Here is a 42,252-nt window from a genome sequence, read left to right as displayed (position 1 = left end):
GGGCGCGGGCGGGCGCGGGCGGGCGCGGGCGGGCGCGGGCGGCGGCGGGCGGGCTCGGGCGGGGGCGGGCGACGACCGCGGTGAGGTCCGGGCACCCAGGCACCGGGCACCCAGGCACCGCGCACCGGAGCACACTGGACGCACCGGCACCTCGGCTCGTCGGCGCCTCGGTGTCCGGGGGCTGCGCGGGGTGGGCTCAGTGACCGTTGAACGCGTCTCGCATCCGGGAGAAGAAGCCGCCCTGCTTGGACAGCTCCGCTACGTCCTCGCCCCGCGTCTTGGCGAAGTCGCGCAACATCCGTTCCTGGTCGGCCGTCAGCTTGGTGGGCGTCTTCACGTCCAGGTGCACGAACAGGTCGCCACGGCCCTGGCCGCGCAGATGGGGGACGCCCTTACCGCGTATGCGAAGGGTGGAGGCCGGCTGCGTACCCGCCTTGACCTCGATGTTCTCCTCGCCGTCAAGCGTCTTGATGGTGAGCCTGGTGCCCAGCGCCGCCGCTGTCATCGGAAGAGTGACCCGGCAGTGCAGGTCGTCGTCCTTGCGGGAGTACACGTCGTGCGGACGCTCGTGGATCTCCACGTAGAGGTCGCCAGCCGTGCCGCCGCCGGGGCCCACCTCGCCCTGCTGCGCCAGGCGGATGCGCATGCCGTCCTCGACACCGGCGGGGATCTTCACGGTGAGCGAGCGGCGGCTGCGGATGCGCCCGTCTCCGGCGCAGGTGGGGCACGGCTGCGGGATGACCGTGCCGTGGCCCTGGCAGACCTGGCAGGGCCGGGACGAGACCACCTGGCCGAGGAAGGTCCGCTGCACCGACTGCACCTCGCCACGCCCGCCGCAGGTCTCGCAGGTGGCCAGGTGCGTGCCGGGCGCGGTGCCGGCTCCGGAGCACTGGGTGCACAACACCGCGGTGTCCACGGTGATCGGCGCCTCGACCCCGAACGCGGTCTCCACCAGGTCGAGTTCGAGGCGCAGGATCGCATCGTTGCCGGGGCGCGTGCGCGGGCGGGGGCCGCGCGCGCCGCCACCGGCGGCGGTGCCGAAGAACGCGTCCATGATGTCCTGGAAGCCGACGAACGGACCGCCGCCCGGTCCGCTGGGGCCGGGTCCACCCCCACCGGGGGCCAGCGGGTCGCCACCGAGGTCGACCATCTGACGCTTCTGGTCGTCGGAGAGGACCTCGTACGCGGCGTTGATGTCCTTGAACTTCTCCTGCGCGTCCGGGTCCGGGTTCACGTCCGGGTGATACTGCCGGGCCAGCTTGCGATAGGCGCGCTTGATCTCGTCGTCGGAGGCTTCCCGGCTCACACCGAGAATTCCGTAGTAGTCCTTGGCCACGGGGTTTGGAGTCCTCATCGTCAGCGCGGTCCGTCAGTTCTGTGCCAGCAACTCGCCAACGTAGCGTGCCACTGCACGCACCGTAGCGATGGTGCCGGGGTAATCCATGCGTGTGGGGCCGAGCACTCCGAGCCCGCCGACAATCGTGGCTCCCGGACCATATCCGGTGCTCACCACGGACGCCGACCGCAGGTTGTCGATCTCGTTCTCGTCGCCGATCCGGACGCGGGTGGTGCTGGGCTCCACCTCGCCGATCAGCTTGAGGAGGATCACCTCCTCCTCCAGCGCTTCCAGCACGGGACGTAGAGTGCCCTGAAAGTCCAGCAGACCGCCGCGAGTCAGGTTCGCGGTGCCCGCCAGGGCGAGGCGTGCGTCACTGCGCTCGACGAGGGTCTCCAGCAATGTCGACGCCAGGCATGTCATGGTCGCACGGCGATCCGCCGGGCTTTCGTCGACCAGGGTCTGCACCAACGGCGGGGCGTCGGCGAGCCGCTGCCCGGCCAGTTTCTCATTGACCTTGCGCCGCATGTCCATGATGTCATCCGACGGCGTCGGGACGGGCAGCTCGCAGAGCCGCTGCTCGACCCGGCCGGTGTCGGCGATCATGACGAGCATGATGCGGGTAGTGGAGATCGGGACGAGTTCGATGTGGCGCACCGCCGAGCGGGTGAGGCTCGGATATTGCACCACCGCGACCTGCCGGGTGAGCTGTGCCAGCAGCCGCACCGTGCGGTGCACCACGTCGTCCAGGTCCAGCGCGCCGGCGAGGAAACGCTCGATGGCCCGCCGCTCCGCCGGGCTCAACGGCTTGACCCGGGACAACCGGTCGACGAAGAGTCGGTATCCGGCGTCGGTAGGCACCCGCCCGGCACTGGTGTGCGGCTGACGGATGTAGCCCTCCTCCTCCAGGACGGCCATGTCGTTGCGGACCGTGGCCGAGGAGACCCCGAGGCGGTGCCGCTCGACAAGCGCCTTGCTGCCCACCGGCTCCTGGGTGGCGACGTAATCCTCGACGATGGCACGCAGCACCTCGAGCTTGCGGTCATCGAGGCTCATGCGACCACTCCCCCGTCCCGGTGCGCTCGTGGCCCGAAGGTCCGCCTCCGGGCATCCCGTCCTCAGACCCCGCTTCGTGCCGGGCCCGACATGCATAGTCTGCGATGAGTGAACCTCTGGCACTCGTCACAACAGAGTGCCAGTCTACGACGCACGGGTCGGCAGCGCGATGATCGAGCGCCGGTTCGGCCCGGGATGTCCCTTCTCCGCCGTCTCCGGCACGCCGACTCGGCCTTCCCAGGCATGTTGCCCTCGCGCAGCTTGGACTGCGCCCCTACGGTGTTGGCCATGACTGAACCACCTCGGCCGCCCGGTGAAGGCAACCCTTCCGACCCCACCGCGCCGCTGAACCCATATTCGGCGAACGACCCGACGTCGGGCTCGGCACCGCCCCCCTCCTACGGCACTCCGCCCCCTCCGGGAACGCCTCCTCCGGGAGCCCCGTCGTCGGGCGCGCCATCGTCGGGCGCCGGCGGTTACGCCCCGCCCCCGTCCGGCCCGCCCGCCGGCGGGCCGCCCCCGTCCGGCCCGGGAGGATATGGCCCGCCGCCTGGTTACGGACCGCCGCCCGGCTACGGCGCGCCCGGCTACGGCGCGCCCGGTTACGGCGCGCCCGGCTACGGCGCGGCGCCCGCCGGGTACGCCAACAACGATGAGAAGACCTGGGCGCTTATCGCGCACTTCGGTGGCATCATCGTCGGCTTCATCGCGCCGCTGGTCGCCATGCTGGCCAAGGGCAACGAGTCGCCGACCGTGCGGGCGCACTCCGTCGAGGCGCTCAACTTCCAGATCACCTGGGGGATCGCCACCGTGATCGCCAGCATCCTGGCGGTCTGCTCGTTCGGCATCCTGTTCTTCCTGCCGATGGTGACCTGGCTCGTGGTCATCGTCTTCTCGGTCCTCGCCGGCATGAAGGCCAACGAGGGGACGCTGTACCACTACCCGATGACCTGGCGGGTCGTGAAGTAACACCAGCCTGCAACGGGTGAGTTCCCGCCGCGCGGCCGGCCGGCCACCGGGCGCCGCGCGGCGGGATCCACCACGGCGGCGGCGGTCAGGGCAGCAGGTCGCGGATCACCGCGTCGGCCAGCAGCCGGCCGCGCAGGGTCAGCCGCACCCACCCGGCGGCGAAGGCGTCCCGGTCGAGCAAGCCCGCCTCCAGCGCCTGCCGCGCTCCCCGGGCCTCGACCCGGTCCGCGCCGATGCCCTCGGCCAACCTCACCCGCAGCATCACCTCCTCCATGTGCTGCTGCTCGGGTGTCAGCACCTCCCGGCCGTGCCCCGGGGACATCCCGTCGGCCAGGCGTTTCGCGTAGGTCGCCGGATGCTTGACGTTCCACCAGCGCACCCCGCCGACGTGGCTGTGCGCCCCCGGCCCGATACCCCACCAGTCCCCGCCGGTCCAATAGAGCATGTTGTGCCGGCACCGCGCGTCGGCAGCGCGAGCCCAATTGGAGACCTCGTACCAGCCGAACCCCGCGGCGCTCAGCGCGGCCTCGGCGGCCAGGTAGCGGTCCGCCGCCACGTCGTCCTCCGGGTACGGCAGTTCGCCCCGCCGCATCCGCGCCGCCAGCCGCGTGCCGTCCTCGACGATCAGCGCGTACGCGCTGACGTGGTCGACACCCGCGGCGATCACCGCGTCCAGTGAAGCGGCGAAGTCGTCCGGGGACTCCCCCGGCGTACCGTAAATGAGGTCCAGGCTGACGTGCTCGAACCCCGCCTCCCGCGCTTGCGCGACGGCCTGGGTGGCGCGGCCCGCGGTGTGCCGGCGGTCCAGCACGGCGAGCACGTTCGGCGCGACTGACTGCATTCCCAGGGACAACCGGGTGTATCCGGCGGTCCGCAGCGCACGCAGCGACGCAGGCGTGACCGATTCCGGGTTGGCCTCCGTGGTGATCTCGGCGCCCGCGGCCAGTCCCCACGCCGCGTCGATGCCGTCCAGGATGCGGCCCAGATCCCCCGGGTCGAGCAGCGTCGGCGTGCCGCCGCCGACGAACACGGTGTCCACCCGCGCGGGCCGGACCACCTTCGCCGCCATCGCCAGCTCGGCGAGCACCGCGTCCGGGTACGTCTCGCGGCGCACCCCGCCACCCAGCTCGGCCGCCGTGTACGTGTTGAAGTCGCAGTAGCCGCACCGCGAAGCACAGAACGGCACATGGACGTAGACCCCGAAACCGGACTTGCCGACACCGGCCGCCGCATCGTCCGGCAGGGAGCCGTCGTGCGGCACGGGGTCACCGTCAGGAAGCGCGCCGGGCATCGGTCAAGTGTGCACGCCTCGCCGCCGGATGCTCGGCGCCGCGGTGCCGCGTGTCGCAGCCGCGGCGGATCATCGTCGTTGACACAGCACCTAGGGTGCGGTCATGGAGCTGGTCCGTACCGCCACCGCCGCCGGCATCGCCACGCTGACGTTGGACAGCCCGAGCAACCGCAACGCGCTCTCCACCGCGCTGATCGAGCAGTTGCTCGGTGGGCTCGCCGACGCGACGGCCGACCCGGCCGTGCGCGCGGTGGTGCTCTCGCACGCCGGGCCGGTGTTCTGCTCGGGCGCCGACCTCAAGGAGACCCGCGCCACCGTCGGGCAGGATCCGGACGGCCCGACCCCGGCCCCGGCCAGGCTTCCCGTCGAGATGACGGCGGACCTGCTGGCCGCCGTTTGGGAGAGCCCGAAGCCGGTCGTCGCCCGTGTCGCCGGACCGGCGCGGGCCGGCGGCCTCGGGCTGATCGCGGCCGCGGACATCGCCGTCTGCGACCGCGCGGCCACGTTCGCGTTCACCGAGGTGCGGCTCGGGGTGATCCCGGCGGTGATCAGCGCCACGGTCCTCCCGCGACTGGCGCCGCGCGCGGCGGCCGAGCTGTATCTCACCGGGGACACCTTCGACGGCGCCCGCGCCGCCGAGATCGGCCTGGTCACCAAAGCGGTGGACGCCGCCGGGCTGGACGACGCGGTACGCGCGTACTGCACCGCGCTGGTCCGCGGCGGGCCGTTGGCCCTGGCCGGCACCAAGCGGTTGCTCCGCCGGGCCGCACCCGGGCCGATCCGGACCGAACTGTCCGAGCTCGCGGCGCAGTCGGCGGGTTATTTCCGGTCGGCCGAGGCGCGCGAGGGAATGGCGGCAGCCCGGGAGAAGCGTCCGGCCGACTGGATTCCGCCGTCACCGGACGAGTGACCGGGGTTGCGGAAGGTCATTGTCTACGCTTGTGCTCGCCGAACCTGAGGGGGTGGGTGTGCGCGGAAAGCCGGTTGCCGTGGTGGCGTTGCTCGCCATCGCCGGCGCTTTCCTGGTCGTGGCGGTGACGAAGCCGTTCTCCGGGTCGCTGGAGTTGCCCCGGATCGGGCCCGCGTGCGTCGTGCGGGCCGACGGCAAGGTGACGCTGGACTCGGTCCAGATGGCCAACGCCGCGACCATCACCGCGGTCGGGCTGCGACGCAAGCTGCCCGAACGGGCAGTGGTGATCGCCCTGGCGACCGCGTTGCAGGAGTCCAAGCTGGAGAACCTCGGGCACGGCGACCGCGACTCGGTGGGCCTGTTTCAGCAGCGGCCGAGCCAGGGCTGGGGCACTCCGGACCAGATCCGCGACCCCCGGTACGCGGCGAACAAGTTCTACTCGTCGCTGAAGAAGGTCAAGGGCTGGCAGGACATGCGAGTCACCGAGGCGGCGCAGCGGGTGCAACGCTCGGCGTACCCGAACGCGTACGAGAAGTGGTCGGACGAGTCCGAGGTGCTGGCTCGCGCCCTGACCGGCCGGGTGACCCGCGCGGTCGAGTGCACGATCCGCGGCGAACCGGCGCTGCGCGGGGCCGCGGCTGCAGCGGAGCTGGCCGAGACGTTGCGGCTGGACTGGGGCAAGGGCCTGGACAGCACCGCGCAACGGCTCGGCCTGACCGTGTCGGTCTCGGATGCGCACGCCGGTTGGCGGTACGCGCACTGGCTGGTCTCGCATGCGAGCTCGACCGGCCTCGAACGGGTACGTTTCGCCGGATTGCAGTGGCAGGCGACCGACGGGAAGTGGCAGCCAGTAACCGACCAGGGATCTGTCAGTGACCGGCGGGTGGTGGCCGAAGTCTTCAGCTAACCGCTTGACCCTCGGACACGAGGGCCACTCGCGAGCCGCCGACCGTCGCCGACATCAATAACACAGTGTGACGACGATCGATCCAACCTGCTTATAGCGCTACGTATATACCGACGTGGACAGACAGCGACGCCACTGGTACTAGTAAGTGCGTGCTGAGGGCCATCGAGTGGATCGTGCTGGGCATTGCCAGCACCTCCGCGATCACCATAGGCGTATGCCGACACCGCCCCATACGCATCGGGCCCTGGCTGCTGCTGGCCGGCTCGGTGGCGAGCCTGGCGGTCGGCGACATCTTCTATGCGCTGGATGCCATGCCGGTCGCCGAGGCGTCTTACTACGCCATGTTCATCTTCGTCGCGGCCGCGCTGCTGCAGCTCACCCGCAGCGGCGCGGTGCTGGTCGACCGGGCCAGACTCATCGACATCCTTGCCTTCGCGTGCTCGGCGCTGCTGGTCATCTGGGTCTTCGTCATCGGCGGCAGCGGGCAGTTGGGCAAGATATCCGCGGCCGACGTGATCGGGGACCTGCTCATCGTCGCGGTGGCCGGCCGGCTGTGGTTCGCCTCCGCACACACCTGGTCCGCCGCCCTGCTGGCCATCGGAGCCATCGGCATGCTGATCGGGGATGTCGCCTATCCGCTGGCGCCCGGCTGGGCGACCGAATCCGGCTATGTCGTGCTCTACCTGGCCTGGGGTGCCGCAGCCCTGCATCCGTCGATGGCCGTGCTCACCCTGCCCGACCGGCCGCAGTCCAGTCCCTGGCGGGCACGCTGGGCCGCACTTCTGGGCGTCTCTGTGATCACCCCGCCGGTGGTGCTGTTCGTCGAGGCGGTGACCGGGGCGGTGCACGATGGCGTGGTGATCGCGGTGGCCGCCGCCCTCACCCTGACGCTCACCATCACCCGGCTGGCCGACTCCGTCACTCAGAACAGCCAGGCCCTGGCCCGCGAACGCGGCCTGCGCGAGGCGAGCGCCGCACTCGTCGCGGCGTCCGATCGAGATGCCGTCGACGAGGCCATCCGCGCGGCCATATGCCAGCTCATGCCGCCCCACTCGGTCCGGCGAATCATCTTCGCCACCGACGACCGGGAACTGCCGCTGGGAATGGCGGCGGACGAGGCGGAGTCGAGCCCGCAAAGCTGGTGGCTGGACAAACAGATGCCCGGGACCGTCGACGCACCGGGCGAGGGAACGCTGGTGTGCCCGTTGCGGCTGGAACCGTTCGCGGTGGCCCGGCCGGGCGGCGGAGCGCTGGTATTGATCGGTCGGCGTGACGTGCTGGCGGCCACGCGCGACGCCCTTGAGGTGCTGGCCGGTCAGGCGGCGCTGGCGCTGGACCGCATCTGCCTGGTGGAAGCGGTGGGCCGGCGCGACAGCGACAACTATCTGCGTACGGTGATCCGCAATACCGCGGACATGGTGCTGGTGATCGACCCGGACCAGCGAATCCGCTATGTCAGCCCGGGAATGCGCAAGCTGCTGGGCCTGACGACGGTGCCGCCGCTGGCGACCCTGCGCGACTTCGTGCACGCCGACGATCGGGCATCGGTCCGCCAGGCACTGCTGGACGAGGGCGATGGGGTGTTGTTCTGCTCGTTACAGCGACAGGACGGGAGCCAGGCGATGGTCGAGGCGACGTATCGTGACCTGCGACAGGACCGGCTGGTGCAGGGTTTCGTGGTGACGATGCGCCGGATCACGGGCCGCGAGCCGGTGGAGCGCACGCCACACATCGAGCACGTCGACGAGCTCCCGGCATGGGTCAACCGCCGCAGCGCCCAGCACAAGTTCCGTTACTAGCCCCGGCCCCCAGCCCGCCCGGCGCCGTTGCCCTTCCCGCCGGAAGCGGGAAACGAGCGGGTGGGGCGGGTCGGTACGGACACGACGAAGCGCCGGGCTCCATTGCCCGGCGCTTTGTGCTCATGACAACCCAGGGACCTCAGCGGACCGTTACCGGCCCGGCGTGTGGTGACCTCAGCGGGTCATCCGGCGGCGTCCGCCGACGCCCGCCACCAGGGCCACACCGATGGCCGCCAGCACAACCTGGAAGAGCAACTCGGTCCAGTCGACGCCGGACGTGTCGGCGACGCCGACGGCACGGGCGATCACGGTGCCGAGCAGCGCCGCCACGACGCCGATCACCATGGTCAGCCAGATCGGGATGTTCTGCTTGCCGGGCACGACCAGTCGACCAAGCGCGCCAATGATCAGACCGATGATCAGCGCCGTGATGATGCCGGTGACAGTCATGGGATCCTCCTCGGGGGGTGGAGCATTTCGTTGCGTCCGTCGAACCGCAGAGTTCCCGACCGATCAGAAAACCAAACCGGCTTATTTTTTGCCGGTTCCCTTGGCGTCACCCGAGTCGGTGGTGGACAGGGCGGCGATGAACGCCTCTTGGGGCACCTCGACGCGGCCCACCATCTTCATCCGCTTCTTGCCCTCCTTCTGCTTCTCCAGCAGCTTGCGCTTACGGCTGATGTCGCCGCCGTAGCACTTGGCCAGCACGTCCTTGCGGATCGCGCGGATCGTCTCGCGGGCGATGATCCGGCTGCCGATCGCCGCCTGGATGGGCACCTCGAACTGCTGGCGCGGGATGAGCTTCTGCAGCTTCGCGGCGATGGCCGTGCCGTACTGGTAGGCCTTGTCCTTGTGCACGATGGCGCTGAACGCGTCGACCGGCTCGCCGTGCAGCAGGATGTCCACTTTGACCAGGTCGGACACCTGCTCGCCGGAGGGCTCGTAGTCCAGCGACGCGTACCCCTTGGTCCGGCTCTTCAACTGATCGAAGAAGTCGAAGATGATCTCGGCGAGCGGCAGGGTGTAACGCAGCTCCACGCGTTCGGTGGAGAGGTATTCCATGCCGAGCAACTGCCCACGGCGGCTCTGGCAGAGCTCCATCACCGCGCCGACGTAGTCGTTGGGCACCAGCACCGTCGCGCGCACCACCGGCTCCCGGATCTCGGCGATCTTGCCGACGGGAAACTCGCTGGGGTTCGTGACGACATACTCTTCCATCTCCTCGGTGATCACCTGGTAGACCACGTTCGGCGAGGTGGAGATCAGGTCCAGGTTGAACTCGCGCTCCAGACGCTCCCGAATGATCTCCAGGTGCAGCAGGCCGAGGAACCCGCAGCGGAACCCGAACCCGAGCGCGGCCGACGACTCGGGCTCATAGGTCAGCGCCGCGTCGTTGAGCTTGAGCCGGTCCAGCGCGTCCCGCAGCGCCGGGTAGTCCGAGCCGTCGATCGGATACAGACCGGAGTAGACCATCGGCCGGGGGTCCTTGTAACCGCCGAGCGGCTCGACCGCCGGACGGTTGTTGCCGGTGACCGTGTCGCCGACGCGGGACTGGCGGACGTCCTTCACGCCGGTGATCAGGTAGCCCACCTCGCCGACGCCCAACGCGCCGGCCTTCTCCATCTCCGGGGAGACCACGCCGATCTCCAGCAGGTCGTGCGAGGCGCTGGTGGACATCATCTTGATCCGGTCGCGGGCCTCGATGCGCCCGTCGATCACCCGCACATAGGTCACCACGCCGCGGTAGACGTCATAGACCGAGTCGAAGATCATCGCCCGCGCCGGGGCGTCCGCGTCGCCGACCGGCGGCTGGAACTGCCGCACGATCTCGTCCAGCAGGTGCTCCACCCCGTCGCCGGTCTTGCCGGAGACACGCAGCACGTCCCTGGGCTCGCAGCCGATCAGGGTGGCCAGTTCCTCCGCGTACTTCTCGGGCTGCGCGGCGGGCAGGTCGATCTTGTTCAAGACCGGGATGATGTGCAGATCGTTCTCCATCGCGAGGTACAGGTTCGCGAGGGTCTGCGCCTCGATCCCCTGCGCGGCGTCGACCAGCAGAATCGCACCCTCGCACGCCGCCAGGCTCCGGGACACCTCGTAGGTGAAGTCCACGTGGCCCGGGGTGTCGATCATGTTGAGCACCGCGGACTCGCCGACCCGGTCGCCGTCGCGGATCACCCACGGCATGCGCACTGCCTGGCTCTTGATGGTGATGCCGCGCTCGCGCTCGATGTCCATCCGGTCGAGGTATTGCGCCCGCATCTGCCGCGCATCGACCACGCCGGTGATCTGCAGCATGCGGTCGGCCAGGGTCGATTTTCCGTGGTCGATGTGCGCGATGATGCAGAAGTTGCGGATGCGACGCGGATCCGTCGCTCCGATGATGTTCACGCCGGGGTCGAGCGGTCCAGGCACGTTCGTCCGTTCTTCTTGATCGGTGCGGCTTCCTCTGAACACGCCGTACGCCGTGGTGAGCGACCGGAAAGCAGGTGGCTCGCCGGTCGCCGACCCGTCGTCGGCGGCATCTATCGTCCCACGACTCGAATCAGGCCAGCCGCGGAGGCGCGCGCGCGGCACACCCGGCCAGTGAGCCGGCCGGGTGTCAGTCCGGCGGCGCCAGGAACAACTCGGCCAGGCGCGGCAACCGGCGGCGCATCTCATCCTCGTCGTCGAAGTCCCACAGCATCGCCGGATCGGGCCGCGACCGCGCGACGTCGCTCGTCGGCAGCTCGGACCCGGCCGCCTGCCGGTAGGCCTCGGCCGCGATGGTGAGCACCTCCTCGGCCTCGAACACCGCACCGGTGCTGGCCGCGGCGCGCACCGCGGGCAGGTCGGCCAGCGAGTCCGGGTTGCGCACCGCGCCCGCCACCACCTCGCGGCCGCTCGCCACCAGCCAGCCGCGGAAGCTGTCGAAGCCGTCCTCGGCGCACCCACCGTTGATCAGATAGGCCGCGGCCCACAGATCGTCGGTGCCGGACGCGGCCATCACCTTGTCCAGGTGCCGCCCCCAGGCCGCGATCTCCGCCGGATCGCGGCCGGCGAGCTGGGCGACCGCGCGGTCGGCCACGTCGGCAGGCGAGCCCGGCCGGTCGGCAGTCGCCGAGGCGATCACTGCCCAGAAGTCGTCGGTTCTCATGGGGCAAGCCTGCCAGCCGGATACGACAGAACGCCGGGCAAGATGGCCTCATGCCGCGTGTCCTGCTGCCCGACGTGGCCTATGGCGCCACCGCCGTACGGCCGGGGTGGCACGACCTGCCACCAGCCGTCCGGGACCGGATCGCCGACGCCTTGCACGGCCCGATCACCGCGGCGCGCGTGGCCACCGGCGGCTTCACCCGTACGTTCGCGGCGGTGCTGGAGACCGCCGACGGCGACCGGGCCTTCGTCAAGGCCGCGCCGGACGACGATCCCGCCGCCCGGTGGTACGCGCGTGAGGCGGCGATCACCGCGGCGCTGCCGCCCGAGGTGAGCGCCGCCCGGCCACGCTGGACGTTCTCCGCCGGTGGCCACGTCGTCCTCGGGCTGGACGCGATCGACGGACGGGTTCCGGCGCTGCCGTGGTCGGCGGCGGACCTGGCCGCGGCGTTGCACGCGTGGCGGGTGGCATCGCAGGCGCTGAGCCCGCCGCCGGCGGCGCTGGCCGGGGACGAGCTGCCGACGCTGGCCGAGATCCTGCGCGCAGACCTGTCCTGGTGGACCGAGATCCTCGCCGGCCGGGCCCCGATGCCGTCCGGTCCGGGCTGGCTGGCCCGGCGGGTGCCCGAGCTCGCCGCCCTGGAGCAGGGGCTGCCGGCACTCAGCCGCGGCCCCGGCATGCTGCACGGCGACCTGCGGATCGACAACGTCCTGGTGGACACCGACGGCCGCGCGTGGCTGTGCGATTGGACCTGGCCCTGCCGGGGTGCGGCCTGGTTCGACACCGTCACCCTGCTGATCACCGCGTACGCCAGCGGCCTGGACGCGGACGCCCTGCTGGAACCGTGGCAGGCCCCGGCCGGCGGGGTGGACGGGGCGCTGGCCGCCCTCGCCGGCTACTGGATGGTCCGCGCCGGCGGCCCGGCCACCAGCGCCTCGCCGCACAGCCGGCAACATCATCGGTTCAGCGGACGAGCCGCCCTGAGCTGGCTGGCCGCACGCCGGGGCTGGCCGGTCGACGATTTGGGAGCGGTGGAACAGGCCTGATACATTGGTTCGTCGCGTGTGGTGACGCGCTGACGTGCGTTCGTGCCGTTGTGCATCGTTCGCGTGCTGCTGGTCATCACCGACACGTCAAGATCATCCGTACTAGTCAGGACAAGGCTGTCGCGTGGCGAACATCAAGTCCCAGATCAAGCGCAACCGGCAGAACGAGAAGCGCCGGCTGCGCAACAAGTCGGTCAAGTCGTCGCTGAAGACCGTGATTCGCAAGCTGAACGAGGCGAGCGAGACCGGCAACACCGAGACGGCGACCGCCCTGCTTCGCGACGCCTCGCGCCAGCTCGACAAGGCCGTGAGCAAGGGTGTCATCCACAAGAACCAGGCGGCGAACCGCAAGTCGGCCATCGCCAAGCGGGTCGCGTCGATCTCCGGCTGACCCCGGCCACGTCGGTACGCCTCGCCGGTCGCCATGCGGTGACGACGGTGGGCCGACCGGCGGGTGAGTGACTGAGCAAGCACCGCCTCGACCTTCCGGTCCGAGGCGGTGCTTGTTGTTTTCCTCTCGCCCTGCCTACTCGGCGGCGCGGCGCGCGGCTGCACGACGGGCCTGATCCTGCAGGTCCAGGGTGTCCGCCCAGTGAGCCGGAGACGGCGGACCGTTGAGCGCACCGGCGTCTGTCGGGGGTTGCAAGGGCCGGGGCGCGGCCCAGTCGCCGGCGAAGCGGTTCTCGCCGCCGATGCGGTCGGCCGCCCCGTCGGGTGCCGCGGACCAGTCCGGATTCGCGTTCCAGTCCCGGTCTGCCCAACCCCCGCGCGCGCCATCCCCGCGTGCCCAATCCCGGTGCGCCCGGTCCTCGTGCCCCCAATCCCGGTGCGCCCAATCCCGGTGCGCTGGATCCCCGTGCGCCCGATCCTCAAGCGCTGGATCCCCGTGCGCTGGATCCCCGTGCGTCCAGTCGCCGTTCGCCGGCCAGCCGCTGTCGGCAGCACGCCCACCGTCCGCGGCCCGATCACGGCCCGCGGCCCCATCAGGACCCGCGGCCCCATCAGGACCCGCAGCCCAATCACGCTCAGTCACCCAGTCCCGACGTGGAGTCCAGTCCACCGGCGAGGTCCAGTCGAGCGGAGCTGTCACTTCTGTCGTTGCGTCCGTTTCGGTCATCGGGGCTGATTCGGTCGTCGGGCCTGCCTCCGGCCAGCCGGTCCGGCCAACCGGGATGGTCCCCGCCCACGGCGACCCTCCGCCGACCGGCGCGAATTCCAGGCGAGCCGTCACCGCATCCGCAGCACCGGTCACCGCACCCGCAGCCACCGCATCCGCAGCCACCACCGCATCCGGGACATCCGTCACCGCATCCGGGGCCTCGACGGGTGCGGGCGAGCGCTGCTCGACCGGCAGGGTGCGTGTCGGCGCCCCGGAGCCCGAGTCCTGCCGCGGTCGCACACCGGCCCGGTCCCGGACTGCCCGGTCCCGGACGTCCGGGGCACCGCCGAGCAGGCCCGCCACCACATCGTTGAGCTTGACCATGGCGGCCACCGCCAGCGGGATGACCAGCACGCCCCACCAACTGACCAGTTCGGCAAGCGCCAGCAGGATCCCCAGCGCGGCGGAGCCCTCCAGGAAGACGAAACACAGCAACCCGCTGGGCGTCACGTGCCGCAGGCGCAACATTCGCGCGTACAGCAACTGCTGCCGGTTCTCCTCCCGGGACCGCTCGGCACGTCGCGACCGGCTCATCGGCCACCTCCAACGCGCCGCGCCGCGGCCACCGCGAACACCGCCTGTTCCAGAGCGAACCCCCGGTCCTCCGCGCCACCCTTCACGGCGGCGTTGCAGTCGGCCGCTGCACGCATGGCGTCGACCAGGCCCTCCGGTGTCCAGCCGCGGCTGCGTTCCTGCGCCCGCTGGATCTTCCAGGCCGGCATGCCCAGCGAACTCGCCAGTTGGTAGGGATTCCCCCGGCCCGCCGAGGCCACCCGGGCCACCGTGCGCACGCCGTCCGCTATCGCGTCCGCGATGGGCACCGGGTCCACACCGACATGCAACGCCCAGCGCAGCGCCTCGATCGCGCCCGGAACGTCGCCGATCATGGCCGCGTCGGCCACCGTGAAGCCGCTGACCTCGGCGCGCCCCCTGTAGTAGCGCGCCACCACCGCCTCGGTGATCTTGCCGTCGGTGTCGGCCAGCAACTGCGAGCAGGCCGCCGCGATCTCCCGCAGGTCGTTGCCGATGGAGGCGAGCAGCGCCGCGGCAGCCGCATCGTCGCAACGGCCACCGCCGCGGCGGAACTCGTCGCGGATGAACGCGACGCGCTCCCGGTCTCCCTTCAGCCTCGGCACTGCCACGACCGTGGCACCCGCCGATTTCAGGCCGTCCGCGAGGGCCTTCCCCTTGGCCGCGCCGGGATGCCCGACGATCAGATTCACGTCCGGGTCCGGGTTCTTCGCGTACGCCACGAGGGCCCCCGTCAGATCCTTACGTGCGTCCTGGCCGTTGCGGATCACGAGCACGCGACGCCCGCCGAACAGGGACGGGCTGAGCATCTCGGCGACCTCGCCCGCGGTCAGCGCGGCCGCGTCGTACTCCCGCACGTCCGCGCCCGGATCTTCGCCGCATGCGGCGTCGACGGCCGCGGTGATGGCACGGGAGGCGAGCAGTTCTTCGTCTCCCTGGACGAGCAGAAGTGGGGCGGGTTGCGCAGAGTTCACGCCGATATCGTCGCACGTTCGCCCCGGCGTCCGGCGCATCGCGCGCGGCGACGGCGATGTCCGTCCACGATGGCATCGGCGGGCCGTGATGCGCCCGCGCCCCGGGTCCGCCCGCGATCAGGCCGGACGTCCGCCGATCATCATCGCTGCGATTCACCTCACAAGACATCAAATAGTCCAAAGTATGACTGTCTCCGTGATTCGGAGGCATCCCCGGCTTAGCGCACCGAAACATCGGCGACAAAGCGCAGCTCTTCGACGGCTCTTCGCAGAAGGCGCTGGACGCCAAGGGAACCGAGTACTCCAACGATGCGGCGGCCGAAATCGACGCCAACGGCGACAGCTCGACCTTCTTGGAAGAGATCAACCCCGGCAATCAGGTGAAGGGCCGGCTCATCTTCGACGTCCCGAAGTCCACCAAGCTGACCGCCATCGAACTGCACGACTCGGTGTTCTCCGGTGGCGTCACGGTCGCCCTGTCGTAGCGGTCGCACGGCGGGCACACTCATCTGGCCGGTGGGTCGCCGCGTGCGGCGGCGGCCACGCCATCGCCGACCGCCACCGCGGCCACGTCGCCGTCCCGATCGGTCCGCAACACGCGGGCACCCCCGCGTGTCAGCCGCGCGAGTACGGCGGCGTTGGGATGTCCGTAGTCGTTGTCCAAGCCCACCGGCACCAGCGCCACCGCCGGGCGTACCGCGTCGAGGAAACGCGGATCCTGATCGGCCGATCCATGGTGGGCCACCTTCAGGACGTCGGCGCGTAGGGCAGGCGGCCCGGGCGCGCTCAACAACTGCCGTTGCTCGTCGGTCTCCGCGTCGCCGGGCAACAGCACGGTCCGTTCGCCGACCTGGGCCCGGATCACCAGAGAGTTGTTGTTCGGGTCCGACTCGGTGCCGCGCAGCGGTCGCACCGGCCCCACCACGGTCAGGCGTAGCCCGCCGACCGCGTAGGACCACCCGGGGCGGACCACGACGACGGGGGCGTGCCCCCGCCCCGCCTCGGCTTGCACGGCGGCATGTCCGGCCGGCGGCTCGGGCCAGTCGGGCGCCACGACGGCGTCCACCCGGCGGCCACGGAACACCCCGGCGACGCCGCCCACGTGGTCGGCGTGGAAGTGGCTGACCACGAACACGATCACCCGGTCGATGCGCAGCCGGCGCAGGCAGCGGTCGACCGGGTCGGGTTCCGGACCGGCGTCCACGACCACTGCACGACCGTCTCCAGCCGGCAGCACCACCGCGTCCCCCTGACCAACCGCGCACGTCACCACGATCCAGCCCGGTGGCGGCCAGCCCGTCGCGAGGAGACGAACCGGCAGGGTGCCGAGCAGCGCCGCCGTCGCGACGGCGGCGAACAACCGGCGCAGCACCCGGCGACGGGCCGCGATCAGCACCATCACGGTGACCCCGCCCATGAGGAGCCCCCCGACCGCTCCCGCCGGCCACGGCACCGCACCGGCCGGCAGCCGGGCACCGGAACTCGCCACCAGCACGAGCCACCACGTGGGCCAGTGGGCCAGCCACGCGCAGAACTCCGCGCACCCGGGCCACACCGGCGACAGCACCGCCGCGGCGACGCCCAGCAGCGTCGCCGGCGCGATCGCCGGCACCACCAGCAGGTTGGCCGGAATCGCCACGATGCTTACCGACCCGCTGATGCCGGCCACCACCGGTCCACACGCGACCTGCGCCGCTGCGGGCACCACCAGCGCCTCCGCCGCCGATTTCGGCCAGCCCCGGCGGCACAACGCGTCCCGCCATCCCGGTGCCAACAACAGCAGTCCACCGGTGGCCAGCACCGACAGGGCGAATCCCGCGTCGGCGGCCAGTTCCGGATCCGCCACCAGCAACGCCGCCGCGCCGGCGGCAAGCGCGGGAACCGCTGCTCGCGGTCGCCCGATGGCGAGCCCGACGAGCCCGATCGCACCCATCGCCGCCGCACGGAGGACGCTCGGCGACGGTCGTGCCAGGATCACGAACCCGGCCAGCGCCACCGCGCACACCGCCGCCGCCACCCACGGACCGGCACGCACCCACCGCACCCCGAACAGCACGACACCCAACACGATCGCCACGTTGGAACCGGACACAGCCGTCAAATGAGTCATGCCTGACGTACGGAAGTCCGCCTCCAGCGCCGGGTCGAGACGGGTGGTGTCGCCGTCGACCAGGCCGGGCAGCAAACCACCCGGCGCACGCGGGAGAGGTGCGCAGGCGCGTTGCAGGCCGGCGCGCAACCGTCCGGCCGCACGCTGCGGCCATGACGAGGTGCCCCGCAGCCTCGGCTCGTCTCGAACGGACAGCACCGCCGCGCGCAGGTCACCGCCCCGCGGCTCCAGCAGTCTGCCGGTCACCGTGGCATGCTGCCCCGGCAGCACGGACCGCCAGGCGGGCGCGGCGCCGAGGACCAACGCCCGCGCGGTCAGGCGCAGCGTCCGGCCGTCCTCCTCGTCCCGCACCGCGGTGAGATCCACCGCGACGAGGAAGGACGGCGGGCGACCCGGCCGCGCCCGCAACGGGCGCGCGTCGTCACGGACCACGACGTCCGCCTCCACGGTGGCACCGGCGCGCACCAGGCTCACCAACGGACCCGCCTCGCGCACGCTCAGCCGGGCCGTGGTCACGGCGCCCCCGCAGGCGGCGCCGAGCAGCGCGGCGACGGCGATCCAGCGCCACGGCGCGCCGCCGGCTCGGCGGGGCGACGACCGCCGACGGGTCACCGCCGGGACCGCGGACAGCCCGGCCGCCGCGCCGGTGACGGCCAGACCGGCCCGCGCGGACAGATGCAAGCAGGCCAGCGCGGCCAGCCAGAGGGCCACGGTGAATCCGGCCAGCCGCAGATCTGGCGCGCGTGGCGGCTCGTCCGGCCTCCGGCCGCTGCGGCTCACACCGTCACCAGGTCCTTCAACTGGTCGAAGCGTGCATCGCCGATGCCGGAGACCTGGCGCAAGTCGCTGACCGACGTGAAGCCGCCACCGGCGGTGCGCGCGTCGAGGATGCGCTGCGCCAGCACCGGCCCCACACCGGGTAGCGCGTCCAGGTCGGCGAGTGTCGCGGTGTTGAGATTGAGCGGGCCGCCCGGTGCGGCGCCGCCCGGCATCGCGCCATCCGGTGCCGCGCCACCGGCCGCCGCGGGTGCACCCGGCGGAGCGGTGACACCGACCAGGATCAGTTCCCCGTCGGTCACCTTGCGTGCGAGGTTGAGCATCGCCACGTCGACGCCGGCGTCGGCACCGCCCGCCGCCGCGATCGCATCGGCCACCCGCGCGCCGGCGGGCAGCCGGACCAGGCCCGGGTGGTCCACCTTGCCGGCCACCGCGACGACCACCTCGGGCCGAGCGGACTCCGGCATCCCGGAGGCACCCGGCGCCGGCTCGGCAACCACCGGCGGCACCGCCACCGGCTCGACGTGCGGCCGGGCGCGCCACGCGATCATCGCCGCGGCCAGCAGCACCACGGCGGACACCACGGCGAGGACACGAACGCCGCGCCGCCCGGGGTCGAACGGCCCGAGCCGACCCGAGCCGGTGGCCGTGGCGAAGGCGCCCTCGCCGGTGAGCCGGGCCGCTGCGGGCGGGTCGCCCTCCGCGCGCCACGCGTGATCCGCCCAAGGGTCGTCGTCATCGTCCCGGTCGGCGGGTGGATTGACGGGCACGGCCGCGATTACGCCGGGAGCGGACGCCGGCCGGCGAGCATCCGGCCGCACCCGCACCGGGCCCGCGGACGAGGGGCCAGCCGACGAAGGGCCGGCCGACGAAGGGCGGCCCGACGGGGGTGGCTGCTCCGCGAGCGAAGCGGACAGTATCCGGTCGGCGTCCGTGCGCCACGGCTCGCGTGGGGTGCCGGACGGCCGACGGGGAGGCTCGGACCAGGGACCGTTCGTCCAGGCGGACGGATCGATGGGACGCCGAGCCCGGTCGGCCGCGTCCGGATCCACGATTCCCGGATCCACGATTCCGGATCCGGGGAGGCCGGGGTCCACGATGCCCGAGCCGGGGTCGTCCGAGCCGGAAACGTGACCGCCGAGGTCCGCAGCGGCGACCGACCGCGCCAGCGACTCCGGGTCGGGCCGCTGCGCCGGATCCAGCTCGACGTCGTCGGGCCAGGACGTCGACGGGCCGGGCTGGTACATCACCGGGTCCGGCGGGGACACCGCCGACGCTTCGGCGCAGGGCCGCGCCGGCCGCGCGCGCTCCGGGCCTCGCCGCCCGTCGGCCAGCAGGGAGCGGAGCCGGGCCTGCACCGCCTCGTCGTGGTTCTTCGCCGTTCGCACGCGGCAGACCGTAGGTCGCGAACACGCGGCATGACGGGCCGCCTGTGGACGACGGCGCACTGTGGATAACCATCCGGACCGGGACCGCCCGGTGATAGAACCTCACCCATGACATCTGCCGTCCCCGCACACGACATGAGCGCAACCGTCGAGCGGCTCCGCGCCGCCGGCTGTGTCTGGGCGGAGGAGGAGGCGGAGATCATCACGGCGGCGGCGGCCGATCCGGCGGAGCTCGAATCCATCGTCGCGCGGCGTGTCACAGGCGAACCGTTGGAGCAGGTCGTGGGCTTTGCCGACTTCTGCGGCGTGCGGGTCCGGGTGCGGCCGGGGGTCTTCGTCCCGCGGGCCCGCAGCGCCCTGCTGGTGCGCGCCGCGGTGGCCGAGGCACGCCGTTGCGGGGGCCACGTGGTGATCCTTGACCTGTGCTGCGGCTCCGGTGGCCTGGGGTTGGCAACCCGAGCTGCGCTGGGCGGCACCGGCACGCCGGCGACGCTCGTCGCCTCCGACATCGACCCCGCCGCGGTGGCGTGCGCACGCGTGAACCTCGGCGACGGCGTCTACCACGGCGACCTCTTCGCCGGTCTGCCCGCGCGGCTGCGTGGGCGGGTCGACGTGCTGCTGGCCAACGTTCCGTACGTCGCCAGCCGGCATCTCGGCCTGCTGCCGTCCGAGGCGCGTGACTACGAACCGCGCTCGGCGCTGGACGGCGGGGAGGACGGATTGGACGTGTTCCGCGCCGTGGTCGGGCAGGCCGACGACTGGCTCGCCGCACGGGGAGCTCTGCTGTCCGAGATCACCGAGGCGCAGACCGCCGCCGCGACCGCCGCCGCGCGCGCGGCGGGCTTCGCCGCCGAGATCATCAGCGACGACGACCTCGACGCGAGGGTGGTGCTGGTCAAGAGACGGTAAAGATCGGTCCCGTGAGGCCGTGCGCTGCGATAGCCTCTGCCGCCGGCAGAGAGGGGGCGGCGTGGGCATCATGCACCGGATAGCTCGGGCCCGGCTGGCCAGCCGGGTCATCCGGCGGCTCCGACGCGCCGGCATGTCCGATGTGCGCTACGACGCGCGCGCCTTCACCGTCCGCTTCCGGCCAGACGGCGACGACGTGCCGACGGTCGTCCCCCTGGAGGGATTGCCGCTGCGCGGAGGACGGCGCGAGCGTGACGCCGTCGTCGACGGTTTTTTGCGCGCTCCCGGACCGCCGGATCAGTGGGAGCAGGTCCGCCCGCTGCTGCGGCCGGTGTTGCGCGGCAGCGTGCCGACGACCGACATCAGCGCACCGCTGCGCCGCGCGGTACTGCCGTTTCTCGCCGAGTACGTGGTGGTGGACCAGCCGGACACGATGACCTACGTGGCGCAGGAGCAGGTCCGGCGATGGGGCGCCACCGACGCGGAGGTCTTCGACACCGCCCGCGCCAACCTGACCGGCGCCGTCCTGCACGGCGTCGCCAGCGGGCAGGTGGTCGTCCAGTTCATCGACGACGGCGACGCCTACTGGACGTCGCATCTGCTGCTCGACGGCTGGCTCGCCCGGCTCGCCGATCAGGTCGGCGGTCGTCCGGTGGCCTTCGCGCCCGAGCGGGGCACGCTGTTGGTCACCGCCGACGGCGGTGCGCATCTTGCCGCCCTGTTCCACCAGGCGGAACAGGCATTTCTCCGGTCACCGCGCGCCATCTCACCGATGGCCTACGTCAGCGGCGAAAGCGGTCGCACGGTGCCTTACGCGGTCCCGCCGGACCATCCTCTGCACGACTGCATCCGCCGTGCCCGCGCGCTTCTGCAAGTGCACGAATACACCCGGCAGGCACAGACGCTGGCCGACGCGGCACCGATCTGGGTGGTCGACGGCCTCCGCACGCGCACCGAGCATGCGCCGGGCCGGCTGCTGCCGGAGGCCGACGACGTTCTCGTCGACGGCGCGGTTCGCCGGTGGGACGAGTTCGCCACCACGCCGGTGCCCGGTCTGCAGCCACCGCGATGGCGGCGTGCCGGGGAGTGACGCGGCGCGTCAGCGGCCCTCCCGGCGGTGCACCACGATCCCGACGACGCCGGGACCGACGTGGGCCGCCACCACCGCTCCGATCTCGGTCAGGTAGCAGTCCTGCAACCTGTCCCCCAACCGCATCGTCACCTCGTCCATCAGCGCAACCGCCCGCGCGTACGCGCCGAGGTGGTGCACGGCGATGTCCGCCGTGCCGTCGCCGGCCGCCTCCACGGCGAGGTCGACCAGCCGGGCCAGCGCTCGCCCCGCCGTGCGCACCCGGTCCCGCACCACGATCATCCCCTCGTCCACATGCAGGATCGGCTTCACCGACAGCGCCGTGCCCACCAGCGCCGACGCCGCCCCGATCCGGCCACCGCGCCGCAGGAACTCCAGAGTGTCCACATAGAAGAAGGTGCTGACCCGTCCGGCATGTGCCTCCCCGGCCCGTTTCACCTCGGCGAGGCCCGCGCCATCGCGGGCGACCTGCGCCGCGGCCAGCGCCGCGAACCCCAGACCCATCCCGGTCGTCATGCTGTCCACGACCGCCACCCGCCCGTCGAATTCGGCCGCCGCGAGTTGCGCCGCCTCGACGGTCCCGGACAGCTTCGCGGACAGGTGCAGGGAGACGATCCCGTCGCATCCGGCGTCGAACAGCGCGCGATAGGCCGAGACGAACTGTGCCGGAGCCGGGCGTGAGGTGCTCACCGCCGTCCGGCGGGCGCCCAGCGCCCGCGCCACCTCATCGATGGTGACCTGGGTGCCTTCGTCGCCGGACGTACCGTCGATCACCACGGTGAGCGGCACGACGGTCAGGTCATGCGCCCCGCCCAGTTCTGCGGGCAGATATGCGGTGGAGTCGGTGACGACCGCGACGGGCATGCGGGCACGGTAGCCGATCCGCCGGGTGCGAGGTCGGCTGCCGGCGAAACCGAGCACCTCCCGTGACCAGGAAAGCCGCCGCGAGCCGCGGCCGGCGGCGGGTGCGCCGGTCAGACCGGCGGGGGAACGGGTTTGTCGCTGACCGGCCCGACGTTGTAGGCGGCGACCTGCCAGCCCCGCCCGGAGTCGTGGGTCAGCTCGACCCAATGACAGTTCTGCAGGGCGCGGAGCGTCCGCATCACCTCGGCCGGCCAGCCGAGCAGATGCCCGACGCCCTGGCGGGCCGCGGCGCCGTGGGTGGCCACGACCGCCGTGCCGTCGGCGGGCACCAGGTCGGCCGCGGCCTGCAGCGCCTCGGCGATCCGCTTGCCCAGGTCGTCGAGGCTCTCCACGCCGCCCCCGATGGCCGCCTCGCCGGCACGCCAGCGGGTCCACTCGGCGAAACGTGACTCCTTGACCTCGGCCATGGTCAGCCCCTGCCACTGTCCGAAGAAGCGCTCGCGGAGCCGGTCGTCGTGGCGCACCGGCACGCCGGTCAACGCGGCCAGGGCCGCGGCGGTGTCGGACGCACGGCGCAGATCGCTGGAGACGATCACGTCGGGGCGCAGGCGGACGAGCATGTCGGCCGCGTCCACGGCCTGCTGCCTACCAAGATCGTTGAGCGGCACGTCGGTCTGCCCCTGCACGCGGTTGGCCGCGTTCCAATCCGTGTTGCCGTGCCGCCAGATGATCAGTCGGCTCATGTGTCCGCGTCGACCATGTCGCGGTCCACGAACGGGATCGTGGGGCAGTCCTTCCAAAGCCGGTCGAGCGCGTAGAACTCGCGCTCCTCCGCGTGCTGCACGTGGATCACCACGTCGACGTAGTCCAGCAGGACCCAGCGGCCCTGGCGCTCGCCCTCACGCCGCACCGGCTTCGCCTTCTCCGGGAGGTTGACCAGCGCCTCCTCGATGGCATCGACCACGGCGAGGACCTGGCGCTCATTGGACGCCGAGGCGATCACGAAGGCATCGGTGATGTATAGCTGGTCGGCGACGTCGATGACGACGATGTCCTGCGCCTTCTTGTCGGCGGCGGCCTGCGCGGCCGTCATCGCCAGCTCATGAGCGCGTTCGGTGACGGGCACCGGGCTCCTCTCGTTCGGTGGGGATCTCGCATGGTCCCGACCCCTTGGGCCGCGAACCGGACCGGGCTGGGGCGGTCGGCCCTTCGCTCCGGCGCATCTAGCCTCTCACACGGGTCTGACACCGTGCTCTCGGAAAGAATCCGCGAAACCCTACGAAAGCCTCAGTCGGTGCGATAAAGTCCGCGTTTCGCGATGTACTGCACCACACCATCGGGGACCAGGTACCAGACCGGCCGTCCGGCGGAGACCCGCGATCGGCAGTCGCTGGACGAGATGGCCATCGCCGGCACGCCCACCAGCGTCACCGAGTCGGCCGGCAGATGATCGTCGGAGAGTTCGAAGCCGGGCCGCGTCACGCCGACGAAATGCGCCAGCGACAACATCTCCAGGGCGTCCTTCCAGGACAGGATCCGCGCCAGGGCGTCGGCGCCGGTGATGAAGAACAGCTTGGCCTCGGGACCGTAGACCTTCCGCAAGTCACGCAGCGTGTCGACGGTGTAGGTCGGCCCGGCCCGGTCGATGTCCGCACGGCTGACGTGAAACCGGGGATTCGACGCCGTCGCGATCACCGTCATCAGGTAGCGATCCTCGGCGGACGAGACGACACCCTTCTGGTACGGCTGGCCGGTGGGTACGAAGACGACCTCGTCCAGATCGAAACGCACCTGGACCTCGCTGGCCGCCACCAGGTGACCGTGATGGATGGGATCGAAGGTGCCGCCCATGATCCCGATCCGCCGCGCCGACATCAGCGAAGAATAGATCAACCGTCCAGGCGACGGCGCACGGCGCTGAGCAGGCCCGCCGCGGTGAACGGCTTCTCCAGCAGGGCGACGCCCGGTTCCAGGGTGCCATGCGAGGCCAGGACCGGTTGGGCGTACCCGGACATGAAGAGCACCCGCGTGGCCGGACGCTGCCCGACCAGCCGTTCGGCGAGTTCCTTGCCCAGCATGCCCGGCATGACCACGTCGCTGACCAGCAGGTCGATGTCCCCGTGATGGCGGGCCGCCAGTTCCAGCGCGTGCGGCCCGGAATCGGCCGCGATGACGCGGTACCCGGCGGCGGACAGGATCCGGCCGGCCACTTCACGCAGCGCGGACTCGTCCTCGACGACCAGGAGCGTCTCGCCCTGACCCGCACGGGCGGCCGGTTCGGGTACCGGCGCCGCCGCGGCGGGCTCGGCGGACCCGGCCGGCAGCAGCACGGTCACCGTGGTGCCCACGCCCGGCTCGGAGGCCAGGTGGATCTGCCCCTCGGCCTGGGTCACGATGCCGTAGACGGTGGCCAGGCCGAGCCCGGTCCCGGACCCGCTCCCCTTCGTGGTGAAGAACGGCTCGCAGGCCCGCTCTGTCACCTCCGCCGGCATGCCGCATCCGGAGTCGGCCACGCGCAGGCGCACATAGTCGCCGGCCGGGACGGCGCCGCCCGGCTCGGCCTGGAAACGCTCGGTGTCGATCACCAGCCGGCCGCCCGACGGCATCGCGTCACGCGCGTTGACCGCGAGGTTGACCAGCATCTGCTCGATCTGTGCGGGATCGCAACTGACCGGCGGCAGACGATCGCCGAGCCGCACGATGAGCTGGAGGTGCTCGCCGATCGCCTGCCGCACGGCTTCCCGCGCCCCGGCGACGACCTCGTTCAAGTCCAGGACGCGGGGACGCACCACCTCGCGCCGGGCGAACGCCAGCAACCGGTGGGTGAGGTCGGTGCCACGCTCCCCCGCCTTCAGCACCTGGCGAGCATCCGCGGCGATGGCAGCCAGGTCCGCGGCCTGCGACGACGCTTCCTCGATCACGAAATTGGTGTAGTTGACGATCACACCGAGCAGGTTGTTGAAGTCGTGCGCGATGCCGCCCGCGAGTTGACCGAGACTCTCCAACCGCTGGCTTCGGTGCGTGTCCGCCTCGTCGCACAGCCGCGCCCGTTCCGTCTCGGCCCGGCGCTGCTCGGTCAGATCGCGGATCACCACCACGACGCGGCAGCCGTGCGGGGTCTCGACCCGGGACACGGACGACTCGGCCGGAAACGTGGACCCGTCCCGGCGCTGCATGGTCGCCGCCACCGGGCCGCTCGTCCCGGCGTGGCGCTGCCACGAGGTGCCCGGGACCTCGGTGCGGGAGCTCTCGGTGAGCAGCACGTCGGCCGAGCGGCCGCGCAGATCGGCGGCGGCCCAGCCGAACAGCTCCTCCGCGCGCTCGTTCGCCAGCACGATGCGGCCCGCGTCAAGGACCAGGACGGCATCCGGCATCGCCCGAAGCAGGCCGCCGGACAGCTCTGTGGACCACTCCACGCGCCACCCCCAGGCCATCAGGCTAGCCGCCCGGGCGGCCCGCGGAGGCCGAACGACCAAGTCAGCGGCGCTACCCGACCGACCGTGCGGCGAGGGCCCGGCGCATGTCGTCGTCGCTGTCCGCGACCACCCGCCGCAGCACGGCGGTCAGCCCGGGACGCGCCGCCAGCTCCGCGGCCAGCCGCCGGGTGCGCTCCTCGACGTGAAAACGGGGGTAGGCCGCGGTCGCGATCGTTTCGGCGCCGATGCCCTTGCGTACGCGCGTCACCTCCGGCATATCGGCGAAGTAGCGTTCCACGTACGCCGCGGTCAGGTCTCTCTGCTCGGGCTGCCAGAATCCGCTGGCCGACGCCTCAGCCAGACGGACCGAGATCCCCGCGTCGCGCACGAACAGGTCCCACGCGCGGGCCTTGGCGTCCGGGTCGGGCAGCGCCGCCCGGCAGCGCGCGGCCCACTGCTCACCGGTGGCACTCCGGTCCCGGTCCAGCTCGGCCGCGATGTCGGCGGGACCGAACCCGCCGAGCACCGTCAGCCGGGACACGATCCGCCAGCGCAAGTCGTTGTCGATCGCCAGGCCCTCGGGCACACCCGCGCCGTCCAGCCAGCCGCGCAACCGCGCCACCTCGACCGTGGCGCCGATCGAACCGTACGCCGCAGCGAGCTGTCGTGAGCTGCCCGCCGGGGCGGCAGTCAGCATGCGATCGCAGGCCTGCGCCACCATCGCCATCGCCGCCGGACGCGCCTGCGCCGTGGCGTACCGGGCCACCAGGTCGATGGTCCGCCGCACCACCGTCTCCACCACCGCGGTGTCGGTCTCCGTCGGCAGCACGGCCAGCACCAGGGCGACCAGGTCGGCGACCGGCCGTTCGCCGTCCACCGTCGCGTCCAGCACCGAGGCCCAGACCAGGGCACGTGCCAGCGGATCGGCGACAGCCGGCAGCAGGTGCGCCGCCGCGGACAGCGTCGCGTCGTCCAGCCGCACCTTCGCGTACGTGAGGTCGCCGTCGTTGAGCAGCAGCAGGTCGGCAGCGGGCTGCCCGACAAGCGCGGCCACCGGGGTACGCCCGCCGTCTCGGTCCGGATCGAGCTCCACGGCCACCCGCCGACGGCACCGCACCGTCCCGTCCGGTTCCGCGTCGTACAGGCCGAGGGCGAGCCGGTGCGGGCGCAGCACCGGATGGTCCTCGGGCGCCGTCTGCACCACGGCCACCTCGGCGTACCGGCCCGCCTCATCCCGGGTGATCTCGGCGCGCAGCGTGTTCACCTGTGCGCGGCGCAGCCAGACGTCGGCCCACCCGGAGAGGTCGCGGTCGCCGGCCGTGCCGAGCGCGCCGAGCAGGTCGGCGAGCGTGGCGTTGCCGAAGCGGTGAGCGGTGAGATGGGCGTCGACGCCGGCCAGGAAGACGTCGTCACCCAGCCAGGCGGCGAGCTGCCGCAACACCGCGGCGCCCTTCGCGTACGAGATGCCGTCGAAGTTGAGCAGTGCCAGTTCGGTGTCGTGCACCTCGGCCGGTGCCACCGCATGCGTGGAGGGGCGCTGGTCGGCGCGCATGCCCCAGGACTTGCGGCTCATCGCGAACGTGGTCCAGGCGCCGGTGAAACGGGTCGCCTCGGCGGTCACCCGCACGCCCATGTAGTCGGCGTAAGACTCGTTCAGCCACAGGTCGTCCCACCAGGCCATGGTGACCAGGTCACCGAACCACATGTGCGCCATCTCGTGGGCGATCACGGTGGCCCGCAGCTCGCGTTCCTTGTCGGTCACGGCGGACCGATAGACCATTTCGTCGCGCACCGTGACCAGGCCCGGGTTCTCCATGGCGCCCGCGTTGAATTCCGGGACAAACGCCTGCTGGTAGTGGCCGAACGGATAGCGCTCGGTGAACAGCTCGGCGTACCGGTCCAGGCACTGCTTGGTGATCGTGAACAGCTCGTCCGCCTCCGCGTCCAGGAAGGCGGCAAGCGACCGTCGTGCGTACAGCGCCAGCGGCAGGCCGTCGTGCTCGTCGTAGCGGGCGTGGTACGGCCCGGCGATGAGGGAGACGAGGTAGGTCGCCAGCGGCCGGGTCGGCGCGAACTCCCATCGGCCGTCCTTGTCCGCCGCCCGAGCCGGGGCATTCCCGGCGACCAGCCACCCCGGCGGCGCGGTCACGCTGACCGTCACCGGCGCCTTCAGGTCGGGCTGGTCGAAACACGCGAAGATCCGGCTGGCCGCGTCCAGGAAGCTCATCGCGTACAGGTATGTCGCGCCGTCCGCCGGGTCGACGAAACGGTGCAGGCCCTCGCCGTCGTTGGAGTAGCTCATGGCGGCGTCCACCACCAGTTCGTTCTCCGCCCGCAGGCCGGTCAGGGCCAGCCGCTCGCCGGACAGCGCGGAGGGCGGCAGCGCGACCCCGTTGAGCGTCGCCGAGTGTAACCGGGCGGGTGCCAGCTCGGCGAAGGTCGCCTCGTCCGAGCGGGCGGTGAAGCGCAGGACCGTACGGGAGCGGAAGGTCTCCCCGCCACCGGTCAGGTCCAGATCGACGTCGTACGCGGTCGGTGTGACGACGGCGGCACGCTCGGCTGCCTCGGTGCGGTTCAGGCTCGGCATGCCGACCATGATGCCGCTCGCAGCAGCGATGCGGGAACCGGCCGCGCCGACTGCCAGGTGGCAGGGCTTCGGGTCGGCAGGGGCTTCTGGGTGGCAGGGGCTTCGGGCCGTCAGGGCACGCGGCCCAGCACGGACAGGCTCTTGGTGAGCCGCCCGCCGGGTGCCGGCAGGTAGCCCGCGGCCCGGAACAGGGCGAGCGCCGCGGGACGGTCGATGAACGCGGACAGCCGGACCTCCGATCGTCCGGCCGCGGAGATCTCCTCCTCCAGCGCCACCACCAACTGTCGGCCGAGGCCCCGGCGCCGGTACGCGGGCCGGACGTACAGCCGCGCGAGGATCGCTACCTCCGGGCCGGCCGACCGCCACGCGCCGCACGCCACCGCCCGGCCGTCGACGATGCCGACGAGGTGCTCCCGGCCCCAGGGGATGCCGGCCGCCAGGCCCAGCTCACGCTGCTGAGCGACGACCAGCGCGGTGAGTTCGGGGTCCAGACCGGGCCGCAGTTCGATCAGCATCGGATCACGGTAAACAGCGCCCGTTTCCGGCGGGTTGCGGCAATCTGGCCGGGAACCTATGTGTCCGTGTCGCCGGGGTCATCCGCGCCGGTCTCGGCGCCCGCAGCGGTGGTGATCCGGCCGTCTTCGGACAGCACCAGCAGCTCATCGTCGGGACGCTGGCGACGCGCCTTGCGGGCGGCCAGGCGTTGCGCGGCGGTGGCCCGGCCGGACGGCTCCGCCAGTCGTTCGTCCGTACCGCGCTTTCCGGCGACGTACTGCCCGGCCGTGGGCTGCCAGTCGAATTCCCGGTCCGCGATGCGCACCGGGTCGCCGGGGTTCGCGCCCTGCTTGGCCAGCGCCGCTTCCACGCCCAGCCGCTCCAGCCGGTCGGCCAGGAAGCCCACCGCCTCGTCGTTGTCGAAGTTCGTCTGCCGGATCCACCGCTCGACCCGGGTGCCCCGCACCACCCAGACGCCGTCGGCGCCCCGGTCGACGGTGAAGCCGGAATCGTTGACCGCGCGGGGGCGCACCACCGTCCGGGTGGGTTCGGCAGGCGGCGCGGCGAGACGGTTCGCGGCCACCGCGTCGGCCAGCGCGTAGGTCAGTTCCTTGAGGCCTTCCCGGGTGGTGGCGCTGACCTCGAACACCCGGTAGCCGCGCGCCTCCAGGTCCGGACGGACCAGTTCGGCGAGCTCCCGGCCGTCCGGGAGGTCCATCTTGTTGAGCACGACCAGGCGGGGACGGTTCTCCAGACCGCCGTACGCGGACAGCTCGGCCTCGATGGCGTCCAGATCCGCGACCGGGTCGCGTTCGATCTCCGGTGCGGCCGGATCCAGCACGTGCACGAGCACCGCGGTGCGCTCGATGTGCCGCAGAAACTCCAGTCCCAGACCCTTGCCGGTGGCCGCTCCGGGGATCAACCCGGGCACGTCGGCCACCGTGAACGTCTGATCACCGGCCTGCACCACGCCCAGGTTCGGCACCAGCGTGGTGAACGGGTAGTCGGCGATCTTCGGCTTCGCCGCGGACAGCACCGAGATCAGCGACGATTTTCCGGCCGAGGGGAAGCCCACGAGCCCGACATCGGCGACGCTCTTGAGCTCCAGCACCACCTCCAGTTGATCGCCGGGCTCGCCCAGCTCGGCGAAGCCCGGGACCTTGCGGCGCGTGCTGGCCAGTGCGGCGTTGCCGCGACCGCCGCGACCGCCGCGGGCCGCCTCGAAGCGAGCGCCGGCCCCGACCAGGTCGGCCAGGATCTCGCCGTCCATGCTCTGCACGACCGTGCCGTCCGGCACCGTCAGGACCAGGTCAGCGCCGTTCGCGCCGTCCCGGTTCGAGCCGGCGCCTCCGCCGCCGCGCGGCGCCTTGACGTGCGGCCGGAAGTGGAAGTCCAGCAGGGTGTGCACCTGCGGGTCGACGACCAGCGTGATACCCCCGCCGTGCCCGCCGTTGCCGCCGTCCGGACCGCCCAGCGGCTTGAACTTCTCGCGGTGCACGGAGACGCAACCGTGCCCGCCGTCACCCGCCTGCAGATGCAGCACGACGCGATCGACGAACATCGCCACTGGTGTCACTCCTCGCTGACAACGACAACGGGCCGCGAACCCCCGGAAGCGGAGGTCGCGGCCCGTTGTGACGTGTGTTGCTTACTCCGAGACCGGCACGATGCTGACGGTCTTACGCCCCCGCGTCCGGCCGAACTGCACGTTGCCCGCAGCCAGCGCGAACAGCGTGTCGTCGCCGCCGCGGCCGACCAGGGTGCCCGGGTGGAACTTCGTGCCGCGCTGGCGGACGATGATCTCGCCGGCGTTGACGAGCTGGCCGCCGAACCGCTTCACACCGAGCCGCTGCGCGGCGGAATCGCGACCGTTACGGGAGCTGGACGCACCCTTTTTGTGAGCCATGGCTTGTCCTACTTCCCGCTCGAGATGCCGGTGACCTTCACCCGGGTCAGCGGCTGGCGGTGACCCTGGCGCTTGTGGTAGCCGGTCTTGTTCTTGAACTTGTGGATCCGGATCTTCGGACCCTTGGTGTGCTCGGCGATCTCGCCGGACACCGCCACACTGGCAAGCTTGGCCGCATCGGTCACCAGGTCGTCACCATCGACGAGGAGCACCGCGGCGAGCGAGACCGCATCGCCGGGCTCACCCACGAGCTTCTCGACCTCGATCACGTCGCCCTCGGCAACCTTGTACTGCTTGCCGCCGGTCTTGACGATCGCGTACATCGGACGCGGACTCCCTGAGACTTACGCAGCGGAATCGCTGCTTGGCGGATGTTGCTCGACTTCCGTGCCGGCACCGGCCGATCGCGATGCCCGGTCAACGTTCCCACGGGGCGATGCTCAGTCGGTGCGCACCAAAGCGCGACGCCGGTAAAGCGCCGTCAGAAAGAGTACTTCATGGCCCGCGCCGATCCCAAACCGGGCCGGTCAGCCCTTCCCGCAGGCCTTGTCCAGCGTGGCGCTCAGCGCGGCCAGCTTACTGTCGTCCAGCTCGCGCACGTCGCCCTTGAGCGCGGTCACCTGCTTGCCCATGCGGGCCAGTGCCTTCTTCACCGTGGGGTCGTCGGCCAGCTTCGACATGTCGGTCAGCGCGTACGCGTAACTGTCCACGTCCCGGGCGGTCTTCTCCCGGGCCTTGGCGACCTGATCCTCGTCCTGCGCCGACGAGGACTCGATGAGCAGTTGCAGGTCCTGCGCGAAGACCGAGGCGAAGTTCTGCCCGGTGCGGGCAGCCTGGTCGCAGATCGCCTCGGTGTCAGCCGACAGCGCGGCATCACCGCCGGCCGCCGCATCGCCGCCCGAGCTGTCGGCGCCGGTGCTCCCGTCGGCGCCGGCCGACACGGTGGCGCCGGGCGTGGGCGCGGGACCTCCGGAGACACCGGCCGCGGGGCTCGGCGCCGCACCGGCGTCCGACGACGCCCCGGAGCAGCCCGCCGCACCGGCCACCAGCACACCGGCCATCAGCAGCGCCCCGGACAACAGCGGAACGGGCAACAGCGGAACGGGCGCGCGGCGCGCGGGGCGAACGGTCAGCGGGACGGCGGCGGCCAGGCGTCGTCGCATCGGATCGGATCTCCTCCGGGTGGGTGACCCGCCGAGGGTAGCGGACATCGATCGACGCCGGGCGGCTCGGAGTTAACTTTCTTTACCGAATCGCCCGGCGTCGTCCTCGATGCCGGATGACGGCCCGATCAGGGCCGGGTGCGGCGCCGGGTGCCGGGGCGGCGAGAGCGCCGCCGGCCGCCCGCTCCGGCGCCGACCGTCTCCTCATCCTCGTCGTCGCCCGCGGCGTCCGGATCGTCCGACCCGGTTAGCCGCATCGACTCGCCCACGCTCCCGGCCTCGTACCGGGAAAGGTCGTATCCGCTGATGTCGTAGTCGTCCACCGTGCCGGTGGTGAGGGCCGCCGCGCCAGCGGTGATGATGCCCGAACCGGCCACCGGCGGCGCACCCGCGACCTCGTCGGCCGGGTTCTCCGGCACCGCGGACGTCGGTGGGCCGACGTCCCCGGGCACATCGGTGACCGGCGCGTCGGCGACCTCGGCCAGCGGCTCCGCGAGCGCCGACGGCTCCGCGGCGGACGCACCGTTCGGCGCCGGGTTCTCCGCCGCGGCCCCGCGGCGGCGCCGCGACTTGCCAGACGGCGGCGCCTCGGCCTTGTGCCCGGCCGCCGCCACCGCCCTGACCTGCGTGCCCGCGCCCCCGGACCGCTTCTCCGGCACCGGTTCGGAGTGGATGACGAGGCCCCGGCCCTTGCAGTGGTCGCAGGTCTCGCTGAATGCCTCCAGCAGGCCGGCGCCGATCCGCTTGCGGGTCATCTGGACCAGTCCCAGCGAGGTGATCTCGGTGACCTGGTGCTTGGTCCGGTCCCGGCCCAGGCACTCGGTGAGCCGGCGCAGCACCAGTTCACGGTTGCTCTCCAGCACCATGTCGATGAAGTCGATGACCACGATGCCGCCGAGGTCGCGCAGCCGTAGTTGGCGCACGATCTCCTCGGCCGCCTCCAGGTTGTTGCGGGTCACCGTCTCTTCGAGGTTGCCGCCCGCCCCGGTGTACTTGCCCGTGTTGACGTCGACGACCGTCATCGCCTCGGTGCGGTCGATCACCAGGTGGCCACCCGAGGGCAGGAAGACCTTGCGGTCCAGGCCCTTGAGGATCTGCTCGTCGATCCGCTTCTCGGCAAAGACGTCGGCGGCGCCGGTGTGCCGGTGGAGTCGCTCGACCAGGTCCGGGGAGACCGAGTTGAGGTAGCTCTCCACCTCTGCGTACGCCTGGTCGCCCTGCACCACGAGCTCGCGGAAGTCCTCGTTGAACAGATCGCGGACCACCCGGATGACCAGGTCGGGCTCCTCGGACAACGCGGTGGGCGCGTGCCCGTCGGCGGCCTTCGACTGGATGTCCTCCCACTGCGCCTGCAGCCGCTTGACGTCGCGCGCCAGGTCGTCCTCGCTGGCACCCTCGGCGGCGGTCCGCACGATCACCCCGGCGCCGTCCGGCACCAGCTTCTTCAACACGTCGCGCAGGCGCTTGCGCTCGTTGTCCGGCAGCTTCCGGCTGATGCCCGAGGCGTTGCCGTTCGGCACGTAGACCAGGTGCCGGCCGGAGAGCGCGATGTGGCTGGTGAGCCGGGCGCCCTTGTGCCCGATCGGGTCCTTGGTGACCTGCACCAGCACCGCGTCACCGGAGCGCATGGCCTGCTCGATCGAGCGGGCACGCCCCTCCAGGCCGGTGGCGTCCCAGTTGACCTCGCCGGCATAGAGCACCGCGTTGCGGCCACGGCCCACGTCGACGAACGCCGCCTCCATGCTGGGCAGCACGTTCTGCACCTTGCCCAGGTAGACGTTGCCGACCATGGTGCCGGAGGTGGCGCGGGCCACGTAGTGCTCCACCAGGACGCCGTCCTCAAGCACCGCGATCTGGGTGCGGTCCTGCTTCTGCCGCACCACCATGACCCGGTCCACGGCCTCCCGGCGAGCCAGGAACTCCGACTCGCTCAGGATCGGCGGGCGGGTGCGACGCTGTTCCCGGCCGTCGCGGCGGCGCTGCCGCTTGGCCTCCAGCCGGGTGGAACCGGAGACACCCTGCACCTCGTCGCTGCGCCGCGGTTCGCGGACGCGCACGACGGTGTGCACGCCGTCCTCGGAGTCGGCGGCGTCGGTGTCGTTCGAGCCCTTGCGCCGACGCCGACGCCGACGCCGGGTCACCCCGTCGCCGTCGTCCGACTCGTCGCCCTCGTCCGAGGAATCCTCGTCGCCGCCGGACGCCGCAGCCGACTCGCTGTCGTCGCCCTCGTCGGCGGGTCCCTTGCCGCGGCCCCGGCCGCGGCGGCCACGGCGCCGACGGCGACGACCGCCGGAGTCCTCGGACTCCTCTTCGCCGTCCTCGACGTCGTCGGCGGACTCGTCCGCCTCATCGAGAACGGGCGGTGCGGAATCGGCCGCGGGGGCCTGCGCCGAGCCGCTCGCGGTCTCGTCGCTCGCGCCCTTGCGCCGACGGCGGCTCTTGCGGCCGCTCTCCGGCTGCGACTCGGTCGCGGCGGGCGTCTCGGTGGTGGTCTCGGTGGTGGCCGCCTCGGAGCCGGTCCCGGCGGCGGCCGTCTCCGCCGCGGTGCTCTCCTCGGACGCGGCCGGAGCGCCACGCCGACCGCGGCGGGTGTTCTTCGGCGCCGGCGTGGCATCGGCCGGATCGGGCGGCATGAACAGCACCGCGGGCGGACCGGCCGCGGCAGCACGGCGAGCGGGATCGTCCGACTCCGCCGCATCCTGGGCCGCCGCATCCTGGGCCAGGTCGGGCTGGGTGGGGTCGGGCTGGGTGGGGTCGGGCTGGGCCGCGGTCTCCGCGACTGCGGCGCGCGGCGCCGCCTTCCTCGCGGTGGACTTCCTCGCCGGCTTCACCGGGGCCGCCTCAGCGGCGGGCGACACCGTGGCATCCACCGGATCGGGCGATTCCGGCACGGCCGCCGGCTCGGCGGCCTTCTTCCGACGGCTGCGGGTGGCCTTGGCCGGCGGCGCCGCGGCGTCCGCCTGCTCCGCCGGCGCGGCGTCGGCCGGCGCGGCCTCAGCGGCGGGGGGCGCGGCCTTCTTCCGACGGCGCGTCGCCTTCACCGGTACCGCTTCTCCCGGTGCCGCTTCCCCCTGCGCCGGCTCTCCCGGTGTGGTGGGCGCGGCGCTGTCCGCTGACGCGCCGGCGGCTTCCGACGAGGCGGCGGTGGCCGCCGGCTTCCGACGCGACGGTCGACTCTTGCGGGTCGCAGTGCCGCTGTCGGCGGTGTCACCGGGCGGAGTCGTGGCTCCGCCCCGTTCACCGCCCTCGTCCGGCAAACCAGCGTGAGGCTCGTTATCGAGCATGGGCGCTCTCCAGTTCTGGCGTCCCCGGGCGCGGGTGAGCGCTGCCACGCAGGGTCGCCGCACGTTTTCGGTCCCTCCCACCGAGGGAGGCTTGCCGAAGTCTGCCAACGCGGGCGCCAGCCGATCGGCTAACGCCCTCCGATGGATGCGTCCTCGCGATCCGCCTCCAGCGGATCGACGATCTCCCCCTGCGAGGTGAGCAAACCTTGGGCCAGCCGGGTCACCCGAGGGGGCACCGGCGGCTCCAGGCCAGCCACCGCGCGCAGGCCGGAAAGGACGTCATCGGGTCGCACGGCGGGCGTAACCTGCCGGACGACAAGGTCGATTATCGCACACGGTGCAGCGCCAGCCTCGGAAGGTACGCCAGACCGCTCCTCAAGAACGATGCGCGTCACTGCCGCACGGGCGTCGAAGGCGCGCCGCCCCTGCTTGGTCATGCGTTCCACCTGCACGTCATCGGCCGCGCGGAACGCGTCCACCGCCCGGGCCGCCGCGGCCGGGTCGACCTGCGACAGCTCGATGCGCCAGCGAGACGCCTCGATCCGGTCGGCCAGCCCGGTCCCCTCCGACGCGACCACCGCCTCGATCACGTCCAGTCCCGGCGAGAGCGCGGCATCCAGCGCCGCCCGCAACCGCGCCGGATCGACCCGCTCACGCAGGCCGATCTCCAGATATTCCGCCTCGCTGGCCACGCCGGTCGGCGCGGCGGAGGCGTAGGAGATCTTCGGATGCGGCGTGAAGCCCTGCGAGAACGCGATCGGCACTCCCGCCCGCAGCAGGGCACGCTCGAACGCCCGAGCGAAATCGCGGTGCGAGGTGAAGCGCAGTGGGCCGCGCTTGGCATACCGGATGCGGATCCGCTGGACCACCGGGGCCTGGCCGCCGGGCGGCTGTTTCTTCGCCATGGTCAGGCCGGCACCCGCATCCCGTTCACCGGGGTCAGCGGCAACAGCTTCCGGCCGGTGGGACCGATCTGGATCTCGGTGTCCATGCTCGGGCACACGCCGCAGTCGAAGCACGGCGTCCACCGGCAGTCGTCCTGCTCGTACTCGGACATCGAGTCCTGCCAGTCCTGCCAGAGCCAGTCCTTGTCCAGCCCGGAGTCGAGATGGTCCCAGGGCAGCACCTCGGCCTGGTCACGCTCGCGCGTGGTGAACCAGTCCAGGTCGACCCCGAACTCCGGCAGCACCTCGGCCGCCGCCTCCACCCACCGGGCGTACGAGAAGTGCTCGGACCAGCCGTCGAAACGGCCGCCCTTCTCCCACACCCGCCGGACCACCGCACCCACCCGGCGGTCGCCGCGGGACAGCAGCCCCTCGATCAGCGACGGCTCGCCGTCGTGGTAGCGGTAGCCGATCGCCCGGCCCAGCGAACGATCCGAGTTGATCTCCTGCTTGAGCAGCTTGAGGCGGTGGTCGATGACCTCCGGCGAGGTCATCGGCGCCCACTGGAACGGGGTGTGCGGCTTGGGCACGAAACCGCCGATGGACACCGTGCAGCGGATGTCCTTGGTGCCCGCGGCCGCTCGACCCGCCTTGATCACCTCATGCGCCATCCGCGCGATCTGCAGCACGTCCTCGTCGGTCTCGGTGGGCAGGCCGCACATGAAGTACAGCTTCACCTGCCGCCAGCCGTTCGAGTACGCGGTGACGACCGTACGGATCAGGTCCTCCTCGGTCACCATCTTGTTGATGACCTTGCGGATCCGCTCCGAGCCGCCCTCCGGCGCGAAGGTCAGCCCGGTGCGGCGACCGTTGCGGGACAGCTCCTGGGCCAGGTCGATGTTGAAGGCGTCCACCCGGGTGGACGGCAGCGACAGCGAGACGTTCGAGTCGGCGTACTGGTCGGCCAGGCCGGAGCACATGTCGCCGATCTCGGAGTGGTCCGCGCTGGACAACGAGAGCAGGCCGACCTCGGAGAAGCCGGAGAACTCCAGCCCGTCGCGCACCATCTGGCCGACGGTGGTGATGGACCGCTCCCGCACCGGCCGGGTGATCATGCCGGCCTGGCAGAACCGGCATCCGCGGGTGCATCCGCGGAAGATCTCCACCGCGTAGCGCTCGTGCACCGTCTCGGCCAGCGGCACCAGCGGCTTCTTCGGGTACGGCCACGCGTCCAGGTCCATGGTCGTGCGCTTGGCCACCCGGAACGGAACATCCGGACGGTTCGGCACCACCCGCTGGATGCGGCCGTCGCTGAGGTAGTCGACGTCGTAGAACCGAGGCACATAGATGCTCTCCGTGCGAGCCAAGCGCAGCAGCAACTCGTCACGACCGCCCGGACGACCCTCGGCCTTCCAGTCCCGGAGGATGCCGGTGATCTCCAGCACTGCCTCCTCGCCGTCGCCGAGCACGGCGGCGTCCAGGAAGTCGGCGATCGGCTCCGGGTTGAAGGCGGCGTGCCCGCCGGCCAGCACGATCGGATCCTCAGCGCCGCGGTCGGCGCTGCGCAGCGGAATGCCGGCCAGGTCGAGCGCGGACAGCATGTTGGTGTAGCCGAGCTCGGTGGCGAACGACAGGCCCAGCACGTCGAAGGCGCGGACCGGGCGGTGCGCGTCCACGGTGAACTGGGGGACGCCGTGGGCGCGCATCAGTTCCTCCAGGTCCGGCCAGACCGCGTAGGTGCGCTCCGCCAGCACGTCCGGCAGCTCGTTGAGCACCTCGTAGAGGATCTGCACGCCCTGGTTGGGCAGCCCCACTTCATAGGCGTCCGGGTACATCAAAGCCCACCGGACGGTCGCGGCGTCCCAGTCCTTGGCCACCGCGCCCAGCTCGCCGCCGACATACTGAATGGGCTTGCTGACCCGGGGCAGTAAGGGCTCCAACTGGGGGAAGACGGAAGCGACGCTCATGGGACTCCAGGGTACGCGGCTCAGCCGCGCAGTTCCGCCGCGGCCTGCTCCACGTCGATCGCCAGCAGATCGTCCCGGAAGGCGCACAACTGCAGGGTCATCCGGGCGACGCCGCTCTCGCCGACCACCAGCCGGGTACGCACACCGTGCGAGTCGAATTCGCCCACCAGGGTGTCCAGGACGCGCACGCCGGAGCTGTCCAGGAACGAGACCGCGGTCAGGTCGATCAGCACCGCGGGCGCCGCGCCGCAGCCGCGGGCGATCGACTGACCGACCTCGGAGGCGTTCGTCAGATCGATCTCGCCGACCAGCCGGACGACGGCCGTGCCGTCGCGCTCCGTGACAGTCACCCACTGTTCGCTCATCGGGCCTCCCTGCGATCCTTCCGCAGGGTGACGGTGGTGCCGTTACTGCGGTCGATCGTGACACGGTCCATCATCCGCCGGATCAGGTCCAGGCCGCGGCCCTCGGGCTCGCTGTCATCCGGCGTACGCCAGACGCCGTGATCGGTGACCCGCACCTCGATCGCCTCGGCCGAGATCCGTGCAACCACCTCGACCTGGCCGAACGGGTCGTCGCGGTAGCCGTGGTCGATGGAGTTGGCGACCGCCTCGGACATGGCGAGCAGGATGGCCTGGGCGGATTCCTCGGCCACCTGGTGCCCGGCCAACCACCCGCGCAGGTCCTTGCGGAGCAGCGCGATCTGTGCGGGGTCCGCACCGATGGCACGTTCCAGGCGCTCCTCGGCGCCCAGCGCGAGGCAGAGCAGGCACACGTCGTCGGTGTGACCGCGGCCGACCATGGTGTCCGCCAGCTTGGCAGGCAGGCCGGGCAGCGGGGCATCCCGGCGCCGGGCGTACTCCCGGGCCAGGACCTGAAGGCTGGCGTCCAGCGGGCGATCACGTCGCTCGACCAGGCCGTCGGTGTAGAGCAGCAGCCGGCTGCCGCCGACGAGCCGCACGCGTCGCTCCGCCCGCGGTCGGCGGCCGGCCCGCGAGCCCAGCGGCGCGGAGCGCCCGTCGAACAGGAACCGTGGCGGCGCGGTGGGCTCGTGCAGCAGTGGCGGCAGATGGCCGGCGCAGGCGTACGTCATCTCGCCGGTGCCGAGATCCACCTCCGCGTAGGCCAGCGTGGTCATCCGCGCGCTCTCCACCCGGTCGGTGAAGTCGTCGAGCCGCTCCAGCAGACGCGCCGGACCCGCCTCGGCGGTCGCCAGCGCTCGCACGGCGCTGCGCAACTGACCCATGGTGGTGGCCGCGTCGATGCCCCGCCCCACCACGTCCCCGACCACCACGGCGAGCTTGTCCGTGTTGATCAGGAACACGTCGAACCAGTCGCCGCCGATCTCCAGGTCGTACCCGGCGGGCTGATAGTGGGTCTCCACCGCGAACCGCGAGTCATGCGGCGGCTCGCCGGCCAGCAGGCTGCGCTGCAGCGTCTGCGCGATCACCCGCTCCTGTTCGTAGAGCCGGGCGTTCTCCAGCGCGAGCCCGGCCCGGTCGGCCAGGTCGAGCAGGAAGCCCGCCTCGGCGGACGCGGTATGCCGGGCGGGTGTCATGCGCAGCGAGAGAGTGCCGATCACCCGACCGCGGGCGGTCAACGGAAGGACCGCGCAGTCCGGGCAGGCGCCCGATTCCGGGCCGGTGTCGAGGAAGCGCGGCTCACCGCCGACCGCCACCGCGTCGATGGTCTCGGTCAGCCACCCGGCGTCCGGTGAGGTCGATCCCGCCTCGGTCCGCATGCCGTCCGGGCCGACCCGCAGATCCACCGCTGCCCAGTCGGCGACCTCCGGGACCAGCCGGTCGACCAGCCGCCGGCTGCGCGGGCGGAGCCGATGCGTCTCCTCCATCGCCCGCGTCACGCTCACCAGGAAGGTGGCCCGCTCTTCGCTGCGGCGCAGGTCGTCATAGAGCCGGGCGCGGTCCAGCGCCTGCCCGGCCTGCTGGCCGAGCATCTCGGCCATGCGCAACTCGGTCTCGCTCAGCGCGCGCTCCTCGGCGAAGTCGAACGCAAGCACGCCGAGTACTTCCGGGCCGTCCTTCTCCTCGGTCCCGACGGCGCTGAGTGGGATCAGCACGGCCGTGTCACGCCCGTTGCGTCGCATTGTCGCGGCCAGGTCCGGGTAGTCGCGTTCCGCCTCGGACACCGAACCGGAGATGTGCACGGTGCCCCGCCGGGCCACGTCGGCGACGGCGTGCCGCGCCTTGAGGGACACGTCGTCGTGCCCGGCGGCGGCCGGATCGGTGGAGGTGACCGAGACCAACTGGGCACGGTCCGCGTCCATCAGCCAGACGCTGCTGGACGTGGCGCCGAACGCCGGCTCCGGTGCGCGGACCACGGCGGCAGCCGCCTCCGCCTCGGTCGGCGCGGCGGCCAAGTCCGCCACGATCCGCTGCAGGACGCGTACCCGCCGCTCGGACTCCTCGGCGAGCCGGCGGGCCGCCAGCAGCTCGCGTTCGTAGCCGCGGCGTTCGGTGGCGTTCAGGACCGTGGTGCGGATGACTCGTGGCCGGCCCGCATCGTCGCGGTGCATGACCGAGTTCACCAGCGCGGGCAGCCGCTCACCGTTCGCCCGCACGATGTCGAACGCGATCTCGTGCACGTCGTCCTGCATGGCCAGCAACGGCGCGTAGTGGGTCTCGTGATAGAGCTGCCCGCCGGTGCTGAGCAGGTCACGGAAGCGACGCCGGCCGACCAGGTCGCTGCGCTTGAGACCGGTCCAGGACAGGAAGGTCTCGTTGACCCGGACGATCGTGCCGTCCGGAAGCGTGGTGAGGTACCCACACGGCGCGTTTTCGTACAGATCGCTCGGATCATCTTCCCAGGGTGCCCAGAGATCCTGGGTTGCCTCGGGCTCGCTCATGTCCACGGCGCATCCGCGTCGAGGTCGTCGCCGAGGTAGCGCCGTATCGCCTCGATGGTCTCCTGCGGGGCGCTCAGATTCGGGCAGTGGCCGGTGGCGCGCATCGGGTGCAGGGTGCTGTCCGGCAGATGCCGGTGGACGAAGTCGCCCACCACCGACGGCGCGATCACGTCGTCGGAACACTGCAGGATCAAGGCGGGCACCCGCAGATTCCGCAGGTCGGCCCGGTTGTCCGAGAAGAACGTCACGCGGGCGAACTGCCGCGCGATCTCCGGATCGGTGCGGCAGAAGCTGTTGGTCAGCTCGGCGCCGAGCTCGGGCCGGTCCGGATTGCCCATGATCACCGGCGCCATGACGCTGGACCAGCCGAGATAGTTGCTGTCCAGCGAGTCCAGCATCTCCTCGATGTCGGAGCGCCCGAAACCGCCGACATAGCCGGTCGCCGGATCGTTGATGTAGCACGGGGACGGGCCGACCAGCACCAAGCGGTCGAAACGCTCGGGCTCCTCGATGGCGGCGAGCACGCCGATCATCGCACTGACCGAATGGCCCACGAAGATCACGCCGCGCAACGCGTAATCGTGAATGATCTCCAAGACGTCCGACGCGTACCCGCGAAGTTCGCTGTAGCGCTTCTCGTCGTACGCCGAGAGGTCCGAGGCGCCGCTGCCCACGTGGTCGAAGAGAACGATGCGGTGCGTGGCGACGAACGCCGGAGCGACCAGACGCCACATGTTCTGGTCACAGCCGAAGCCGTGGGAGAACATCATCGGGCGGCCGTCGTCGCGTCCGGTGATCATGACTGCATTTCTCTGCGTCGTTTTCATCTCTGGGTCACCATACGACCCCGCAATGGCCGGCACATCGCCCTCCTTGTGCGGCATTCATATTCCGTTTCCGGTTCCGGCTCCCCCGTCCGGTTGGCATGACCGGCCTAGCCTGGACCGAGACGCCTGACCCCCGGGGCGTCGGGAGGAGCCGACGGATGACCGACCAGCAGCCGGGCGCGGACACCCCGGCGGCCGGACTGTCCGACGAGACCACACCGGCCACCGATGAGGTGCCTGTCGAACCGGGCGACGCCCCGGTGACCGAGCCGACGACGGCCACGGCACCGGCGGCGTGGAGCGGATCGGCGCCGGTGCCGGTGCCGCCCGCCGAGCGCCGCCGCAAGGCGTGGTGGGCGCGGCGGCGTGACACGCCCGAACCCACCGCGGTCGACCCGGACGACTGGGCATCCGTGCCACCGGTCGACCCGTGGGCCGGTCAGGACACGCCATGGGATCCGCAGCTCTATGCCCCGCCACCGGTGCCGCCGGGCACCGAATCGACGGCGCACCCGGCCGAGTTGCCCGCCACCCGGGCCGAGCCGCCCGCCCCGCCGCCCACGCGGGCCGAGCGGCCCGCCCCGCCGCCCACGCGTGCCGAGCCGCCC

Annotated in this window: 35 protein-coding genes and 2 pseudogenes; 10 read left to right on the top strand and 27 right to left on the bottom strand. The window is 71.8% G+C overall.

Features of this window, described 5'->3' with window-relative positions; genetic code table 11:
• Positions 1-196 precede the first annotated feature (196 nt).
• Together dnaJ and hrcA are read right to left on the bottom strand one after the other, a co-directional pair.
• A complete protein-coding gene (dnaJ, locus tag IEY73_RS28475) occupies positions 197-1,336 on the bottom strand; it encodes a molecular chaperone DnaJ (RefSeq protein ID WP_189082425.1) in 1,140 nt (379 codons plus the stop codon).
• Positions 1,337-1,369: 33 nt separating this feature from the next.
• Positions 1,370-2,392 carry a heat-inducible transcriptional repressor HrcA gene (gene hrcA / locus IEY73_RS28470; RefSeq protein WP_189082421.1) on the bottom strand — a complete coding sequence of 341 codons (1,023 nt, stop codon included), beginning with the start codon at positions 2,390-2,392 and terminating at the stop codon, positions 1,370-1,372.
• A 288-nt stretch (positions 2,393-2,680) separates the two neighbouring features.
• Between hrcA and IEY73_RS28465 the strand changes: the two genes are divergently transcribed.
• Complete coding sequence (locus IEY73_RS28465) at positions 2,681-3,361, top strand: DUF4870 domain-containing protein (protein WP_189082420.1); 681 nt, start codon at positions 2,681-2,683, stop codon at positions 3,359-3,361.
• 85 nt (positions 3,362-3,446) lie between these two features.
• Here IEY73_RS28465 and hemW read toward each other — a convergent pair whose 3' ends face one another.
• Complete coding sequence (gene hemW / locus IEY73_RS28460) at positions 3,447-4,652, bottom strand: radical SAM family heme chaperone HemW (RefSeq protein ID WP_189082419.1); 1,206 nt, start codon at positions 4,650-4,652, stop codon at positions 3,447-3,449.
• A 103-nt stretch (positions 4,653-4,755) separates the two neighbouring features.
• Here hemW and IEY73_RS28455 point away from each other — a divergent pair, with 103 nt between their 5' ends.
• From IEY73_RS28455 to IEY73_RS28445, 3 genes are all read left to right on the top strand, one after another.
• Positions 4,756-5,562 (top strand): enoyl-CoA hydratase-related protein, encoded by an 807-nt coding sequence (locus tag IEY73_RS28455; RefSeq protein ID WP_189082418.1) that lies wholly within the window; start codon positions 4,756-4,758, stop codon positions 5,560-5,562.
• A gap of 52 nt (positions 5,563-5,614) precedes the next feature.
• Complete coding sequence (locus IEY73_RS28450; RefSeq protein ID WP_189082417.1) at positions 5,615-6,469, top strand: hypothetical protein; 855 nt, start codon at positions 5,615-5,617, stop codon at positions 6,467-6,469.
• A 152-nt stretch (positions 6,470-6,621) separates the two neighbouring features.
• Positions 6,622-8,271, top strand: a complete 1,650-nt coding sequence (locus IEY73_RS28445; RefSeq protein WP_189082416.1) for a PAS domain S-box protein — start codon at positions 6,622-6,624, stop codon at positions 8,269-8,271.
• A 174-nt stretch (positions 8,272-8,445) separates the two neighbouring features.
• On the opposite strand, the gene IEY73_RS28440 is transcribed toward IEY73_RS28445, so the two are convergent.
• From IEY73_RS28440 to IEY73_RS28430, 3 genes are all read right to left on the bottom strand, one after another.
• A complete protein-coding gene (locus tag IEY73_RS28440; protein WP_189082415.1) occupies positions 8,446-8,721 on the bottom strand; it encodes a GlsB/YeaQ/YmgE family stress response membrane protein in 276 nt (91 codons plus the stop codon).
• Positions 8,722-8,802: 81 nt separating this feature from the next.
• Positions 8,803-10,683: a translation elongation factor 4 gene (gene lepA / locus IEY73_RS28435; RefSeq protein ID WP_189082414.1), complete on the bottom strand. Its 1,881-nt coding sequence runs from the start codon at positions 10,681-10,683 to the stop codon at positions 8,803-8,805.
• Positions 10,684-10,870: 187 nt separating this feature from the next.
• Positions 10,871-11,404 (bottom strand): DUF4240 domain-containing protein, encoded by a 534-nt coding sequence (locus tag IEY73_RS28430; protein WP_189082413.1) that lies wholly within the window; start codon positions 11,402-11,404, stop codon positions 10,871-10,873.
• A gap of 50 nt (positions 11,405-11,454) precedes the next feature.
• Between IEY73_RS28430 and IEY73_RS28425 the strand changes: the two genes are divergently transcribed.
• Positions 11,455-12,450, top strand: a complete 996-nt coding sequence (locus IEY73_RS28425; RefSeq protein WP_189082412.1) for a phosphotransferase family protein — start codon at positions 11,455-11,457, stop codon at positions 12,448-12,450.
• Positions 12,451-12,574: 124 nt separating this feature from the next.
• The gene (rpsT, locus tag IEY73_RS28420; RefSeq protein WP_189082411.1) at positions 12,575-12,841 is read left to right on the top strand and encodes a 30S ribosomal protein S20; all 267 of its coding nucleotides are present in this window, start codon (positions 12,575-12,577) and stop codon (positions 12,839-12,841) included.
• Positions 12,842-13,906: 1,065 nt separating this feature from the next.
• Here rpsT and IEY73_RS33840 read toward each other — a convergent pair.
• Together IEY73_RS33840 and holA are read right to left on the bottom strand one after the other, a co-directional pair.
• A pseudogene (locus tag IEY73_RS33840) lies at positions 13,907-14,143 on the bottom strand (hypothetical protein); the annotation flags it as partial.
• Positions 14,140-15,153: a DNA polymerase III subunit delta gene (gene holA, locus IEY73_RS28410; protein WP_189082409.1), complete on the bottom strand. Its 1,014-nt coding sequence runs from the start codon at positions 15,151-15,153 to the stop codon at positions 14,140-14,142. The pseudogene IEY73_RS33840 and the gene holA, both read right to left, overlap by 4 nt.
• 170 nt (positions 15,154-15,323) lie before the next feature.
• On the opposite strand from holA, the gene IEY73_RS28405 reads away from it, so the two are divergent.
• Complete coding sequence (locus IEY73_RS28405; RefSeq protein ID WP_189082424.1) at positions 15,324-15,599, top strand: DUF4352 domain-containing protein; 276 nt, start codon at positions 15,324-15,326, stop codon at positions 15,597-15,599.
• A 20-nt stretch (positions 15,600-15,619) separates the two neighbouring features.
• On the opposite strand, the gene IEY73_RS28400 is transcribed toward IEY73_RS28405, so the two are convergent.
• Together IEY73_RS28400 and IEY73_RS28395 are read right to left on the bottom strand one after the other, a co-directional pair.
• Positions 15,620-18,004, bottom strand: coding sequence for a ComEC/Rec2 family competence protein (locus tag IEY73_RS28400; protein ID WP_189082408.1), 2,385 nt, complete (start codon positions 18,002-18,004; stop codon positions 15,620-15,622).
• Positions 18,001-18,828, bottom strand: a complete 828-nt coding sequence (locus IEY73_RS28395; protein WP_189082423.1) for a ComEA family DNA-binding protein — start codon at positions 18,826-18,828, stop codon at positions 18,001-18,003. Before IEY73_RS28395 ends, IEY73_RS28400 begins: the two co-directional genes overlap by 4 nt.
• Positions 18,829-19,497: 669 nt before the next feature.
• On the opposite strand from IEY73_RS28395, the gene IEY73_RS28390 reads away from it, so the two are divergent.
• Together IEY73_RS28390 and IEY73_RS28385 are read left to right on the top strand one after the other, a co-directional pair.
• Positions 19,498-20,298 (top strand): putative protein N(5)-glutamine methyltransferase, encoded by an 801-nt coding sequence (locus IEY73_RS28390; protein ID WP_229716233.1) that lies wholly within the window; start codon positions 19,498-19,500, stop codon positions 20,296-20,298.
• Positions 20,299-20,368: 70 nt separating this feature from the next.
• The gene (locus IEY73_RS28385; protein ID WP_229716235.1) at positions 20,369-21,388 is read left to right on the top strand and encodes a DUF1444 domain-containing protein; all 1,020 of its coding nucleotides are present in this window, start codon (positions 20,369-20,371) and stop codon (positions 21,386-21,388) included.
• Between the two features lie 9 nt (positions 21,389-21,397).
• Here IEY73_RS28385 and IEY73_RS28380 read toward each other — a convergent pair whose 3' ends face one another.
• The 17 genes from IEY73_RS28380 to IEY73_RS28300 form a co-directional block, all read right to left on the bottom strand.
• Entirely contained in the window at positions 21,398-22,252 is an 855-nt protein-coding gene (locus IEY73_RS28380; RefSeq protein ID WP_189082406.1) for a DegV family protein, read from the bottom strand.
• 110 nt (positions 22,253-22,362) lie between these two features.
• The gene (locus IEY73_RS28375) at positions 22,363-22,995 is read right to left on the bottom strand and encodes a histidine phosphatase family protein (RefSeq protein WP_189082405.1); all 633 of its coding nucleotides are present in this window, start codon (positions 22,993-22,995) and stop codon (positions 22,363-22,365) included.
• Positions 22,992-23,378 carry a ribosome silencing factor gene (gene rsfS, locus IEY73_RS28370; protein WP_189082404.1) on the bottom strand — a complete coding sequence of 129 codons (387 nt, stop codon included), beginning with the start codon at positions 23,376-23,378 and terminating at the stop codon, positions 22,992-22,994. Before rsfS ends, IEY73_RS28375 begins: the two co-directional genes overlap by 4 nt.
• A gap of 161 nt (positions 23,379-23,539) precedes the next feature.
• On the bottom strand, positions 23,540-24,127 hold the full coding sequence (nadD, locus tag IEY73_RS28365) for a nicotinate-nucleotide adenylyltransferase (protein ID WP_189082403.1): 588 nt from the start codon (positions 24,125-24,127) through the stop codon (positions 23,540-23,542).
• 14 nt (positions 24,128-24,141) lie between these two features.
• Positions 24,142-25,668: an ATP-binding protein gene (locus IEY73_RS28360; RefSeq protein WP_189082402.1), complete on the bottom strand. Its 1,527-nt coding sequence runs from the start codon at positions 25,666-25,668 to the stop codon at positions 24,142-24,144.
• A 70-nt stretch (positions 25,669-25,738) separates the two neighbouring features.
• Entirely contained in the window at positions 25,739-28,255 is a 2,517-nt protein-coding gene (pepN, locus tag IEY73_RS28355; RefSeq protein ID WP_189082401.1) for an aminopeptidase N, read from the bottom strand.
• A 110-nt stretch (positions 28,256-28,365) separates the two neighbouring features.
• Entirely contained in the window at positions 28,366-28,770 is a 405-nt protein-coding gene (locus IEY73_RS28350; protein ID WP_189082400.1) for a GNAT family N-acetyltransferase, read from the bottom strand.
• Positions 28,771-28,826: 56 nt separating this feature from the next.
• Positions 28,827-30,317: a GTPase ObgE gene (gene obgE / locus IEY73_RS28345; protein ID WP_189082399.1), complete on the bottom strand. Its 1,491-nt coding sequence runs from the start codon at positions 30,315-30,317 to the stop codon at positions 28,827-28,829.
• 81 nt (positions 30,318-30,398) lie between these two features.
• A complete protein-coding gene (gene rpmA / locus IEY73_RS28340) occupies positions 30,399-30,656 on the bottom strand; it encodes a 50S ribosomal protein L27 (RefSeq protein ID WP_189082398.1) in 258 nt (85 codons plus the stop codon).
• 8 nt (positions 30,657-30,664) lie between these two features.
• A complete protein-coding gene (gene rplU / locus IEY73_RS28335) occupies positions 30,665-30,979 on the bottom strand; it encodes a 50S ribosomal protein L21 (RefSeq protein ID WP_189082397.1) in 315 nt (104 codons plus the stop codon).
• A 204-nt stretch (positions 30,980-31,183) separates the two neighbouring features.
• Entirely contained in the window at positions 31,184-31,819 is a 636-nt protein-coding gene (locus IEY73_RS28330) for a hypothetical protein (protein WP_189082396.1), read from the bottom strand.
• A gap of 128 nt (positions 31,820-31,947) precedes the next feature.
• Entirely contained in the window at positions 31,948-35,103 is a 3,156-nt protein-coding gene (locus tag IEY73_RS28325) for an Rne/Rng family ribonuclease (protein WP_189082395.1), read from the bottom strand.
• Between the two features lie 128 nt (positions 35,104-35,231).
• The gene (locus IEY73_RS28320) at positions 35,232-36,008 is read right to left on the bottom strand and encodes a TIGR03936 family radical SAM-associated protein (protein ID WP_189082394.1); all 777 of its coding nucleotides are present in this window, start codon (positions 36,006-36,008) and stop codon (positions 35,232-35,234) included.
• 2 nt (positions 36,009-36,010) lie between these two features.
• The gene (locus tag IEY73_RS28315) at positions 36,011-37,954 is read right to left on the bottom strand and encodes a TIGR03960 family B12-binding radical SAM protein (protein ID WP_189082393.1); all 1,944 of its coding nucleotides are present in this window, start codon (positions 37,952-37,954) and stop codon (positions 36,011-36,013) included.
• 20 nt (positions 37,955-37,974) lie between these two features.
• Positions 37,975-38,319 (bottom strand): STAS domain-containing protein, encoded by a 345-nt coding sequence (locus IEY73_RS28310; RefSeq protein ID WP_189082392.1) that lies wholly within the window; start codon positions 38,317-38,319, stop codon positions 37,975-37,977.
• Complete coding sequence (locus IEY73_RS28305; RefSeq protein ID WP_189082391.1) at positions 38,316-40,817, bottom strand: SpoIIE family protein phosphatase; 2,502 nt, start codon at positions 40,815-40,817, stop codon at positions 38,316-38,318. Before IEY73_RS28305 ends, IEY73_RS28310 begins: the two co-directional genes overlap by 4 nt.
• Entirely contained in the window at positions 40,814-41,617 is an 804-nt protein-coding gene (locus IEY73_RS28300; protein WP_306661548.1) for an alpha/beta fold hydrolase, read from the bottom strand. The genes IEY73_RS28305 and IEY73_RS28300 overlap by 4 nt, the downstream gene beginning before the upstream one ends.
• 185 nt (positions 41,618-41,802) lie before the next feature.
• On the opposite strand from IEY73_RS28300, the pseudogene IEY73_RS28295 reads away from it, so the two are divergent.
• Positions 41,803-42,252 (top strand): annotated as a pseudogene (locus tag IEY73_RS28295) (hypothetical protein); the annotation flags it as partial.

Source organism: Mangrovihabitans endophyticus (genome assembly GCF_014646155.1).
GTDB classification, from domain to species: domain Bacteria; phylum Actinomycetota; class Actinomycetes; order Mycobacteriales; family Micromonosporaceae; genus Actinoplanes; species Actinoplanes endophyticus.
This window is presented reverse-complemented; position numbering and strand designations above follow the sequence as displayed.

Excerpts from the sequence above, each read along its gene's own strand:
- hrcA (WP_189082421.1), bottom strand. The coding sequence starts at position 2,392 with ATGAGCCTCGATGACCGCAAGCTCGAGGTGCTGCGTGCCATCGTCGAG.
- IEY73_RS28465 (WP_189082420.1), top strand. The coding sequence starts at position 2,681 with ATGACTGAACCACCTCGGCCGCCCGGTGAAGGCAACCCTTCCGACCCC.
- hemW (WP_189082419.1), bottom strand. The coding sequence starts at position 4,652 with ATGCCCGGCGCGCTTCCTGACGGTGACCCCGTGCCGCACGACGGCTCC.
- IEY73_RS28455 (WP_189082418.1), top strand. The coding sequence starts at position 4,756 with ATGGAGCTGGTCCGTACCGCCACCGCCGCCGGCATCGCCACGCTGACG.
- IEY73_RS28440 (WP_189082415.1), bottom strand. The coding sequence starts at position 8,721 with ATGACTGTCACCGGCATCATCACGGCGCTGATCATCGGTCTGATCATT.
- IEY73_RS28430 (WP_189082413.1), bottom strand. The coding sequence starts at position 11,404 with ATGAGAACCGACGACTTCTGGGCAGTGATCGCCTCGGCGACTGCCGAC.
- IEY73_RS28425 (WP_189082412.1), top strand. The coding sequence starts at position 11,455 with ATGCCGCGTGTCCTGCTGCCCGACGTGGCCTATGGCGCCACCGCCGTA.
- holA (WP_189082409.1), bottom strand. The coding sequence starts at position 15,153 with ATGCGCCGGACGCCGGGGCGAACGTGCGACGATATCGGCGTGAACTCT.
- IEY73_RS28390 (WP_229716233.1), top strand. The coding sequence starts at position 19,498 with ATGACATCTGCCGTCCCCGCACACGACATGAGCGCAACCGTCGAGCGG.
- IEY73_RS28385 (WP_229716235.1), top strand. The coding sequence starts at position 20,369 with ATGCACCGGATAGCTCGGGCCCGGCTGGCCAGCCGGGTCATCCGGCGG.
- IEY73_RS28380 (WP_189082406.1), bottom strand. The coding sequence starts at position 22,252 with ATGCCCGTCGCGGTCGTCACCGACTCCACCGCATATCTGCCCGCAGAA.
- IEY73_RS28375 (WP_189082405.1), bottom strand. The coding sequence starts at position 22,995 with ATGAGCCGACTGATCATCTGGCGGCACGGCAACACGGATTGGAACGCG.
- nadD (WP_189082403.1), bottom strand. The coding sequence starts at position 24,127 with ATGTCGGCGCGGCGGATCGGGATCATGGGCGGCACCTTCGATCCCATC.
- pepN (WP_189082401.1), bottom strand. The coding sequence starts at position 28,255 with ATGCCGAGCCTGAACCGCACCGAGGCAGCCGAGCGTGCCGCCGTCGTC.
- IEY73_RS28350 (WP_189082400.1), bottom strand. The coding sequence starts at position 28,770 with ATGCTGATCGAACTGCGGCCCGGTCTGGACCCCGAACTCACCGCGCTG.
- rpmA (WP_189082398.1), bottom strand. The coding sequence starts at position 30,656 with ATGGCTCACAAAAAGGGTGCGTCCAGCTCCCGTAACGGTCGCGATTCC.
- rplU (WP_189082397.1), bottom strand. The coding sequence starts at position 30,979 with ATGTACGCGATCGTCAAGACCGGCGGCAAGCAGTACAAGGTTGCCGAG.
- IEY73_RS28330 (WP_189082396.1), bottom strand. The coding sequence starts at position 31,819 with ATGCGACGACGCCTGGCCGCCGCCGTCCCGCTGACCGTTCGCCCCGCG.
- IEY73_RS28325 (WP_189082395.1), bottom strand. The coding sequence starts at position 35,103 with ATGCTCGATAACGAGCCTCACGCTGGTTTGCCGGACGAGGGCGGTGAA.
- IEY73_RS28320 (WP_189082394.1), bottom strand. The coding sequence starts at position 36,008 with ATGGCGAAGAAACAGCCGCCCGGCGGCCAGGCCCCGGTGGTCCAGCGG.
- IEY73_RS28315 (WP_189082393.1), bottom strand. The coding sequence starts at position 37,954 with ATGAGCGTCGCTTCCGTCTTCCCCCAGTTGGAGCCCTTACTGCCCCGG.
- IEY73_RS28310 (WP_189082392.1), bottom strand. The coding sequence starts at position 38,319 with ATGAGCGAACAGTGGGTGACTGTCACGGAGCGCGACGGCACGGCCGTC.
- IEY73_RS28305 (WP_189082391.1), bottom strand. The coding sequence starts at position 40,817 with ATGAGCGAGCCCGAGGCAACCCAGGATCTCTGGGCACCCTGGGAAGAT.
- IEY73_RS28300 (WP_306661548.1), bottom strand. The coding sequence starts at position 41,617 with ATGATCACCGGACGCGACGACGGCCGCCCGATGATGTTCTCCCACGGC.